General features: G+C 71.9%; 48 protein-coding genes and 2 tRNA genes (2 of these 50 running past the window's edge). 33 read left to right on the top strand and 17 right to left on the bottom strand.

What is annotated here, in order from left to right; genetic code table 11:
* Together ACIQFU_RS16665 and moeZ are read left to right on the top strand one after the other, a co-directional pair.
* A protein-coding gene (locus ACIQFU_RS16665; RefSeq protein WP_402552137.1) for a spherulation-specific family 4 protein crosses the window boundary here: on the top strand, window positions 1-309 show its 3' end. 441 nt of this gene lie to the left of the window's left edge; 309 of the gene's 750 nt are visible here — the last part of the coding sequence; the start codon falls outside the window, past its left edge; it ends in the stop codon at window positions 307-309.
* A 63-nt stretch (window positions 310-372) separates the two neighbouring features.
* Window positions 373-1,551, top strand: coding sequence for an adenylyltransferase/sulfurtransferase MoeZ (gene moeZ, locus ACIQFU_RS16660; RefSeq protein WP_402552135.1), 1,179 nt, complete (start codon window positions 373-375; stop codon window positions 1,549-1,551).
* 71 nt (window positions 1,552-1,622) lie between these two features.
* On the opposite strand, the gene ACIQFU_RS16655 is transcribed toward moeZ, so the two are convergent.
* The 3 genes from ACIQFU_RS16655 to ACIQFU_RS16645 form a co-directional block, all read right to left on the bottom strand.
* A complete protein-coding gene (locus tag ACIQFU_RS16655; protein WP_402552134.1) occupies window positions 1,623-3,164 on the bottom strand; it encodes an alpha/beta hydrolase in 1,542 nt (513 codons plus the stop codon).
* A gap of 142 nt (window positions 3,165-3,306) precedes the next feature.
* A complete protein-coding gene (locus tag ACIQFU_RS16650) occupies window positions 3,307-4,854 on the bottom strand; it encodes an alpha/beta hydrolase (protein ID WP_402552133.1) in 1,548 nt (515 codons plus the stop codon).
* A 79-nt stretch (window positions 4,855-4,933) separates the two neighbouring features.
* Window positions 4,934-7,711, bottom strand: coding sequence for a lysylphosphatidylglycerol synthase domain-containing protein (locus ACIQFU_RS16645; RefSeq protein WP_402552132.1), 2,778 nt, complete (start codon window positions 7,709-7,711; stop codon window positions 4,934-4,936).
* A gap of 185 nt (window positions 7,712-7,896) precedes the next feature.
* Between ACIQFU_RS16645 and ACIQFU_RS16640 the strand changes: the two genes are divergently transcribed.
* The 5 genes from ACIQFU_RS16640 to nudC all read left to right on the top strand — a co-directional run bounded on the left by ACIQFU_RS16640 (window position 7,897) and on the right by nudC (window position 18,344).
* Window positions 7,897-8,325 carry an MGMT family protein gene (locus tag ACIQFU_RS16640; protein ID WP_402552131.1) on the top strand — a complete coding sequence of 143 codons (429 nt, stop codon included), beginning with the start codon at window positions 7,897-7,899 and terminating at the stop codon, window positions 8,323-8,325.
* 266 nt (window positions 8,326-8,591) lie between these two features.
* A complete protein-coding gene (locus tag ACIQFU_RS16635) occupies window positions 8,592-12,125 on the top strand; it encodes a UvrD-helicase domain-containing protein (RefSeq protein ID WP_402552129.1) in 3,534 nt (1,177 codons plus the stop codon).
* A 167-nt stretch (window positions 12,126-12,292) separates the two neighbouring features.
* Complete coding sequence (locus tag ACIQFU_RS16630) at window positions 12,293-15,817, top strand: UvrD-helicase domain-containing protein (RefSeq protein ID WP_402552127.1); 3,525 nt, start codon at window positions 12,293-12,295, stop codon at window positions 15,815-15,817.
* Between the two features lie 10 nt (window positions 15,818-15,827).
* Complete coding sequence (locus ACIQFU_RS16625) at window positions 15,828-17,240, top strand: dipeptidase (RefSeq protein ID WP_402552126.1); 1,413 nt, start codon at window positions 15,828-15,830, stop codon at window positions 17,238-17,240.
* A 159-nt stretch (window positions 17,241-17,399) separates the two neighbouring features.
* On the top strand, window positions 17,400-18,344 hold the full coding sequence (gene nudC, locus ACIQFU_RS16620; RefSeq protein ID WP_402552124.1) for an NAD(+) diphosphatase: 945 nt from the start codon (window positions 17,400-17,402) through the stop codon (window positions 18,342-18,344).
* Window positions 18,345-18,433: 89 nt separating this feature from the next.
* Here the strand turns inward: nudC and ACIQFU_RS16615 are convergent, their stop codons facing one another.
* Window positions 18,434-18,676, bottom strand: coding sequence for a mycoredoxin (locus tag ACIQFU_RS16615; protein WP_104636442.1), 243 nt, complete (start codon window positions 18,674-18,676; stop codon window positions 18,434-18,436).
* Between the two features lie 125 nt (window positions 18,677-18,801).
* Here ACIQFU_RS16615 and ACIQFU_RS16610 point away from each other — a divergent pair, with 125 nt between their 5' ends.
* From ACIQFU_RS16610 to ACIQFU_RS16595, 4 genes are all read left to right on the top strand, one after another.
* Window positions 18,802-21,066, top strand: coding sequence for an ATP-dependent DNA helicase UvrD2 (locus ACIQFU_RS16610; RefSeq protein ID WP_402552122.1), 2,265 nt, complete (start codon window positions 18,802-18,804; stop codon window positions 21,064-21,066).
* Between the two features lie 165 nt (window positions 21,067-21,231).
* A complete protein-coding gene (locus tag ACIQFU_RS16605; RefSeq protein WP_402552120.1) occupies window positions 21,232-21,564 on the top strand; it encodes a hypothetical protein in 333 nt (110 codons plus the stop codon).
* A 175-nt stretch (window positions 21,565-21,739) separates the two neighbouring features.
* Window positions 21,740-22,108: a WhiB family transcriptional regulator gene (locus ACIQFU_RS16600; protein ID WP_003973786.1), complete on the top strand. Its 369-nt coding sequence runs from the start codon at window positions 21,740-21,742 to the stop codon at window positions 22,106-22,108.
* Window positions 22,105-22,428 (top strand): hypothetical protein, encoded by a 324-nt coding sequence (locus tag ACIQFU_RS16595; RefSeq protein ID WP_153178054.1) that lies wholly within the window; start codon window positions 22,105-22,107, stop codon window positions 22,426-22,428. Before ACIQFU_RS16600 ends, ACIQFU_RS16595 begins: the two co-directional genes overlap by 4 nt.
* Window positions 22,429-22,534: 106 nt before the next feature.
* Here the strand turns inward: ACIQFU_RS16595 and ACIQFU_RS16590 are convergent, their stop codons facing one another.
* Both ACIQFU_RS16590 and ACIQFU_RS16585 read right to left on the bottom strand, forming a co-directional pair.
* Window positions 22,535-23,947 (bottom strand): ABC1 kinase family protein, encoded by a 1,413-nt coding sequence (locus ACIQFU_RS16590; protein WP_402552118.1) that lies wholly within the window; start codon window positions 23,945-23,947, stop codon window positions 22,535-22,537.
* On the bottom strand, window positions 23,940-25,154 hold the full coding sequence (locus ACIQFU_RS16585; protein ID WP_402552117.1) for a TOMM precursor leader peptide-binding protein: 1,215 nt from the start codon (window positions 25,152-25,154) through the stop codon (window positions 23,940-23,942). The genes ACIQFU_RS16590 and ACIQFU_RS16585 overlap by 8 nt, the downstream gene beginning before the upstream one ends.
* 233 nt (window positions 25,155-25,387) lie before the next feature.
* On the opposite strand from ACIQFU_RS16585, the gene ACIQFU_RS16580 reads away from it, so the two are divergent.
* The 4 genes from ACIQFU_RS16580 (at window position 25,388) to ACIQFU_RS16565 (ending at window position 29,332) form a co-directional block, all read left to right on the top strand.
* Complete coding sequence (locus tag ACIQFU_RS16580) at window positions 25,388-25,984, top strand: M48 family metallopeptidase (protein ID WP_402552115.1); 597 nt, start codon at window positions 25,388-25,390, stop codon at window positions 25,982-25,984.
* A 138-nt stretch (window positions 25,985-26,122) separates the two neighbouring features.
* On the top strand, window positions 26,123-27,865 hold the full coding sequence (locus ACIQFU_RS16575) for a TerD family protein (protein WP_402552114.1): 1,743 nt from the start codon (window positions 26,123-26,125) through the stop codon (window positions 27,863-27,865).
* Between the two features lie 13 nt (window positions 27,866-27,878).
* A complete protein-coding gene (locus ACIQFU_RS16570; protein ID WP_030145911.1) occupies window positions 27,879-28,559 on the top strand; it encodes an AIM24 family protein in 681 nt (226 codons plus the stop codon).
* Window positions 28,560-28,576: 17 nt separating this feature from the next.
* Window positions 28,577-29,332, top strand: a complete 756-nt coding sequence (locus tag ACIQFU_RS16565) for an AIM24 family protein (protein WP_402552113.1) — start codon at window positions 28,577-28,579, stop codon at window positions 29,330-29,332.
* 60 nt (window positions 29,333-29,392) lie between these two features.
* Here the strand turns inward: ACIQFU_RS16565 and ACIQFU_RS16560 are convergent, their stop codons facing one another.
* On the bottom strand, window positions 29,393-29,908 hold the full coding sequence (locus ACIQFU_RS16560) for an NUDIX hydrolase (protein ID WP_402552111.1): 516 nt from the start codon (window positions 29,906-29,908) through the stop codon (window positions 29,393-29,395).
* The gene (locus ACIQFU_RS16555; protein ID WP_402552109.1) at window positions 29,905-31,356 is read right to left on the bottom strand and encodes a zinc-dependent metalloprotease; all 1,452 of its coding nucleotides are present in this window, start codon (window positions 31,354-31,356) and stop codon (window positions 29,905-29,907) included. Before ACIQFU_RS16555 ends, ACIQFU_RS16560 begins: the two co-directional genes overlap by 4 nt.
* Before the next feature lie 192 nt (window positions 31,357-31,548).
* Between ACIQFU_RS16555 and ACIQFU_RS16550 the strand changes: the two genes are divergently transcribed.
* The 4 genes from ACIQFU_RS16550 to ACIQFU_RS16535 all read left to right on the top strand — a co-directional run bounded on the left by ACIQFU_RS16550 (window position 31,549) and on the right by ACIQFU_RS16535 (window position 34,728).
* Window positions 31,549-32,670 (top strand): SDR family oxidoreductase, encoded by a 1,122-nt coding sequence (locus tag ACIQFU_RS16550; protein ID WP_402552107.1) that lies wholly within the window; start codon window positions 31,549-31,551, stop codon window positions 32,668-32,670.
* Window positions 32,671-32,810: 140 nt separating this feature from the next.
* Window positions 32,811-33,269, top strand: a complete 459-nt coding sequence (locus ACIQFU_RS16545) for a molybdenum cofactor biosynthesis protein MoaE (protein WP_007444544.1) — start codon at window positions 32,811-32,813, stop codon at window positions 33,267-33,269.
* 119 nt (window positions 33,270-33,388) lie between these two features.
* Window positions 33,389-33,553 (top strand): hypothetical protein, encoded by a 165-nt coding sequence (locus tag ACIQFU_RS16540; RefSeq protein ID WP_007444545.1) that lies wholly within the window; start codon window positions 33,389-33,391, stop codon window positions 33,551-33,553.
* An 86-nt stretch (window positions 33,554-33,639) separates the two neighbouring features.
* Window positions 33,640-34,728: a PDZ domain-containing protein gene (locus tag ACIQFU_RS16535; RefSeq protein ID WP_402552105.1), complete on the top strand. Its 1,089-nt coding sequence runs from the start codon at window positions 33,640-33,642 to the stop codon at window positions 34,726-34,728.
* Window positions 34,729-34,772: 44 nt separating this feature from the next.
* Here the strand turns inward: ACIQFU_RS16535 and ACIQFU_RS16530 are convergent, their stop codons facing one another.
* Window positions 34,773-35,315, bottom strand: a complete 543-nt coding sequence (locus ACIQFU_RS16530; protein ID WP_402552103.1) for a PPA1309 family protein — start codon at window positions 35,313-35,315, stop codon at window positions 34,773-34,775.
* Between the two features lie 164 nt (window positions 35,316-35,479).
* Here ACIQFU_RS16530 and ACIQFU_RS16525 point away from each other — a divergent pair, with 164 nt between their 5' ends.
* From ACIQFU_RS16525 to ACIQFU_RS16515, 3 genes are all read left to right on the top strand, one after another.
* Window positions 35,480-38,482, top strand: a complete 3,003-nt coding sequence (locus tag ACIQFU_RS16525) for a UPF0182 family protein (protein ID WP_402552340.1) — start codon at window positions 35,480-35,482, stop codon at window positions 38,480-38,482.
* A gap of 87 nt (window positions 38,483-38,569) precedes the next feature.
* Window positions 38,570-38,643: transfer RNA gene (locus ACIQFU_RS16520), tRNA-Met, on the top strand.
* 240 nt (window positions 38,644-38,883) lie between these two features.
* The gene (locus ACIQFU_RS16515; RefSeq protein ID WP_402552102.1) at window positions 38,884-40,710 is read left to right on the top strand and encodes a sel1 repeat family protein; all 1,827 of its coding nucleotides are present in this window, start codon (window positions 38,884-38,886) and stop codon (window positions 40,708-40,710) included.
* Between the two features lie 182 nt (window positions 40,711-40,892).
* Here ACIQFU_RS16515 and ACIQFU_RS16510 read toward each other — a convergent pair.
* Window positions 40,893-40,966, bottom strand: a tRNA-Met gene (locus ACIQFU_RS16510).
* A gap of 50 nt (window positions 40,967-41,016) precedes the next feature.
* Window positions 41,017-41,433: a Fur family transcriptional regulator gene (locus ACIQFU_RS16505; protein ID WP_402552100.1), complete on the bottom strand. Its 417-nt coding sequence runs from the start codon at window positions 41,431-41,433 to the stop codon at window positions 41,017-41,019.
* A gap of 154 nt (window positions 41,434-41,587) precedes the next feature.
* On the opposite strand from ACIQFU_RS16505, the gene ACIQFU_RS16500 reads away from it, so the two are divergent.
* Window positions 41,588-43,039 carry a catalase gene (locus tag ACIQFU_RS16500; RefSeq protein WP_402552338.1) on the top strand — a complete coding sequence of 484 codons (1,452 nt, stop codon included), beginning with the start codon at window positions 41,588-41,590 and terminating at the stop codon, window positions 43,037-43,039.
* An 81-nt stretch (window positions 43,040-43,120) separates the two neighbouring features.
* Here the strand turns inward: ACIQFU_RS16500 and ACIQFU_RS16495 are convergent, their stop codons facing one another.
* The gene (locus ACIQFU_RS16495) at window positions 43,121-43,528 is read right to left on the bottom strand and encodes a CBS domain-containing protein (protein WP_356856624.1); all 408 of its coding nucleotides are present in this window, start codon (window positions 43,526-43,528) and stop codon (window positions 43,121-43,123) included.
* A gap of 133 nt (window positions 43,529-43,661) precedes the next feature.
* Window positions 43,662-44,462, bottom strand: a complete 801-nt coding sequence (gene hisN, locus ACIQFU_RS16490; protein ID WP_402552098.1) for a histidinol-phosphatase — start codon at window positions 44,460-44,462, stop codon at window positions 43,662-43,664.
* A 193-nt stretch (window positions 44,463-44,655) separates the two neighbouring features.
* Between hisN and ACIQFU_RS16485 the strand changes: the two genes are divergently transcribed.
* Window positions 44,656-45,267, top strand: a complete 612-nt coding sequence (locus ACIQFU_RS16485; RefSeq protein ID WP_402552097.1) for a TetR/AcrR family transcriptional regulator — start codon at window positions 44,656-44,658, stop codon at window positions 45,265-45,267.
* Window positions 45,268-45,278: 11 nt separating this feature from the next.
* On the opposite strand, the gene ACIQFU_RS16480 is transcribed toward ACIQFU_RS16485, so the two are convergent.
* The 4 genes from ACIQFU_RS16480 to ACIQFU_RS16465 form a co-directional block, all read right to left on the bottom strand.
* Window positions 45,279-45,602, bottom strand: a complete 324-nt coding sequence (locus ACIQFU_RS16480) for a multidrug efflux SMR transporter (RefSeq protein ID WP_123626161.1) — start codon at window positions 45,600-45,602, stop codon at window positions 45,279-45,281.
* A gap of 176 nt (window positions 45,603-45,778) precedes the next feature.
* Window positions 45,779-46,792 (bottom strand): ribosome small subunit-dependent GTPase A, encoded by a 1,014-nt coding sequence (rsgA, locus tag ACIQFU_RS16475; RefSeq protein ID WP_402552095.1) that lies wholly within the window; start codon window positions 46,790-46,792, stop codon window positions 45,779-45,781.
* A 12-nt stretch (window positions 46,793-46,804) separates the two neighbouring features.
* Entirely contained in the window at window positions 46,805-48,121 is a 1,317-nt protein-coding gene (gene aroA / locus ACIQFU_RS16470) for a 3-phosphoshikimate 1-carboxyvinyltransferase (protein WP_402552093.1), read from the bottom strand.
* 131 nt (window positions 48,122-48,252) lie between these two features.
* Entirely contained in the window at window positions 48,253-48,975 is a 723-nt protein-coding gene (locus tag ACIQFU_RS16465; protein ID WP_402552091.1) for a M50 family metallopeptidase, read from the bottom strand.
* A gap of 104 nt (window positions 48,976-49,079) precedes the next feature.
* Between ACIQFU_RS16465 and ACIQFU_RS16460 the strand changes: the two genes are divergently transcribed.
* The 9 genes from ACIQFU_RS16460 to cyc1 form a co-directional block, all read left to right on the top strand.
* Window positions 49,080-49,895: an SOS response-associated peptidase gene (locus ACIQFU_RS16460; RefSeq protein ID WP_402552090.1), complete on the top strand. Its 816-nt coding sequence runs from the start codon at window positions 49,080-49,082 to the stop codon at window positions 49,893-49,895.
* Between the two features lie 22 nt (window positions 49,896-49,917).
* A complete protein-coding gene (locus ACIQFU_RS16455) occupies window positions 49,918-50,553 on the top strand; it encodes an alpha/beta family hydrolase (protein ID WP_402552336.1) in 636 nt (211 codons plus the stop codon).
* A 257-nt stretch (window positions 50,554-50,810) separates the two neighbouring features.
* Window positions 50,811-51,494: an RNA polymerase sigma factor SigR gene (gene sigR, locus ACIQFU_RS16450; RefSeq protein ID WP_003973756.1), complete on the top strand. Its 684-nt coding sequence runs from the start codon at window positions 50,811-50,813 to the stop codon at window positions 51,492-51,494.
* Complete coding sequence (gene rsrA / locus ACIQFU_RS16445) at window positions 51,491-51,802, top strand: mycothiol system anti-sigma-R factor (protein ID WP_061442628.1); 312 nt, start codon at window positions 51,491-51,493, stop codon at window positions 51,800-51,802. Before sigR ends, rsrA begins: the two co-directional genes overlap by 4 nt.
* Window positions 51,803-51,918: 116 nt before the next feature.
* Window positions 51,919-53,235 (top strand): HD-GYP domain-containing protein, encoded by a 1,317-nt coding sequence (locus ACIQFU_RS16440; protein WP_402552088.1) that lies wholly within the window; start codon window positions 51,919-51,921, stop codon window positions 53,233-53,235.
* A gap of 673 nt (window positions 53,236-53,908) precedes the next feature.
* Window positions 53,909-55,129, top strand: a complete 1,221-nt coding sequence (locus ACIQFU_RS16435; RefSeq protein WP_402552334.1) for an HD-GYP domain-containing protein — start codon at window positions 53,909-53,911, stop codon at window positions 55,127-55,129.
* A gap of 114 nt (window positions 55,130-55,243) precedes the next feature.
* A complete protein-coding gene (locus tag ACIQFU_RS16430; protein ID WP_402552087.1) occupies window positions 55,244-56,224 on the top strand; it encodes a tetratricopeptide repeat protein in 981 nt (326 codons plus the stop codon).
* Between the two features lie 101 nt (window positions 56,225-56,325).
* Window positions 56,326-56,976, top strand: a complete 651-nt coding sequence (gene def, locus ACIQFU_RS16425; RefSeq protein WP_402552086.1) for a peptide deformylase — start codon at window positions 56,326-56,328, stop codon at window positions 56,974-56,976.
* A gap of 259 nt (window positions 56,977-57,235) precedes the next feature.
* Window positions 57,236-57,671, top strand: partial view of an epi-isozizaene synthase gene (gene cyc1 / locus ACIQFU_RS16420; RefSeq protein WP_402552084.1) — the 5' portion only. The gene runs 650 nt beyond the window's last position; 436 of the gene's 1,086 nt are visible here — the first part of the coding sequence; it begins with the start codon at window positions 57,236-57,238; the stop codon falls past the right edge of the window.

Here is a 57,671-nt window from a genome sequence, read left to right as displayed (position 1 = left end):
CACCCCTACCCCGGCTACGCCGAGAACGGCGACCAACTCGTCACGTTCTCCGGCACCTGGGCCGACTACCGCTGGTCCCAGGCGGCCGAGTGGAGCGCGGACTATCCCCCCGACCGCTTCTGCCACTTCGTCCACGGCGTGCCGCGCGGGCACCTGGAGGAAGCGCTGCGCATCGCCCGCTGGCAGGGAGCCGCGACGATCTACTTCACCGACCGCACGGACTGCGGCGGCCGCGTCGACCCGTGGGAGACGATGCCCGGCTACTGGGACGAAATCGTCTCGCGGGTCGGGACGGGTGTCTCGGAATGAAAAAGGCCGTGGCAGTGTTACCGGGAGAACAACCGTAATTACTGACCGACCAACGGAGTCCCCGTGTCGCTGCCACCCCTGGTCGAGCCGGCTGCCGAGCTCACCGTAGACGAGGTCCGCAGGTACTCCCGCCACCTGATCATCCCCGATGTGGGGATGGACGGGCAGAAGCGGCTGAAGAACGCCAAGGTGCTCGCCGTCGGCGCGGGCGGCCTCGGCTCGCCGACCCTGATGTACCTGGCGGCAGCCGGTGTCGGCACGCTCGGCATCATCGAGTTCGACGAGGTCGACGAGTCGAACCTGCAGCGTCAGGTCATCCACAGCCAGGCCGACATCGGCCGGCCCAAGGCCGAGTCCGCCCGAGACACCATCAAGGGCATCAACCCGCTGGTGGACGTGGTCCTTCACCAGGAGCGGCTCGAGGCCGACAACGTGATGGACATCTTCAGCCAGTACGACCTGATCGTCGACGGTACGGACAACTTCGCGACCCGCTACCTGGTCAACGACGCCTGCGTGCTGCTGAACAAGCCCTACATCTGGGGCTCTATCTACCGCTTCGACGGCCAGGCCTCCGTCTTCTGGTCCGAGCACGGCCCCTGCTACCGCTGCCTCTACCCGGAGCCCCCGCCCCCCGGCATGGTCCCCTCCTGCGCCGAGGGCGGCGTGCTGGGCGTGCTGTGCGCGTCCATCGGCTCCATCCAGACCAACGAGGCCATCAAGCTTCTCGCGGGCATCGGCGAGCCGCTGGTCGGCCGCCTGATGATCTACGACGCCCTGGAGATGACCTACCGCCAGGTCAAGGTCCGCAAGGACCCCGACTGCGCGGTCTGCGGCGAGAACCCGACCGTCACCGAGCTCATCGACTACGAGGCCTTCTGTGGCGTCGTGTCCGAGGAGGCCCAGGCGGCGGCCGCCGACTCCACGATCACTCCGAAGCAGCTCAAGGAGTGGATCGACGACGGTGAGAACATCGAGCTCATCGACGTCCGTGAGCCGAACGAGTTCGAGATCGTCTCGATCCCCGGTGCCCGCCTGATCCCGAAGAACGAGTTCCTCATGGGCTCCGCCCTCGAGAGCCTTCCGCAGGACAAGAAGATCGTCTTGAACTGCAAGACGGGTGTCCGCAGTGCGGAAGTCCTCGCGGTCCTCAAGTCCGCCGGCTTCTCGGACGCCGTCCACGTCGGCGGCGGCGTGATCGGCTGGGTCAACCAGATCGAGCCGGACAAGCCCGTCTACTGACCGGCTGCCGGACCCGCTTCCCGGACGGCGGGGGTTTCGCGCACCGCAGGTGCCCGAAGCCCCCGCCGCCGTCATGAGCAGACCTTGCCGTCCTTCGGCACCGTCCCCTTCAACAGGTAGGCGTCCACCGTGGAGTCGACACAGTCGCTCCCACTCCCGTAGGCCCCGTGGCCCTCGCCCTTCCAGGTCAGCACCACGCCCACGCCCTTGCCCAGCTCGTCCGCCATCCTGCGGGCGCCCTCGTAGGGAGTGGCGGGGTCGCCCGTGTTGCCGACCACCAGAATCGGGGCCGCGCCGGGCGCGCTCACCTCCGGCGTCTCGTGCTGACCGGCCACCGGCCAGTCGTGGCACCATCCGGCCGTGTCCCAGCCGAGGAAGGCTCCGAAGACGGGCGAGATCTTCTCGAACCTCGGCAGCAGCTTCTTCGTCTCCTCCAGGGTCGGCCGCTGCTTGTCGTCCAGGCACGATATGACCCGCTGTGAGTGGGTGGTCGTGCCGTAACGGCCCGAGGGATCACGCTCGTTGTAGCCGTCGGCGAGCGCGAGCAGTTCCGAGCCGTCGCCCTTCTCGGCCGCCGTCAGCGCACTGGTCAGGGCCGGCCAGCCGCTCTCGCTGTACAGCGGCAGCACGATCCCGGTGAGCGCGAGTGTCTGCGTCAGCTCGCGACCCGGCGAGGACGTGGGCAGCGGGTTCGCATCCAGCCGCTTCAGCAGGTCGGCGATCTTCCGCGACCCCTGCCCGGGCTCCTGTCCGGTCGACTTCAGGTAGTCGTCCAGCGCGCGCTGGAAGCCCTTGGCCTGGTTCGCGGCGTGGCCCATCGTGTCGGCGCCGGGGTCCACCACGGCGTCGAGGATCACGCGTCCCACGTGCTTCGGGAACAGGTGGGCGTAGACGCCGCCGAGTTCGGTGCCGTACGAGATGCCGAAGTAGTGCGTCTTCTCGTCGCCCAGGACGTGTCGCATCAGGTCCATGTCGCGAGCCGTGTCCGTGGTCGAGACGTGCTCCATGAGCTTGCCGGCGGCTTTCTCGCAGCCCTTGCCGAAGTCGGCCGCGTCCTTCAGGTACGCCTGCTCCTCGGAGGGGGTGTCCGGCGTGGAGTCCACCGACTCGGCGGCCTCGATCGCCTTGTCCGAGCGGCAGCGGACGCCCTCACTGGCGGCCACCCCCCGCGGGTCCCAGCTCACCAGGTCGTACCGCTCGTGCAGGGAGGAGACGGTGTCGGCGTAGGACGGCATCATGGAGACGCCGGAACCGCCGGGGCCGCCGAAGTTGAACAGCAGGGAGCCGATGCGGTCGTCCCCGGTCGCCCTGGACCGGATCAGCGCGAGATCTATCGTCTCGCCGTCCGGATCGGACCAGTCCAGCGGTGCCTTGAGCGTGGCGCACCGCCAGTCGCCGTCCGGTGCCGGGGCGTCGTCGCTGCCCTTGCAGCGGGTCCAGTCGAGGGCCTGGGACGCCAGTGCCCTGGGCACTCCGGACGGTGCCGCCGCCGAAGGTCCCGCGCTGCTCCTGCCCCCGTCGTCCTTGTCCTCGTCGGACGAGCCGCCGCTGCAGCCCGCTGTCAGCAGTGCGGCGGCGGCCGTCAGAGCCGTCCACCTCACGAGACGAGCCATGTCCTCTCCCCCCTGGCAAGCCGTCCGCGCCGTGCGGCGGATGGCGTTCCTGCCATGGTAGGTGGAGCCGACAGCACCTGCGGAAGCCTGTGGATAACGCTCTGACCTGCCGGTTCGTCTCGCTCGCTGACCCCGTCCGCGATCAGGAGCACACGGTCCCGGCCGCCGGCACCTTGCCGTCGAGCAGGTAACCGTGCACCGCGTCCTGCACGCACCGGTTCTTGCTGTCGTAGGCGCCGTGTCCCTGCCCCTTGTAGGTCAGTTCCACACCGACGCCCTTGCCCAGCGCGTCCACCATCCTGCCGGCGCCCTCGTAAGGCGTGGCGGGGTCGCCGGTGTTGCCGATCACCAGGATCGGTGCCGCGCCGGGCGCGGCGACGTCGGGATGGTCGGCGGCTCCGGCCACCGCCCAGTCGGTGCAGCCGAGCATGGACCAGGCGAGGTAGTCGCCGAACAGCGGGGACGCGTCCCGGAACGCGGGCAGCTTGCGTTCCACGTACGCGGTGTCGTACCGCGGTTTGTCGTCGGCGCAGTTGATGGCGACGTTGGCGGCGGTGATGTTGCTGTACTGGCCGTCCTCGTTGCGCCCGTTCAACGCGTCCGACAGCACCATGAGGACCCGCCCGTCCCCGTCGTAGGCCTGGTCCAGGCCCTCGGTGAGGTACTCCCAGAAGTCCTTCGAGTACAGCGCCTGCGCGATGCCGCCGGTCGCGGCGGTCTCGGTGAGCTCACGCGGGAAGACACCCGGGATCGGTTTGCGGTCGAGGTCCTTCAGCAGCCGCGCGATGCGTGCCTTGACGTCGTCGGCCGTGTCCCCGATGGGGCAGTCCTCGGTCTTCGACACACAGTCCTCGGCGAAGTTGTCGAGCGCCAGCTGGAATCCCTTCGCCTGGCCCAGCGAGCTCTCTTCCGGGGTCTGCGTCGGGTCGACGACGGCGTCGAAGACCGCGCGACCGACGTGCTTCGGGAAGAGGTGGGCGTAGACGCCGCCGAGTTCGGTGCCGTAGGAAATGCCGAAGTAGTGCAGCTTCTCGTCGCCGAGTACCTGGCGCATCAGGTCCATGTCGCGGGCGGCGTCGGTCGTGCGGACGTGCGGGAGGATCTTCTTCGAGTTCTTCTCGCAGGCCGCGTTGAACTTCTCCGTGTTGTCCACCAGCTCGGTCTGCTCGGCCCGGTCGTCGGGGGTGGCGTCCTGCTGGAAATAGGTGTCGAGCTGTTTGTCGTCGAGGCACTCCACGGGGTCGCTGCGGCCGACGCCGCGCGGATCGAAGCTGACCAGGTCGTAGCGTGTGCGCAGTTTCGCGTAGTCCTGGCCGAAGGCGGGCAGGGTGGTCACGCCCGACCCGCCCGGCCCGCCGAAGTTGAAGACGAGCGAGCCGATCCGCCGGTCGGCCTCGCCGCCGGCCTTGGCCCGGATCAGCGCGAGGCCGATCGTGTCGCCCTTGGGATCGTCCCAGTCGAGCGGCGCCTTCATGGTGGCGCACTGCCACTTGTCGCCGTCCGGAAGCGGGGAGGGGGCGCCGCCGCCACCCTCCGCCTCCGACGGTGCGGGGCAGTCCTTCCAGCCGAGCTTCTGGTCCTTCAGGTCCTCGTCGTGCTCCTGGGACCCGCCGCCACAGCCGGCCAGCAGGACGGACAGCGTGACGACGGTGGCGGTCAGGGCGGCGCGCAGCCGGGAGGGATTCGGCATGCGTCCATCGTGCGGTCGCGCGGGAGCACCCGCTCGGGACCAGGGCCGTACGAGGTACGCGGGGAGCACCCGGGTTCCGTTACAGCGCCTCTTTGCGCGTGAGGTGGTTGAAGACCAGCCAGCCCGGCAGGACCGGCAGCCACAGGGTGAGCAGCCGGTAGAGCAGCACCGCGGGCGCGGCGACCTCCTTGGGGAGGCCGACGGCGATCAGACCGACCGTCAGCGTCGCCTCCACCGCGCCCACACCGCCGGGAGTCGGCGCGGCCGACCCCAGGGCGTTGCCCGCGAGGAAGACGACCGCGACGCTCGCGAGACTGATCGACGAGGAGTCGTCGCCGAAGGCACGGATCGAGGCGTCCAGGCACATCACGAAGCAGGCGGTGAGCAGCAGCATGCCGCCGATGCCGGTGATCAGCTTCTGCGGCCGCTGCAGCACGTCCAGCATGCGCGGCACGACCCCGGCGAAGAGCGACCGCACGCGCGTGACGACGAATTTGCGCAGGAACGGCACCGACGTCACCACGAGGACCAGCACCGCCACGGTCAGCAGGCCCGCGATGACCGTCCGGGACGGCGACAGCGACGGCGTCTTCTCGGTGCCGGTCAGATAACCGAAGGACAGCAGCATCAGGATGTGGCAGCCGAGCCCGAAAAGCTGGGACGCGCCGACACTCGCCACCGCGAGCCCGGGGCGTACGCCCGCACGTTGCAGGAAGCGGGTGTTCAGGGCGACGCCGCCGACCGCCGCGGGGGCGACGATCTTCACGAACGACCCGGCGACCTGCGCGGCCACGGTCCGCAGGAAGGGCACCCTCTCGGGTACGAAGCCCAGCAGGGACATCGCCGCCGCGACGTAACTCGCCGCCGAGAAGAGCACGGCCGCGGCCACCCAGCCCCACTGGGCGTTCGAGACCAGGGGGCCGAACTCGATGTGGGTGAGCTGCGTCAGCAGGAAGTAGGCGCCGATCGCACCGGCGATGAAGCTGATCAGCGTGCGCGGCCGTACCCGCTCCAGACGGGCCGGTTCGACTGGGGCCTGCGGCCTGATGCGCAGCACCGCGTGGCGGATCAGGGTGAGCAGGTCCTCCTCGCGCGCCTCCTCGATGGCCTCGTCCACGGCCCGCTTCTCGGCCCGCTGCTCGGCGCGTACGGCCTTCTTGTCCGGCTTGTCGGTGTGAGGGGACTTGCCGGTCTGCTCGGACGCGGGGCTCGTGGTGTCGCCGTCGGCCGCCTCCGCGCGGGCCAGCTTGGCCTGGCGGGACGACTCCAGGACCGCCTCGCGCTCGCGCTGGGCCCGTTCCCGCGCCAGCTTGCGCAGGGTCGCGCGCGTGGAGCGGCTGAGGGCGATGGGCTGGAGCATGGGCAGGCAGTCCGCCACCGTGTCGGGGCCGAGCACACCGACCGCCGAGGCGACCGCGCGTTCGGCACCGACGCGCAGGCCGAACGTCACCAGGAGCTGGGAGACGTCCATGCGCAGCAGCAGGTCGCCGGCGGCGATCTCGCCGATGCGCAGGTCGGTGAGGATCACCGTGCCGGAACGATCCACCAGGATCGCGTCGCCGACCAGCCGGCGGTGCGCGATGCGCCGGGACTGCAGGGCCCGTACCTGCTCCCAGGTGTCGCGCAACAGGTCGTCGGTGATCTCCTCGTCCGCCAGCGAGTCCAGTGAGCGTCCGCCGGTGTGCTCGTAGACGAGCATCACGGCGTCGGGCCCCAGCTCCGACGTGGCGATCAGCTTGGGTGCGTTGGCCCCGGCCGCGATGGCCGCGTAGGCGAGCAGTGCCTCCTGCTCCAGGGCCTGTCGCAGCGAGGGAAGGCTGCTGCGGGTGGCGAATCCGCGCAGCGTCAGGTTGCGCCACGCCCGGTAGAAGAAGCCCTGCGCCTGCTGTTCCCGGTCCACCACCGTCACGTCGAGCGGCCGGCCGTCCTCCAGGGTGACGAAGTAGCGGCGGCCGCGGTCACCGGTCTCGACGCTGTCCGACGGTGCCTCCTGCCGGGCGGCGGTCACCGGCCGGAAGCCGACGTGCCGCAGGCCCGCCATCAGCGTCCGGCCGGTGGGGCGGACGTTGGGGGAGCCGACTGCGTACAGGGTGCCGTAGGCGACGGTCCAGCCGATGAGGACGGTGAGGATGATCGAGAACGGCGTCGTGTAACCGGTGACGAGCATCGAGAAGGCGTCGAGGAGCAGCACGATCCACAGCACCGCGCGCCAGCGGGGTCTGCGGGACATGCCGACGGCCGTCATGTACGCGATGACCGGCGCGAGGTAGCCGTGCACGGGGTCGGTCAGTGCGTGGATGTCGCCCGGCGACGGCTGGGTGAGCGCCTCCTGGATCGAGCCGGGAGCCGCCTTGGCGACCCACAGGTCGGTGGCGAGGGTCACCCCGTGCGCGAGGACGGCCGCCAGGACGCCGTCGGCGATCCGCAGCCCGTCCCGTTTGATCAGCCGCTCGATCGCGAACGCGACCGGCACCAGGAGGATCGCGATGCTGGAGGCCAGTCCCGCGATCTTGATGAGCAGGTCGGGAGCCTGTCCGGTGCCCTTGTTGATGTCCTGCTCGAGGCCCGAGGTGGTGCCGTGCGCGAAGGCGGCGATGGCGAGGAGCACGGCGACGGCGAGCACGCCCACCAGGAGGCGCACCAGGTCGGAGGGCCGGTGCACGCGCGCGGGGAGCAGCGGTTCGTCGCCCTCGACCTCGTCGATGTGTGCCACGTCGTCGGGGTCGGCGGCCGTCGCCGACGGGCCTTCGGCCGCCCGCTCGCCGGCCTTCCCGCCGCCCGCGTCCGCGGTGTCCGGGCGCGACGAAGAGTCAGAGGTGCCCTCGGCGTCCTCGGGGTGCACACCCTGCTGTTTCATCGCCTCTTCTTGCTCTCGTATCACTGGTAACCGCCCGCACGATGGTGGCATGCCGCGTCGGCCTCGGCAGGCATCAGGGTGCCCGTGCGGGCCGCACAGTCTGCCCGAAGTGCCGCTTCCGGGTGAGGGACGCGGGCGCTCGGGAGTGCGTCGCGTTGCCGGTGGAGTGCGGCACCATGGGGCGGATGAGCGAGCAGAGCCTTCCGGACGGCGTCCGTCCGGAGAACGCGGACGCGCTGCCCGAGTACGCCGAGCGGGTCCTCGACGTGACCGAACTGATTCCGCCGGGCCGCGTCATGACGTACGGGGACGTGGCCGAGTACCTGGAGGAGGGCGGACCCCGCCAGGTCGGCCGGGTCATGTCCCTCTACGGGGGAGGTGTCCCCTGGTGGCGTGTCGTCCGCGCGGACGGGGTCCTGCTCGCGGGGCACGAGCTGGAGGCGATCGACCGCTACCGGGAAGAGGGCACCCCCCTGAAGGAGGCGAGCAGAGCCGCCGAGGGACATCTGCCGCGCCTCGACCTGAAGCGGGCGCGGTGGGACGGCGGCGCGAGCGCACCGGGGCACGGCGGACACGCGCAAGGAGGCCGCGGACGCGCACAGGGTCACAGCTGACAGCTTCCGCCATGCGGCCGGCAGATGTGGGGCCTGTGATCCGTACGAGGTAAACCGGATAGTTCGGACGTGTCCGTGGCATGACGTACGTTCGTGGGGCAGGGGGCGTTCGTGCCGTGAGTGACGCGAGGGAAGAAGGGGAAGCGCTGCTTCCGCCTCTTCCGTCGGCGTAGCGTCGGCCGCACGCGTCCCCCTCATCCCGTGGCCACCGCCCCACCCGCGGCGCGGACGGCCCACCAGTACACCCACCAGGACCGGCGAACCACGTGAGCTCCTCCTCCTCCAGCGGACACCCGCCGCACCCCCAGGCGCGGCGGGGGAGCCGTGGTGCTTACCGACTGGTGCGTACCCCGCCGGCACGCATGGACCCCCCTCGTCTGGACGCCGCACAGCGCGCCGTGGTTGACCACCGGTCCGGACCGCTGCTCGTCCTGGCGGGGCCGGGTACCGGCAAGACCACCACTCTCGTCGAGTCCGTCGCGGACCGGATCGCCGCGGGCGGCGACCCCGAACGCATCCTGGTGCTGACCTTCAGCCGCAAGGCCGCCGTCGAGCTGCGCGACCGGATGGCGCTGCGCATCGGCGCCGCGCGTGCCCCCCGGGCGACGACCTTTCACTCCTTCGGGTACGCCCTGGTCCGCGCCCACCAGGACAGCGACCTGTTCGTGGAGCCCCTGCGGCTGCTGTCGGGACCGGAGCAGGACGTGACGGTGCGCGAGCTGCTGGCCGGGCAGGTGGACCTGGAGCGGCTCGGGCTGGCCCATGTGCGCTGGCCCGACGAACTGCGCGCCTGCCTGACCACCCGCGGCTTCGCCGACGAGGTCCGCGCGGTGCTCGCCCGCAGCCGCGAACTCGGGCTCGGCCCGGACGCCCTCGGCGCCTTCGCCCGGCGCATCGGCCGTCCCGACTGGCGTGCCGCCGCCGTCTTCCTCGCCGAGTACCTCGACGTGCTCGACCTCCAGGGCGTACTCGACTACGCGGAACTCGTTCACCGCGCGGTGCTCCTCGCCCGCCGCCCCGAGGTCGGCGCGCACCTGACCGCCCAGTACGACGCGGTGTACGTCGACGAGTACCAGGACACCGACCCGGCCCAGGTACGGCTGCTGCACGCCCTGGCGGGCGGCGGACGCACCCTCGTCGCCTTCGGCGACCCCGACCAGTCGATCTACGCGTTCCGGGGCGCCGACGTGAACGGCATCCTGGACTTCCCGACCGCCTTCCCGCGCGCGGACGGCCGTCCGGCACCGGTCGCTGTGCTGCGGACCTCACGTCGGTCCGGGGCCGCCCTGCTGGCCGCCACCCGGCTGCTGACCCAGCGCATGCCGCTGACCCGCCTCCCCGCCGACAAGGTCCGCGCCCACCGCGAGCTGACCCCGGTCCGGGACGGCGGGCGGGTCGAGGCGTACACGTACCCGACCTCCGGCACCGAGCTGGACAACGTCGCCGACATCCTTCGCCGGGCGCACCTGGAGGACGGCCTCCCCTGGCGCGACATGGCCGTTCTGGTGCGCGCCGGGTCACGCACCATCCCCACGCTCCGCCGCGCCCTCACCGCGGCCGGCGTCCCCCTGGACATCGACGGCGACGACCTGCCGCTGCGCCACGAGCCCGCGGTGGCGCCCCTGCTGACGGCGCTGCGGGCCGTGGCGGAGGCGGAGACGGGCACGGGGGAGCAGCCCGGGGAGACCGCGGGAACGGCGGGGTATGCGCCGCCCGCCACGGCTGCCGGTACGGATGACGCCGGCGAGGCCGCGCCCGCGGAGCGTGCCGACGACGCGCCGGGCACGACCGACGCCGCCTCCGACACGGTCCCGGAGGCCGGATCCACCACTGACGCCGAATCCACCCCCGATGCCGGCGCCGACACGGGGGCGAAGCCCCCGCGCGGTGAACGCGCGGGACGCGCGGACGCTCCCTGCTGGCTCCCCACCGAGACCGCCCTCGCCCTGCTCACCTCGCCCCTCGCCGGTATGGACGCCGCGGACCTGCGACGCCTCGGCCGCGCCCTGCGAGAAGAGCAGCGCGCCGCCGGCATCCCGCTGCCGCCGCCGTCGGACGAACTGCTCGCCCGGGCGCTGGCCGAGCCGGAGCGGCTCGCCGTGCACGATCCCGCGTACGCGCGCGGCCCCCAGCGACTCGGCGCGCTGCTGCGCAGGGCACGTGAGCGCCTCGCGGGAGGGGGCAGCGCCGAGGAGGCGCTGTGGGACCTGTGGAACGGCACCCCGTGGCCCACCCGCCTGGAACGCTCCGCCCGGCGCGGCGGCGCGGCCGGACGCAACGCCGACCGGGACCTGGACGCCGTGTGCGCGCTGTTCGCGACGGCCGCCCGCGCGGAGGAGCGCACCGGCGGCCGGGGCGCCCTGAACTTCCTGGAGCAGATCGACGCCGAGGACATCGCGGCCGACACCCTCACGCGGCGCGCCGTACGCCCCGACGCCGTCCGTCTGATGACCGCGCACCGCGCCAAGGGGCTGGAGTGGCGGCTGGTCGTGGTCGCGGGCGTCCAGGAAGGGCTGTGGCCGGACCTGCGCCGCCGCGGCTCCCTGCTGGAGGCCGACCGGATCGGCCGCGACGGACTCGCCGAGCCCCTCACCCCCAAAGCCCTGCTCGCCGAGGAGCGCCGCCTGTTCTACGTGGCCGCCACGCGCGCGCGTGAACGGCTCGTCGTGACGGCGGTGAAGGCACCCGCCGACGACGGGGACCAGCCCTCCCGGTTCCTGACCGAACTCGGCGTCGAACCCGTCGACGTCACCGGCCGTCCGCGCCGCCCCCTCGCCGTCGCGGCGCTCGTCGCCGAGCTGCGCGCCACCACCGTCGACCCCCGGGTCTCCGCACCCCTGCGGGAGGCCGCCGCGCGCCGTCTGGCCCGCCTCGCCGCCCTCACCGACGAGGACGGCCGACCACTGGTGCCTGCCGCACACCCCTACCGCTGGTGGGGCATGTGGGACCCGACCGAGAGCAAGGTGCCGCTGCGCGACCGCGACCAGCCCGTCGCGCTCTCCGGCAGCGCCCTGGACCAGCTGGCCAACACCTGCGCCCTGCAGTGGTTCCTCGGCCGTGAGGTGAAGGCGGACGCCCCGGCGACCACCGCCCAGGGCTTCGGCAACGTGGTGCACGTGCTCGCCGACGAGGTGGCCTCCGGACACACCCCGGCCGACCTCGCCGTCCTCATGGAACGCCTGGACTCCGTGTGGAACGCGCTCGCCTTCGACGCGCCGTGGAAGTCGGCGCAGGAGAAGGCCAACGCGCGCGTGGCGCTCGAACGCTTCCTGAAGTGGCACGTCATGGACCGTGCCGGGCGCACCCCGGTGGCGAGCGAGCACGACTTCGACGTGACCCTGGAGGCAGGCGACTACGAGGTCCGCATCCGCGGCCAGATGGACCGCGTGGAGGCCGACGGCGACGGCCGGGCCTACGTCGTCGACTTCAAGACCGGCAAACAGGCACCCACGTCCGCGGAGGTGGCCCGCCACCCCCAGCTCGCCGTGTACCAGCTCGCCGTCCGCGAGGGCGCCGTCGACGAGGCCTTCGACGGCGTACGCCCCGAACCGGGCGGCGCGGAACTCGTCCACCTGCGCCAGGGCGCGCCCAAGCGGGACGGCGGGGAGGCCCTGCCCAAGGTCCAGGCGCAGGAGTCGCAGGAGGGCCCCGAGGGCGAGTGGGTCGGCGACCTGCTGGCCACGGCCGCCGGCAAGGTCCTCGACGAACGGTTCACCCCGACCACGGGCCAGCACTGCACCCACTGCGCCTTCCGCGCTTCGTGCAGCGCGCGGCCCGAGGGGCGGCACGTCGTGGAGTGAGCGACGGGAGCAGCCGGCGTACGGCGCCCGGGGTGGCGAGCGGGGCGGGACCACCGGGGCCGAGTGGCCGGTGTGACAAGTCGCACCACGTCGGCTGACCTGCGCTTCCCCCGGCCCCCGGGGGCATCGGGCACCCGCTGTCAGTGACCGCCGCTAGCCTCTCTGACGTGCCCGCCCACATCACCGATCCCGAGCAGCTCAAAGAGCTCCTCGGCATCCCCTTCACCCCGGAGCAGACGGCCTGCATCGTCGCGCCGCCCGCGCCGCAGGTGATCGTGGCCGGAGCCGGGTCCGGCAAGACGACGGTGATGGCGGCACGCGTGGTGTGGCTGGTCGGCACCGGCCAGGTCGCCCCGGAGCAGGTCCTCGGGCTCACCTTCACCAACAAGGCGGCCGGCGAACTCGCCGAACGCGTCCGCAAGGCCCTGATCGGGGCTGGCGTGACCGACCCGGACGCGATCGATCCGGACCACCCGCCGGGCGAGCCCGCGATCTCGACGTACCACGCCTTCGCGGGCCGTCTCCTGACCGACCACGGCCTGCGCCTCGGCCTCGAGCCCACCTCCCGTCTGCTCGCCGACGCCACCCGGTACCAGCTCGCCGCGCGGGTTCTGCGCGAGGCCCCAGGGCCCTATCCGGCGCTCACCCGGTCCTTCGCCGACCTGGTCGCAGACCTCCTCGCCCTCGACGCCGAACTCGCCGAGCACCTCGTACGCCCCGAGGACCTGCGCACCTGGGACGCCGGCCTCCTGGACACCCTGGAGGGCGTCCGGCTCAGCAACGCCGACCTGCGCAAGGTCCCCGAGGCCGCCGCCGCCCGCCGTGCACTGGCCGAGTTGGTGATCCGCTACCGGGCGGCCAAGCGCCGGCAGGACCTGCTCGACTTCGGCGACCAGATCGCCCTGTCCGCGCAGCTCGCCGGGCTCCCCGAGGTGGGCCGCCTGCTGCGCGACGAGTACCGGGTGGTGCTGCTCGACGAGTACCAGGACACCTCGGTGGCCCAGCGCATCCTCCTGGCGGGTCTGTTCGGCGGCGGCACCGGCCACCCAGTGACCGCCGTGGGCGACCCCTGCCAGGCCATCTACGGCTGGCGCGGCGCCTCCGTCGCCAACCTCGACGACTTCCCCGAACACTTCGCCCACGCGGACGGCCGCCCCGCCGTCCGTCAGGCACTGAGTGAGAACCGCCGCAGCGGCGGCCGCCTCCTCGACCTCGCCAACGGCCTCGCCGAGCCCCTGCGCGCCATGCACGCGGGCGTGGAGGCCCTGCGGCCCGCCCCGGGCGCCGAACGCGACGGCACGGTCCGCTGCGCCCTGCTGCGCACCCACGCCGAGGAGATCGACTGGATCGCCGACTCCGTCGCCCACCTCGTGCGCACCGGCAAGGCACCCGGTGAGATCGCCGTCCTGTGCCGCACCGCGACCGACTTCGCCGAGATCCAGGGCGCGCTGGTGGCCCGCGACGTCCCCGTGGAGGTCGTCGGCCTCTCCGGGCTGCTGCACCTGCCCGAGGTGGCCGACCTGGTCGCCGTCTGCGAGGTCCTCCAGGACCCGGGCGCCAACGCCTCCCTGGTCCGGCTGCTCTCCGGCCCGCGCTGGCGCATCGGGCCGCGCGATCTCGCCCTCCTGGGCCGCCGAGCCCGGCTGCTCGTGAGCCACGCGCGCGTGGAGGGCGACGACGACCCCGACCGGAGGCTCGCCGAGGCCGTCGAGGGGGTCGACCCCTCCGAGGTGATATCGCTCGCGGACGCCCTGGACACCTTCCTGGAGACGCCGCTGGACGGCACCGGGGACGACGACGGGCTGCCCTTCTCACCGGACGCGCGCGTGCGGTTCGCGCGGCTCGCCACCGAACTGCGCGAGCTGCGCCGGGCCCTGTCCGACCCGCTCATGGACGTCCTGCACCGTGTCCTCGCGGTCACCGGCCTGGAGGTCGAGCTGTCGGCGTCCCCGCACGCCCTTGCCGCCCGCCGCCGGGAGACCCTGTCCAACTTCCTCGACGTCGCCGCCTCCTTCGCGGCGAGCGACGGCGAGGCCACCCTCCTGGCCTTCCTCGGCTTCCTGCGCACCGCAGCCCAGTACGAGAAGGGCCTGGACAACGCGCTGCCCGGCGGGGAGAACACCGTCAAGGTGCTCACCGCGCACAAGTCCAAGGGCCTCGAGTGGGACGTCGTGGCCGTGCCCGGTCTCGTCACCGGCACCTTCCCCAGCGGCCAGGGCCGCGAGAAGTGGACCGCCCAGGGCAAGGTGCTGCCGCACGGCCTGCGCGGCGACGCCGACACCCTGCCCGACGTCGAGTCCTGGGACTCCAGGGGCCTGAAGGCCTTCCAGGAGGCCATGAAGGATCACCAGCACACCGAGGAGCTCCGCCTCGGCTACGTCGCCTTCACCCGGCCCCGCTCCCTGCTCCTCGGCTCCGGCCACTGGTGGGGGCCCAGCCAGAAGAAGCGCCGCGGACCGTCCGACTTCCTCACGGCCCTGTACGAGCACTGCGCGGCCGGACACGGCGAGATCGAGGCATGGGCGGACGAGCCGGCCGAGGACGAGGAGAACCCGGCGCTGCACCGGGCGACCGTCGACGAGGTCTGGCCCCTGCCCCTGGACGACGAGGCACTCGCCCGGCGCCGGGCCGCCGCGGAGACGGTCCTCGCCCACCTGGACGCCCTCGCCACTCACGAGGACGGCCTCCCCGCCGCTCCCGACGCCTACGACGACCCGGACTGGCCGCCACCCCCCGAGGACGACGAACCACTGCCGGACGAACCGGGTGAAGCAGGCGAACCGGGTGAAGTGGACGTCGACAGGGCCGCGGACCCCGCAGACTGGGACACCTGGCCCACGGACCGTCCCGACGCCGCACGGCGCGGCCCCGCCTCCCCGCGGCACAGCCCCACCGTCCCGCACCAGGCAGCGCCCCCCGAACAGCACCGAGGCACCGCACCCGCGCTCGCCCCCACTCCTCTCAGCCCGGAAGAGGCCCGTACCGTCGCCTCCTGGGACCGCGACCTCGACGCGCTCACCGGCGAGCTCCTGCGCGCGCGTGAGAGTGTCACCGAGGTGCCCCTTCCGGCGTCGCTGACCGCCTCCCAGCTGCTGAGTCTGGCCGCCGACCCGGACGGTTTCGCGCAGGAGCTGGCCCGCCCCATGCCCCGGCCGCCCCAGCCCGCCGCCCGCCGCGGCACCCGTTTCCACGCCTGGGTGGAGGCCCGGTTCGAACCGCTGACGCTGCCCCTGCTGGAGCCGGAGGAGCTGCCGGGCGGGGACGCCGAGATCGCCGACGAACAGGACTTGGAGTTCCTGAAGGACGCCTTCGAGCGCACCGAGTACGCCCGTCGCACACCGTTCCGTGTCGAGGCGCCCTTCCAGCTGTCGCTGGCCGGCCGGGTCGTACGCGGCCGCATCGACGCCGTCTACAAGGAAGGCGACGGGGACACCGCGACGTACGAGATCGTCGACTGGAAGACCAACCGCGCCGCCACCGCGGACCCGCTCCAGCTCGCGCTGTACCGCATCGCCTGGGCCGAGCAGCAGCGCGTACCGCCCGCCTCGGTGACGGCCGCCTTCCTCTACGTACGCACCGGTGAGGTGGTACGGCCCGAGGGGCTGCCGGACCGCGCGGCGCTCGAGAAACTGCTGCTGGCCGATCCGGTCGGTGACGAACCGCACGATCGGGGGGTGCGCGCGGGCCGATAGGCTCGTAAGTATGAGCCACCCCGTTGACAATGCTGTCAGCGCTGTCCGCACGTACATCGAACAGCACCGCGACGCCTTCCTCGACGACCTCGTCGACTGGCTGCGCATTCCGTCCGTGTCGGCCCAGCCCGACCACGCGACCGATGTCCGCCGCAGCGCCGACTGGCTCGCCGCCCAGCTGAAGGAGACCGGCTTCCCGACCGCCGAGGTGTGGCCCACTCCCGGCGCCCCCGCGGTCTTCGCCGAGTGGCCCTCCGGGGATCCGCGGGCGCCGACGGTGCTCGTCTACGGCCACCACGACGTACAGCCCGCCGCCCGCGAGGACGGCTGGAACAGCGAGCCCTTCGAGCCCGTCGTCCGCGGAAACCGTCTCTACGCGCGCGGGGCGGCCGACGACAAGGGCCAGGTGCTCTTCCACACACTCGGCGTCCGCGCCCATCTCGCCGCCACCGGCCGCACCGCCCCCGCGGTGAACCTGAAGCTGCTGATCGAGGGCGAGGAGGAATCCGGCTCCCCGCACTTCCGCGCCCTCGTCGAGGAGCGCGCCGAGCGGCTCACCGCCGACGCGGTGATCGTCTCCGACACCGGCATGTGGTCCGAGGACACCCCCACGGTCTGCACCGGCATGCGGGGCCTCGCCGAGTGCGAGATCCGGCTGCACGGCCCCGACCAGGACATCCACTCCGGATCCTTCGGCGGCGCGGTCCCCAACCCGGCCACCGCCGTCGCCCGCCTCGTCGCCGCCCTGCACGACGAGCACGCGCGCGTGGCGATCCCGGGCTTCTACGAGGGCGTGATCGAACTCACCGACCGCGAGCGCGAGCTCTTCGCCGAGCTGCCCTTCGACGAGGGGCAGTGGCTGCGCACGGCCAAGTCGTACGCAGCCCACGGCGAAGCCGGACACACCACCCTGGAGCGCATCTGGGCCCGCCCCACCGCCGAGGTCAACGGCATCGGCGGCGGCTACCAGGGCCCCGGCAGCAAGACGATCATTCCGACGTCCGCCATGGTGAAGCTCTCCTTCCGTCTCGTCGCGGGCCAGGACCCGGACCACGTGGAGAAGGCCGTCCGTGCCTGGGCCGCCGAGCAGGTGCCTGAGGGCATCCGCTGCGAGATCGCCTTCGGCTCCGCCACCCGCCCCTGCCTGACGCCGCTGGACCACCCGGCTCTGCAGTCCGTGGTCCGTGCGATGGGCCGGGCCTTCGGCGAACCGGTCCGCTTCACCCGGGAAGGCGGCTCGGGACCGGCCGCCGACCTCCAGGAGGTCCTCGACGCCCCGGTGCTGTTCCTCGGCATCTCCGTCCCGTCGGACGGCTGGCACGCCCCGGACGAGAAGGTGGAACTGGACCTGCTCCTCAAGGGCGTCGAGACCTCCGCCCACCTGTGGGGGGATCTGGCGGAGTACTGGCGTCACGCGCCCTGAACGCCGCGCACGGTCCGGGACCCGGCCGGCATCGCGCGCGGCACACTGGAAAGGCCGACCGCGCCGCCGAGCCCTCCCGGACCCGGTCACCACCCGCCGTACGAACCGCTGCACCCGCCTGCCGAACCAAACCGCTCACCGGGGGAGTTGGAAGCACTCGTGACCACCTGGACCGACCACACCGCCGACCGTCCCATCTCGCTCACCGCCCCGAGCGGCATCGACCGCGCCGCCCACCACCGTCTCGACGAGGCGTGGCTCGCGGCGGCGTGGAGCCACCCCTCGACGCGCTGCTTCGTGGTCTCCGGCGGCCAGGTCCTCATCGACGAGACGCCCGACGGGGCCACCGAACTCGTCATGACCCCCTCGTTCGAGGCCCCGCTCACCGAGGCACACCGGTACTTCCTGGGCACCGACGAGGAGGGGACCAGCTTCTTCGCCCTCCAGAAGGACTCCCTGCCCGGCCGCATGGACCAGTCCGCGCGCCCCGCGGGCCTGCGCGAGGCCGGCCTGCTCCTGTCGGACCGCGACGCCGGACTGATGGCCCACGCGGTCGCTCTGGAGAACTGGCAGCGACTGCACCGGTTCTGCTCCCGTTGTGGCGAGCGCACCGTCATCGCCGCGGCCGGTCACATCCGCCGCTGCCCCGCCTGCGGCGCCGAGCACTACCCGCGCACCGACCCCGCGGTGATCATGGCGGTCACGGACGGCGAGGACCGCATCCTGCTCGGCCGCCAGGTGCACTGGCCCGAGGGCCGCTTCTCGACCCTCGCCGGTTTCGTGGAGCCCGGGGAGTCCATTGAGCAGTCGGTGCGCCGCGAGGTCCAGGAGGAGGTCGGCGTCACCGTCGGCCCGGTCGAGTACGTCGCGAGCCAGCCGTGGCCCTTCCCGTCCAGCCTGATGCTGGGCTTCATGGCCCACGCCACCTCCACCGAGATCGACGTCGACGGCGACGAGATCCACGAGGCCCGCTGGTTCTCCCGCGACGAGCTGGGCGCCGCCTTCGAGTCCGGCGATGTGCTGCCGCCCTACGGCATCTCGATCGCGGCCCGCCTCATCGAGCTCTGGTACGGCAGGCCACTGCCGACACGCGGCGCCTTCTGAACCCGGCACCACAAGAGGGGCGGCCCCCCGTTGCGGGGAGGGCCGCCCCTCTGAGTCTCTTACGGGCCGACTGCGTCCCGGCCTGCCGGCTACGCGCCGACCTTCTGCTTCACCTGCGCCAGCGACGGGTTCGTCAGCGTCGAGCCGTCGGGGAAGAGCACGGTCGGCACCGTCTGGTTTCCGCCATTCGCCTTCTCCACGAACGCGGCGGACTCGGGGTCCTGCTCGATGTTGACTTCGGTGTACGCGATGCCTTCGCGGTCCATCTGGCTCTTCAGCCGACGGCAGTAGCCGCACCACGTGGTGCTGTACATCGTCACAGTGCCCGGCATGTCTCTCGTGCTCCTTCGGCGACTCGGGAAAGCGGCGGCCCGGGGATGAGGTCGCAGCAGGAGAACGTCCGCGGCGGCGCCACCATTCCCACCGGGTGACGCCAGTCGCATTGGTACGACTATCGGTGCGTGCCTGTGGACAACCGACCCACCCGTCTCGCGAGACCTGGCAGCATGGCGGTGTGACAGCAGCAACGCACTCCACCCTCTTCCCGCAGGTACCGGACTCGGCCGACGCGGTGCTCGAAGGGCTCGACCCCGAGCAGCGCGAGGTGGCGACCGCCCTGCGCGGCCCGGTGTGCGTGCTGGCGGGAGCCGGTACGGGCAAGACCCGGGCGATCACCCACCGCATCGCCTACGGGGTGCGCGCCGGGATCCTCCAGCCCTCCAGCGTGCTCGCCGTCACCTTCACCAACCGCGCGGCCGGGGAGATGCGCGGCCGGCTGCGCCAGCTCGGGGCCTCAGGCGTACAGGCCCGCACCTTCCACTCAGCGGCGCTGCGGCAGCTCCAGTACTTCTGGCCGAAAGCGATCGGTGGCTCCCTGCCCAGGCTCGTCGACCGCAAGATCCAGCTCGTCGCCGACGCGGCCGCCGCCTGCCGCATCCGCCTCGACCGGGGCGAGCTGCGCGACGCCACCGCGGAGATCGAGTGGTCCAAGGTGACCCAGACGGTCCCCGCCGACTACGCCGCGGCGGCGGCCAAGGCCGACCGTGAGACCCCCCGCGACCCGGCGGAGATCGCTCAGCTGTACGCCGCCTACGAGGACCTCAAGCGCGCCCGCTCCGTCATCGACTTCGAGGACGTGCTGCTGCTGACCGTGGCCGTCCTCCAGGACCGGCACGACGTCGCCGAGCAGGTCCGCGCCCAGTACCAGCACTTCGTCGTCGACGAGTACCAGGACGTCAGCCCCCTCCAGCAGCGACTGCTGGAGCTGTGGCTCGGGGACCGCGAAGACCTGTGCGTGGTCGGCGACGCCAGTCAGACGATCTATTCGTTCACGGGCGCAACCCCCGACCACCTGCTGGACTTCCGCGACCGCCACCCCGGTGCCACCGTCGTCAAGCTGGTCCGCGACTACCGTTCCACCCCCCAGGTCGTCCACCTCGCCAACGGCCTGCTCGCCCAGGCCCGCGGCCGGGCCGCCGACCACCGTCTGGAGCTGGTCTCCCAGCGCCCCGCGGGTCCAGAGCCCGTCTACACCGAGTACACCGACGAACCGGCCGAGGCCGAGGGCGCGGCCCGCCGAATCCGCGAGCTCGTCGACTCGGGCGTCCCGGCCGCCGAGATCGCGGTCCTGTTCCGTACCAATTCCCAGTCGGAGACCTATGAGCAGGCACTCGCCGACGCCGGGGTCCCGTACCAGCTGCGGGGCGCGGAGCGGTTCTTCGACCGGCCCGAGGTGCGCAAAGCCGGCAGTGCCCTGCGGGCCGCGGCGCGCTTCGGCGGCAACGACTCCCTCCTCGACGACGCCGTCGACCTGCCCTCGCAGGTGCGCGCGGTGCTGTCCGGGGAGGGCTGGACGACCGAGCCCCCGGCCGGGTCGGGTGCCGTCCGGGAGCGTTGGGAGTCGCTGGCCGCCCTGGTCGGCCTGGCCCAGGACTTCGCCGCCGCCAGAGCGGGAGCCACACTGAGCGACCTCGTCGTCGAACTCGACGAGCGAGCGGGGGCCCAGCACGCCCCGACGGTGCAGGGCGTCACCCTCGCCTCCCTGCACTCGGCCAAGGGCCTGGAGTGGGACGTCGTGTTCCTGGTCGGCGTCGCCGAGGGCATGATGCCGATCACCTACGCAAAGACCGACGAGCAGATCGAGGAGGAACGCCGTCTCCTCTACGTCGGTGTCACCCGCGCGCGTGAACATCTGCACCTTTCCTGGGCGCTGGCCCGATCGCCCGGCGGCAGGCCGAGCCGCAGAGCCAGCCGCTTCCTGAAGGGGTTGCGGCCCGGCTCCGGCACGGCGGGCGGGCGGGCGGCCGCCGGGGGTGCCGGCGGGGGCGTTGAGCGAGGGTTCCCGGGCGGCGGTGGCACCGCGGCCACCGTGCCGAGACGGACCCGGCGGACACCGGCCCGCTGCCGGGTCTGCGGGCGTACGCTCACCGACGCCGGTGAGATGAAGCTGATGCGCTGCGAGGGCTGCCCGTCCGACATGGACGAGGGCGTCTACGAGCGGTTGTGCGAGTGGCGGGCGGTGCAGGCGGAGCGCAGCGGACAGCCCGCGTTCTGCGTCTTCACCGACAAGACGCTGGTGGCGATCGCGGAGTCCGTCCCGGAGGACGAGAGGGAGCTCGCCCGGATCCCGGGGGTCGGCGCGCGCAAGCTCAACCGTTACGGGACCGAGGTGCTGGCCATCTGCGCAGGCCAGGAGGGAGTGGGGCTTGACGAGGACGACTGATACGAACTCGTCGAAAAAATAGTTTGCGCATGCCCCGGGAATCCCCATAGGTTCTTGGTCACGGGAACAGCGGCCTTCCCGGAGGCCCTGAATCCGTGTTGTACTTGCATATCCGCGGACTGGTTCGTCACCAGTCCCCCGAGACGCCGAGAGGAGGCGAGTCCAGTGATCAGCATCAACAGCAGCTTCGTCGCCAGCTCCACCGCCAAAATGACCGATCGCTCGGCCGTCTCCCTGTGCATCCTCGGCGCTTCCCACTCGGGCACCGGTCTGTCCGGCATTCGTGCCGTGCGTCCGGCTGCCGCCGCTGTGGTCCCCGCGGGCCTTCCCGTCCGCGAGCGCAATGAGCGACCGACCAAGGCACTGGAAGCAGCAGTAGCGGCACAGGCGCAGGCCTATGCCTTTACCGCGACCGGTGCCGGATTCCGGAAGCAGACGACGCAGCACCACCTGATGTGGGCCTTCCGTGGGCCAGAACCCTGGAGTGATCCAGCCTGATCGCCGATCAGGCCGGCGCCTTCAGGGCCGCGGAACCCCACCCGGGATCCGCGGCCCTTCTGTTTGTCCCCGAACGGGGGCGACAGCACGAAGGAGCCTCGGGACAAGAAAAGAACCCGGTACCAAGCCGCCACCCGGTCAACCGGCCGGAACGACCAGACGAGGAAGACCACCCGTGCAACTCGAAGCGCACGCCCCGTCCGTACCGCCTTCCGACACGATCCCCAAGCCCTGTTCCACGGAGGACTCCACCTTGACCCCGCTCACCGCGCTCACCGCGCTCGACGACGCCATCGAGAACCTCGGCGTGCCCGTCCCCTGCCGCTCCTACGACCCGGAGGTCTTCTTCGCCGAGTCGCCGGCGGACGTCGAGTACGCCAAGTCCCTCTGCCGCACCTGCCCGCTGATCGAGGCCTGCCTCGCCGGTGCCAAGGAGCGGCGTGAGCCCTGGGGCGTCTGGGGTGGCGAGCTGTTCGTCCAGGGTGTCGTCGTCGCCCGGAAGCGGCCCCGTGGCCGCCCGCGCAAGAACCCGGTTTCGGCATGAACACCGCTGGCACGATCGACCGCCCCCTGACGTACGACCCCCAGAAGCAGGCCCCGATGAAGCCGTCCACCCACGACATCGCAGGCACCGCGCCTGAAGACTTCACCACCAGCGGCGCGAAGGACTCGCGTCAGAACAGGACCCGTGAAATGCAACTCATCCCAGAAGCCCTGGCGCGTGCGCATATGCACGACCGCCTGCATGAGGCCGAGCGGGAACGCCGGGCGCTGCGCCTGGCGACCGCTCGCCGGATGCAGCGTCGGGCGGAGCGCGCGTCGATGCGTGCCCGGCGTGCGCTGGCCATGGCGGTCATGCAGTAACCGACACACCTGAAGCGGTGGTCTCCCAGCAGGAGACGAAGCTCCGCGCGTGGGGGCCGGCCCGGCCGAACGGGCCGGCCCCCACGGCGTGTTCGCCCTTGGGGGATCAGGCCTGTGCGGCCGTCTCCTCAACCTCGCAGGCGTCCTCGTCCTCTTCGGCGTCCTGGTCCACCGGCTCGGTCTCCTCCTCGGAGAGGAAGCCCACCAGCCACTCCTCCAGCTCGTCGCGCAGCCGGACCGTGGCCCCCAGCTGGCACAGCACACCGATGGTGCTCAGCGTGACACGGTGGATCAGCAGGTACGCCGGCGGCAGATTGAGCTGCTTGGCCAACTGGTACGCGGGGGAGCGGGGGTCGCCGATGCGGGCCGCCTGGCTCCGCATCCAGCCGCGGGTGAAGGTGAACGCGTCGACCCTGGCCGGCTCGATGATCGGCAGGAGGTAGTCGAGGACGGCGTCGGGGTCCAGCTCTATCGTCTCCTTGACGAAGCCCTCCGCGCAGAGCATCTCGTAGACGGCCTCCGCTTCGCCGTCCAGCGTCATGCGCAGGGCCTCGCCGATGGGCTCCGGCAGACCGCCCGGCAGACGGTCGACCGTGCCGAAGTCCAGGACGCCCAGCCGCCAGTCGTCCTCGCCCTCGGGCCCACCGGGCAGCAGACGGAAGTTGCCGGGGTGCGGATCGGCGTGCAGGAGCCCGGTGCGCGCCGGACCGGAGAAGAGGAAGTGGGCCAGCAACTGGCCCGCCCGGTCCCGCTGCTCCTGCGTACCGTTCGTGATGATCTCCGACATCGGGATGCCGTCGATCCACTCGGTGACCAGCACCTGCTCGCACTGGTGGACCACGTCCGGCACGACGATGTCCGGGTCGTCGGCGAACACCTCGGCGTGCGTCCGCTGGGCCTCGGCCTCCAGGTCGTAGTCCAGCTCCTCCGAAACCCGGTCCTTCAGCTCGGTGATCAGCGGCTTGATGTCCATGCCGGGGACCAGCGGACCGAGCAGGCGGGCGAAGCGGCTGAGCTGGTTCAGGTCGGACAGCAGTGCCTCGCCGGCGCCCGGGTACTGCACCTTGACCGCCACCTCGCGGCCGTCGTGCCACACCGCCCGGTGCACCTGGCCGATCGAGGCAGCCGCGGCGGGCTTGTCCTCGAACTCCAGGAACAGGTCCTGCCAGTCCGCTCCGAGCCGCTCCGTGAGCACGGCGTGCACCGTGCGCGTCGGCATCGGCGGCGCCGCCTCCTGCAGTTTGGTCAGCGCCGCCCGGTAGGGGCCGGCGACCTCCTCGGGCAGCGCCGACTCGAAGACGGACAGCGCCTGCCCGAACTTCATCGCCCCGCCCTTGAGCTCGCCCAGCACCTTGAACAACTGCTCGGCGGTGCGCTGCTGCAGTTGCTGGCCGACGATCTCCGCGGACTCGCCCACGATCCGCTTGCCCAGCCCCCAGGTGGCCCGCCCGGCGAAGCCGAGCGGGAGCGCGGCGAGCTTGGCGGTCCGGGTGACCGCCTTGCGCGGAAGATCAGACATGCGCCCTCCAAGTCCCAGCCGGCCGCGCCGGTTCCGCCTCGTGGCGTACCTCCGCTGACGGCCCTTGCCCAGCCATTGTCGCGCGCCGCCCCCCGTACTCGGGGATGTGTTCCCGCTTACCTTTCCCGGCCGCCCCGCAGGGGCACGCGGGATGCGCCCGGACCGGCCGTGCGTGCCAGCGCAGACCGGGCAGCGTGACCTCCCAGCGCGTGCCGGTGCTCGCGGGCGTCCGGCCGTCGAGGAAAGCGAGCGCGTGGGCCGCCGCGAACCCGGCGACGGTCGCCGCGAGGGTGAGGTCGCAGGGCGGCACCCGGCGCTGCCGGCCCGAGCGCCACTGCGCCACCAGCCGCGGCCAGGCCGGGTCCCGGTCGGTGCGGTCGGCGTGCAGGCAGCCGGCGCACCCCGTCTCGCCGGGCAGCACGAGAGGGCCGACGACACCCGTCCCCTCCACGACACCGGCATACAGGTGGGGCGTGCCGGAGGCCATGAGGGAATCCGCCGCGGCGGGATCGGGCGTGTGCACCGCGACGTCGTCACGGGGCGCGACGATCACCAGGGAGAAGCCCGGGGCGGCCTCCTCGTGGGGTGCCGTCGGGCTCCGGCGCGGCGGCCGGCCGGGGGCGGACCGGCGGACGGCACGGCGGGCCGCCTCGTCCCGGCGGTCGCCGATCGCCTCGGCGGGCAGACCACCCGGTGCGACGTCCCACGGCTCGACGCGTCCGCCGTCCCGCACGTCGATCTCACCGACGCCCGAGCCCGACAGCAGGCCCGCCAGCACCGCGCCCACCCGTCCGGCACCCCGCACGCGCACCCGCAGAACGCCTCGGGCGGCCAGGTGTCTCATCGCGTCCCCCGGTGCGGAGGTGGTCAGGGACAAGGAGGCCAGGTCGGGGCGGAGCCGGTCGAGGACGCCCTTCGTCTCCCGCAGGGCGTCGGCGGCCGGACCGCCGCCGCGGGAGTCGTCGAGGAGACCGGCCCGCGCCAGCCGCTCCACCACACGGTCCACATGCCCGTCCGGCAGGTCCATGCGGTGCCCCGCCTCGCGCAGGAGCGCCGGGCCACGGGTGCCGTTGAGCAGTTCGAGGAAGCTGCCCGTCGCCGTGTCCACCGGCGCCAGCGTCAGCGCGTGCGCCGGTGTCATCCCGAACTGCACGGTGTTCAGATCACGCCAGCCGCGCCTGAGCGCGGGCTTCACCATCGGATGCATGCCAGGTCCCCCGTATGCCTTCCAGTGCCCGTGTACGCGGCTCCCGCGGTCGGTCGCGGATCCGCCGACGAGTGCCAGCATGGCCGGATGCGCTCAGGGGCGTCGAAAGTTGTCCACAGGTGGGGGATGTTCGTCATATGAATCAGCCGCACATTTCCCAGGAGGAGTGGCGGATCGGCACCGAAGCGTCCCGGAGCCGGGACTTCCCCGTGTGCAGCGGGTAACGTCGTGGCGTGTCCGCCGACCCACTGCACCGCGCCGGGGCACCCCCGCGCACACCGACGAATCCGCCGCCGAGCGGCTCGGGTACGAGCGCGATCGAGGTGCGCAGGAGCACCCGCCGACGCCGGACCGTTTCCGCGTACCGAGAGGGCGACCGCACCGTCGTGCTGATCCCCGCCCGGATGTCCGAGGCCGAGGAACAACGCTGGGTGAGCGTCATGCTCGACAAGCTGGCCGCCCAGGAGAGCAAACGGGTTCTCGGCGACGCCGAGCTGGCCGAGCGCGCGGAGCGCCTGTCGGGGCAGTACTTCGACGGCCGGGCCCGGCCGGCCTCGGTCCGCTGGGTCACCAACCAGAACACCCGCTGGGGCTCGTGCACCCCGTCCGAGGGAAGCATCCGGCTGTCGCACCGCCTTCAGGGCATGCCCGAGTACGTCGTCGACTACGTCCTCCTGCACGAACTGGCACACCTGCTGGTCCCCGGGCACGGGCCCCGGTTCTGGCGGCTCCTGGAGGCCTATCCGCGGACCGAGCGCGCCAGGGGTTATCTGGAGGGCGTGGTCGCGGCGGACCGGCTGCCGCACGTGCCCGGCGCCCGCAGCGAGTAGCCCGAGCGGCCCGGGCGGGTGTCCGCCACGGCCCCGCACGGGTTTCGTACCGGGTCTGTACCGACTTCCTCCGGTGTCGGTGTTTGCCGTTAGCCTGTCGCGACGCACTCGCATTCGGATGGGGGACGGTCGTAACGCATGGCCAGGGAATTTCAACGCGGCCACAAGGCCAGGATCAGTGACCTCACCGCGGGCACGGATCTGTACGTAGGCGTGCAGATCTCCGGCCCCGGGCTGAGCTTCGACATCAGCTGCTTCGGTCTCGACGCCGACGAGCGGCTGTCGGACGACCGGTACTTCGTGTTCTTCAACCAGCCGAAGACCCCCGAGGAGTCCGTCCAGCTCCTGGGTGCGCAGGCGGGCGACACGGAGTCCTTCCGGGTCACCCTCGACAGGATCCCGCAGCAGATCCAGAAGCTCTCCTTCACCGCGACGATCGACGGTGCGGGACAGATGTCGCAGGTCGGCCCCGGGTACATCCGGATCGTCGCGGGTGGCGAGGAGGTGGCCCGGTACCCGTTCAGCGGTTCGGAGTTCTCCACCGAGCGCGCCGTGATGCTGGGCGACTTCTATCTGAAGGACGTGTGGCGGTTCGCCGCAGTCGGTCAGGGCTTCGACGGCGGTCTCGACGCACTGCTGAGGAACTTCGGCGGCGAGGTGGCCGAGGACGAGGCGCCCGAGCCGCAGCAGGCACAGCAGCCCCAGTCCGGCGCCGCCCCGGGCTTCGCCCCGCCCGCCCAGGCCTCGGCACCGCCGGCCTTCGGGGCGCCCGCCGCCTCCGCTCCGGCACCGGCCCCCGCGCCGCAGCCCGCCCAGCAGGGCTTCGCCCCGCCGCCCGTCGCCCCGCCGCCACCGCCGCCCGCGCCGGCTCCGACCCCGGCACCCCGCCCGGACGTGCACGCCGCGCAGACCATCGTCGCGCCCATGAACACGCCGCCCGGCGGCGCCCCCGTGCCGCCCCCCGCCCCGGCGCCCGCGCCGTACGGCCACCCGGGCCGGCCCGCTCAGCAGCCGCCGTACGGCCAGGTCCCCGGCCAGACCGCGCCGCCGCCCCCCGGCTACGGCCAGCCGCAGGCGCCCCAGGCCCCGCCGCCGCCCCCCGGCTACGGTCAGCCGCCCGCGCCTCCCGGCTACGGGCAGCACATCCCGCCCGTGGGCCACGGCCAGCCGGCGCCACCTCCCGGCTATGGCCAGCAGCCTCCCCAGGGCGCGCCGCAGGGCGCCGGTGTGACCGCGGCGCTCCAGCAGTTCCGGGAGACCGCGACCGGGCAGCGCTGGACGCAGCAGAACAAGAAGCTGGTCCGCGTCGACCTCGGCGCCGAGGGCCAGCCCGTACTCGCCCGGCAGGGCAGCATGGTGCTCTACCAGGGCAAGGTCGACTTCAGCTACAAGGGCGCCGGATTCGCCGGCCGGGTCGTGGGCAACGCCACCGGCCAGGAGATGCAGCTCATGCGCTGCACCGGCAAGGGACAGGTGTTCCTCGCGGAGAACTCCGCGATGCTGCACCCGATCGAGCTCCAGGGCGACGCCGTGTGCGTCTCCGCGGAGAACGTCCTGGCCTTCGACGAGAGCCTCCAGTACGAGGTCCGCCGCATCGAGGGGCACGGCATCCCGGGCGGCGCGCTGTTCACGATGCAGTTCCAGGGCACCGGCACGATCGTCGTGAAGACGCGCGGTGTGCCCGTGGTGCTGCCGGTGACGCCCACGACGTTCGCCGACTGCAACGCCGTGGTCGCCTGGTCCGCCGCCGCCCAGGTGGTCGTCTCCAGCCAGGTGCGGATGCGTCGCAACTCCTACGCGGGCGACACCGGCGAGAGCGTCAACCTGCAGTTCCGGGCCGCGCCCGGCAGCTTCGTCGTCGTCCAGCCGTACGAGATCTGAGGGAGAGCCCGACATGAACCAGCCGCTCGCGGGCTACGCTCCCGCACCCGTCGCCGCCCGCATGGAGAACCACGGCAACCACATGCTGAAGGTCGCCATGCAGACCGGAAACGACCTCCTCGCGCGCGTGGGCTCGATGGTCGCCTACGAGGGCTTCGTGCAGTACGAGCCCAACCCGCCGGCCGTCCGCCAGATCGCCAAGGACTGGATGACCGGCGAGGGCGCCCCCCTGATGAAGTGCTCCGGCGACGGACTGCTCTACCTCGCCGACTACGGCGCCAACGTCGTCGTCATCAACCTCAACGGCGACGGGATCTCCGTCAACGCCACCAACCTGCTCGCCTTCGACGCCCACCTGACGTGGGGTGTGGAGCGGGTCAAGGGCCTGGCGAAGTTCGCCGGGCAGGGCCTGTGGAACACCAAGATCTCCGGACAGGGCTGGGTCGCGCTCACCTCCCGGGGCAAGCCGATCGTGGTCGACTGCGGCGGCGGCGAGGACGAGACCTACGTCGACCCGGACGCGCTCGTCGCCTGGTCCCCGAACCTCAAGGTGAAGGGCAAGCGCAGCTTCAAGGCGCAGTCGCTGATCGGCCGCGGCAGCGGCGAGGCCTTCCAGATGGCCTTCTCCGGTCAGGGCATCGTCGTCGTCCAGCCCAGCGAGGACAGCACCGACCGCCTCCGGGTGCGGGGCTGAGGGGGAGCCAGAACATCATGCAGAGCCCGATTTTCGCCTACAACGACCAGCAGACCCAGGAAGCCTGGAGCCTGCAGAACAAGCACATGCTCCGTGTCGCCCTCACGGGCCACGACGACGTGCTCGCCCGCAAGGGCACCATGGTCGCCTACCAGGGGCTCGTCGAGTTCGACGCCGAGTACCAGAGCAACAACCAGTCGCGCGCGCGTGCGCACACCGGTGAGGGCCTGGACCTGATGCGCTGCCACGGGCAGGGCACGGTCTACTTCGCCAACCTCGCCCAGTGCGTCCACGTGGTGGACGTCGACCAGGACGGCCTCACCGTCGACAGCAGCTACGTGCTCGCCATGGACTCGTCCCTGCACCACGAGGTCATCGCGGTGGACAGCCTCTACGGCATCTCCGGCTCGGGGAAGTACCAGCTCAACATCACCGGCCGGGGCAAGGTCGCCCTGATGACCTCGGGCTCGCCCCTGTTCATGCAGGTGACGCCCGACAAGTACGTCAACTGCGACGCCGACGCGATCGTCGCCTGGTCCACCGGCCTGCGCGTGCAGATGCAGGCCCAGACGCACTCCTCCGGGGTGTGGCGGCGCCGCGGCAACACCGGTGAGGGCTGGGAGCTGAGCTTCATGGGCAGCGGCTTCGCGCTCGTGCAGCCCAGTGAGCTGCTGCCGCCGCAGAACGCGCAGGTCGGGCAGGGCCTCGCCGCGCAGTACGGCATGGGGCAGCACGGAGCCCGCGGTCAGAATCAGGGCAACGTCTGGAGTTGAGCGCAGCCGTCCGCCACGGTCCGGTAAGGGGCGAACGCCAGGGCGGTCACCCCTTACCGGTCACAGGCGGGCGCGGGTCGCCTCCAGCAGGCGGACGACCGACTCGTCGGCCACGGCAGCGACCTCGGCGTACGGGAACCAGCGCAGGTCCAGGGACTCGTCGCTGATCGCCTCCACGGCCCCCTCGGGAGCGAGGGCGGCGTACTGGACGTCCAGGTGCCAGGCGCACGGCGTGCTGTGTCGGTCCAGCCGCACGGGACCGCCGGGCAGCAGCGTGAGCCCGGCGATGCCCGACTCCTCCGTGCCCTCGCGCAGCGCCGCCCGGGCCAGCGTCTCGTCGGCCGGCTCGCAGTGACCGCCCATCTGCAGCCACATGCGCATCTTCTTGTGCAGGGTGAGCAGGACCCGCTCGCGCGACGGGTCGATCACCATGGCGCTCGCCGTGATGTGCCCGTCGGCGCAGGCCTTCCACATCCCGTCGGAATGCGTCGCGAGATGGCCCAGGTAGACCTGGCGCAGCTCGTCCTGGCCCTCGTACGCCTTCAGGACCAGGACCGCGTCGTCGTGAAGGCTCACTCGCCCTCGTCGCCCTCGGCCTCGTCCCCGTTCCCGCCCTCGTCCTTCTGGTCCTTCTTCTTCAGGTCGGGCTTGCCCGCCGCCTCGCCGAGCATCTTGTCCAGCTCGGAGAAGTCGAGCTGCTCACGGTGCACGAAGCCGTCCGGGTCGTCCAGGTCGGTCGCGGTCGGCAGCATGTCCGGGTGGGCCCACAGACCGTCCCGGCCGTCGACACCGTGCGCGTCCGTCAGGGACGCCCACAGGCGGGAGGCGTCGCGCAGCCGGCGCGGGCGCAGCTCCAGACCGATCAGCGTCGCGAACGTCTGCTCCGCGGGCCCGCCCGAGGCGCGACGGCGGCGCAGCGTCTCGCGCAGCGCGTCGGCGGAGGACAGGCGCGGCTTGGCGGCGGTGTGCACCACCGCGTCCACCCAGCCCTCGACCAGCGCCAGAGCCGTCTCCAGACGGGCCAGGGCCGCCTTCTGCTCCGGCGTGTCCTCCGGCTGGAACATGCCCTGCTGGAGAGCCTCCTGCAGCTGCTCGGGGTTCTGCGGGTCGAACTGGCCGACCACGTCCTCCAGCTTGGCCGTGTCCACCTTGATGCCACGGGCGTAGCCGTCGACGGCACCGAACAGATGCGAGCGCAGCCACGGCACGTGCGCGAAGAGGCGCTGGTGGGCGGCCTCGCGCAGGGCGAGGTACAGCCGCACCTCCTCCTGGGACACGCCGAGGTCCTTGCCGAACGACTCGATGTTCGCCGGCAGCAGCGCGGCCTTGCCGGCCGGGCCGAGCGGCAGGCCCACGTCGGTCGAGCCGACGACCTCGCCGGCGAGCACGCCGACGGCCTGCCCGATCTGCGTGCCGAACATGGCGCCGCCCATGGACCGCATCATGCCGATCAGCGGGCCCGCCATGGCCTGCATCTCCTCCGGCAGCACGTCACCCATGGCGTTGCCGACGCGCTCGGCGACCGGGTCGACCAGCTCGCGCCAGGCGGGCAGGGTCGCCTCGACCCACTCCGCCCGGCTCCAGGCCACGGCGGTGCCCGCGCCCGAGGGCAGGGCCGTCGCGTCGTCCAGCCAGAGATCGGCCAGGCGCACGGCCTCCTGGACGGCGGTGCGCTCGGCGGGACCGACGCTGGCGTCCTTGCGGCCGTCCGGGGTCCCCTGGGAGACCGTCTGGCGGGCGATCTGCTTGGCCATGTCCCAGTTCACCGGGCCGCCCTCGTAGGAGAGCATCTGGCCCAGCTGCTGGAACGCGGCGCCCAGGTCGTTGGGGTTCATGGAACCGAACATGGCAGCGAACGGGTTGTCCGCGCCGGGGCCGCCCTGGCCTCCGGCTCCGGGCATCCCGTAACCGAACGGGTTGGCCGGTCCCTGACCACCGCCGCTCTGCTGGTCCTTCTTTTTGCCCTCGTCGCCGTCGTCCGGCTCCTCCGGCGGAAGGCCGAATCCGAATGGGGTGTCACTCACGGGGTTCCTCGGCTGGTAGGGCCGCCGGTTCTTTCCGGCGGCACGGCTGCCCGACTTCACCACCCAGCGTAGACACCCGGGGCCGATCGGGCCTCGGTGCTTCGCCGACTGACGGCCTGCGGCAGGATGGATGCCACCTGGTACGCACGCGTCGCTCGCGCTCGTACTGAAGACAACCTCTGGAGACGCCCGGTGAGTTCCCCAGATCCGCAGGTTCGCGCAGCGCGAAACCAGTCAACCAGCTCCGCCCGCCCCGGCGCGCGCGGACCCGTCGTCGCGGTCACCGGTGCCGCGACCGGGGTCGGGGCACTGCTCACCGCGCGGCTCGCCGCGTCCGACGAGGTCAGACAGGTCGTGGCCATCGACGAACGGCGCGGCGGGTGCGAGGCGGCCGCATGGCACGTCCTGGACGTACGGGACCCGGCCATCGCCGAGAAACTGCGTGGTGCGGACGTTGTGGTGCACCTGGCGCTCGACCTCGACCTGGAGACCGACGCGGCCGCCCGTACGGCTTACAACGTCCGGGGGACCCAGACCGTCCTGACCGCCGCCGCGGCGGCCGGCGTGCACCGGGTCGTGCTGTGTACCTCCGCGATGGTCTACGGCGCGCTCCCGGACAACGAGCTGCCGCTGTCCGAGGACGCCGAGCTGCGCGCCACGGCCGAGGCCACGGGCGTGGGCGACCTGCTGGAGATCGAGCGGCTCGCGCGGCGCGCACCGCGGGCGCATCCCGGCCTCAACGTGACGGTCGTCCGGCCCGCCGTCCTGGTCGGCGGCATGGACACCGCGCTGACCAGGTACTTCGAGTCGCCCAGGCTGCTGGTCGTGGCCGGGTCGCGGCCGGCCTGGCAGTTCTGCCACGTCGACGACCTGTGCAGCGCCCTGGAGTACGCCGTCCTGGAGAAGGCCGAGGGCGAACTGGCCGTCGGGTGCGACGGCTGGCTGGAGCAGGAGGAGGTCGAGGAGCTCAGCGGCATCCGGCGCATGGAGCTGCCTTCCGCCGTCGCGCTCGGCGCGGCGGCCCGCCTGCACCGGATCGGGCTGACGCCCTCCCCGGCCGGGGACCTGGCGTACACGATGTACCCCTGGGTCGTGAGCGGCAGTCGCCTGCACGATGCCGGGTGGCGTCCGGAGCACACCAACGAGGAGGTCCTGGCCGAGCTGCTCGAGGAGGTCTCGGGGCGGCACACGGTGGCTGGCCGGCGCCTCGGACGCAAGGACGCGACAGCGGCGGGTGCCGCGGGCGCGACCGTGGCGCTGCTGGGCGCGGCAGCGGTGGTGCGCCGCGCGCGGAAGGCCCGGCGCCGCATCTGAGGCACCTCCCGCCCAGCCGGGTTCCGGCAGGAGCGGGCCCCCGCCGGAGCGGCCCCTGTAGGAGACTCCAACGCCGTACGCGCGCGTGCCGGGCGATCACGCTATTCCGCGCCGTCCGCGGCGTGGGGCACGATGGACGCATGGCAACCACGAACGATCACCCGGGTGAGCGGGCCGCGGCGGACCCCGTCAAGCTGATCGGCATCCGCGAGACGCCCCTGTCCGTGGACGAGGTCTTCCGCGCGGTCGGGGACGACGCGTCGGGCGGCACCGCGCTGTTCGTGGGGACCGTGCGCAACCACGACGGAGGCACCGACGTCGACCGGCTCGGGTACTCGTGCCACCCGAGCGCCGAGGCCGAGATGCGCCGGATCGCCGAGAAGGTCGTCGCGGAGTACCCCGTACGGGCGCTCGCCGCGCTGCACCGTGTGGGGGACCTGGAGGTCGGGGACCTCGCGGTGGTCGTCGCGGTGTCCTGCCCGCACCGGGGCGAGGCCTTCGAGGCCTGCCGGAAGCTGATCGACGACCTGAAGCACGAGGTGCCCATCTGGAAGCACCAGACCTTCTCCGACGGCACCGAGGAATGGGTGGGCGCGTAGGGCCGTCGGCCTTCGTGTCTCCGGTTGCGTAACCCGCCCCCCGGCGTGAGCGTTGTCACTGCGAATGGTTAATCTGCTGATCAGTCAGTCGCGGACGCTCATGGGGTTGGGAGGTCGGCATGGCAGCGCTTGCCTGGTTGCTGATTCCGCTGGTGGCCGCTGTCGGTGCGGGCCTGTGGGGCAGTTGGGCCAACCGGACCCGCAAGGCACGGAGCGACGGCCCCGAGCTGGACGGGTACGCCCGGTTCCGCGAGGCCATGGAGAAGCCCCGCACGGGTGCCTGACGCATGCCCTGACGGCCGGCTGTACGGCCGCCCGGCAGTCGCCGCCCTGACGGTGTTCCGACAGCCGCGTCCCGTACTGTCGTGCCATGCCACGCCGCACCGCGACGATGCTCGCCTCCACCCTGATGCTGATCGCGCTCCTGTGCGCGGGTGTTTTCATCCCCGTGCCCTACTCGGAGATGTCTCCCGGGCCGACGGTGAACACCCTCGGGGACCACGACGGCGAGCCGGTCCTGCAGATCTCGGGCCGCAAGACCTATGAGGCCAGCGGGCACCTGAACATGACGACCGTCCGGGTGACCAGCGCCGAGTACAAGATGAACCTCGTGGAGGCCGTCTACGGCTGGCTGGCGCACGACAACAGCGTGGTGCCGCACGAGACCCTCTACCCGGACGGCAAGACCGAGGAAGAGGCGACCCAGGAGAACGCGGAGGAGTTCAGCCACTCCCAGGAGACCGCCAAGGTCGCCGCTCTGAAGGCGCTCGACATTCCGGTGAAGTCCTGGGTGGTCGTCTCCGCCGTGGTCAAGGACTCCCCGGCGCAGGGCAGGCTGCACGCCGGCGACGTGATCAAGGCCGTGGACGGCACGACCGTCAAGAAGCCGGCGGACGTCGCCGAACTGGTGACCGAGCACGAGCCCGGACAGGACACGGTCTTCACGATCGTGCCCGCCAAGGAGCAGGCCGCCGCCGAGAAGGAGGGCCGGACGGCGACGAAGACGCAGAAGGTCACGATCACCACCGAGACCTCCGACGACGCCGGCGAGAAGCGCGCCGTCGTCGGGATCTCCGCCGGGACCGATCACACGTTCCCGTTCGAGATCGACATCAAGCTGGCCGACGTCGGCGGTCCGAGCGCCGGTCTCATGTTCGCCCTCGGCATCTACGACAAGCTCACCCCGGGCGACCTCACCGGCGGCAAGTTCGTCGCCGGCACCGGGACGATCGACGACAGCGGCAAGGTCGGTCCGATCGGTGGCATCGGCATGAAGACCATCGGCGCGCACGACAAGGGTGCCCAGTACTTCCTGACGCCCGCGGACAACTGCGCGGCAGCGGCCGAGGACACCCCCGACGGGCTCACCCTCGTGAAGGTCGACACCATCGACGACGCCCTCGGCGCGCTGAAGGACATCCGCTCCGGGAAGACCGCCGAACTGCCGAAGTGCACGTAGACACAGCCCCGCACCGGCGTCCGGCAGTCCGGAGTCCCGAGGGCCTACTCCGCGAAGGTCGCCGTCAGCGCCTCGGCCAGACCCGGCACCAGGTCGGAGCCCGTGAGGACCTCCGTGGCCGTGTCCTTCTCGCGCAGCCGCAGGGCCGAGTCGCGGGTGCCGTCGCGCAGGACCGCGACCGTCATGCGGACCTCCTGACGGTCCGGGTGCTCCGCCACCCACTGGGCGAGCTTCTTGTCGTTCAGGCCCTGGGGCACCTGTGCCTCGGCGGAGGGCGGCAGCATCAGACGCTCCACGGCGAGCGCGCAGCCGACCACGGCGTCGGGCCAGGCGATGGTGCCCAGGAACTCGTCGAGCGCCTGGTCCGTTGGAACTTCGTCCTGTTCGATCGGGGTGAGGCCGGAGGTCTCGGCCTCGTCCCGCAGACCGAGGCGGTCCGCGAGGGAGGGCTGGTCGGCCCGCAGCCGTGCGGTGTCGACGAGTGCGAAGAGGCGTGCGGGCTGGTCCCAGCCGAGTCCGGAGACGTACTCGTCGATCTCGAGTACGGCCCGGGTGAGGGGGCTCGCCGCCATGGGGGTGTTGGACATGGTCACAATCCTGCCTCGTTCATGGCCCGAATCGGGAACCGAGTAAACGATGAGTAAGTTGCATAAGTGTGGGCCCACGATCACGGGGGCGCACGGGGGGCCCGCGAACCCGAGGGCCTGACGGATCAACAGCGAACTTCGAGGTGCGCACCTTGGCTTTCCAGATGCCGGACCGCGGCGGAGGCCCCCCGACGGGGCCGCGGATCAGAGTGGGCCGCCCGTCCCGGCGTGTCCGAACCCTGCTGCTGACACTTGGTGTCCTCGCCGTGCTTCTCATGGCGTTCACCATGTTCGCGGGATTCTGGACGGACTGGCTCTGGTACCGGTCGGTCCACTACTCGTCGGTGTTCACGACGACCCTGTGGACGAAGATCGGTCTCTTCTTCGTCTTCGGCCTGCTGATGGCGCTCGCCGTCGGGTTCAACATCTGGTTGGCCCACCGCCTGCGCCCGCCGCTGAGCGCCATGTCGATGGAGCAGCAGAACCTCGACCGGTACCGGATGGGCATCGCCCCGTACAAGAAGTGGCTGCTGCTCGGCATCACCGCCCTGGTCGGCCTGATCGCCGGCGCCTCGGCGTCCGGCCAGTGGCGGACCTGGCTGATGTGGGTCAACGGCGTGCCCTTCGGGCAGAAGGACCCCCAGTTCAAGCTGGACGTCTCCTTCTACGCCTTCGACCTGCCCTGGTACCGGTTCCTGCTCGGCTTCGGCTTCGCAGCCGTGATCATCTCGGTGATCGCCGCCGCGCTCACCCACTACCTGTACGGCGGGCTCCGCGTCACCAGTCCGGGCGCGCGCGCCACGGCCGCCGCCACCGGGCACCTGTCCGTGCTCATCGGCGTTTTCGTCGCCCTGAAGGCGATCGCCTACTGGCTCGACCGGTACGGCCTCGCGGTGAAGTCCAGCGACTTCAAGGCGACCGACAACTGGACGGGCCTCAGGTACGTCGACGCCAACGCCTACCTGCCGGCCAAGACGATCCTGTTCTGCATCGCGGTCATCTGCGCCCTGCTGTTCTTCGCCACCCTGTGGCGGCGCACCTGGCAGCTGCCCGTGATCGGCTTCGGCCTGATGGTGCTCTCGGCCATCCTCATCGGCGGCCTGTACCCGGCGCTGGTCCAGAAGTTCCAGGTCCAGCCGAACGAGCAGGCGAAGGAGGCGCCGTACGTCGAGAAGAACCTCTCGGCCACGCGCGACGCCTACGGCATCGCGGGCACCCAGGTCACCGAGTACCCGGGCAAGAGCGAGACCAAGGACAAGACCAAGCTCCGTGACGACGTGGACGCCGCGGCGTCCATCCGCATCATGGACCCGAACGTCATCTCGCCGACGTTCCAGCAGCTCCAGCAGATGCGTAACTACTACGCGTTCCCGACCAACCTGGACGTGGACCGCTACTCGAAGGACGGCAAGGACCAGGACACGGTCATCGGTCTGCGCGAGCTGAACCTCGCCGGCATTCCGAAGAAGAACTGGATCAACAACCACTTCCGGTACACCCACGGTTACGGCGTGGTCGCCGCCAAGGGCACGGCGGTCGACGACGAGGGCCGCCCGGTCTTCACCGAGTCCAACCTGCCCTCCGAGGGTGACCTCGGAAAGTACGAGCAGCGGGTCTACTACGGCGAGAAGACCACCACCTACTCGATCGTCGGCGGCCCTCAGAAGGAGATCGACTACTCGGACGACTCCGGGGAGAAGACCTTCAGCTACAAGGGCGACAGCGGGGTCGACCTGTCCAGCCCTATCAACCGCGCGGCGTACGCCGCGGCGTTCAGCGAGCCGCAGATCCTCTATTCCGGGGCGATCGGCGACGGTTCGCGGATCCTGTACAACCGCACGCCCAAGGAGCGCGTCGAGGCGGTCGCCCCGTGGCTGACCATCGACGGCGACGCCTACCCGGCGGTCGTGGACGGCCGTATCCAGTGGATCGTCGACGCCTACACCACGACGAACGGCTATCCGTACGCCTCCCGTACGACGCTCGGTGACACCACGGCCGACTCGCTGACCGCCAACAACAACTCGCGCGCGGTGGTGGCCCAGCAGAACCAGGTCAACTACATCCGCAACTCCGTGAAGGCGACCGTCGACGCGTACAGCGGCGACGTGAAGCTCTACCAGTGGGACACCCAGGATCCGATCCTGAAGACCTGGATGAAGGCGTTCCCGGACACGGTGCAGGACAAGAGCGAGATCTCCAAGGATCTGATGGCGCATCTGCGCTATCCGCAGGACCTGTTCAAGGTCCAGCGCGAGCTGCTCACGCGCTACCACGTGAAGGACGCCAACACGTTCCTCAGCGGCAGCGAGGTGTGGCAGGTTCCGGACGACCCGACCAACAAGTCGAGCGACTCGGTGCCGCCGTACTACCTGAGCATGAAGATGCCCGACCAGGACCAGCAGGCGTTCTCCCTGACGACGACGTTCACACCCAACGGGCGTGACAACCTCAGCGCGTTCATGGCGGTCGACGCGGAGGCGGGCACCAGCGACTACGGCAAGATCAGAATCCTGAAACTGCCGACGAGTACGACCGTCAACGGACCGAAACAGGTCCAGAGCCAGTTGAACTCCGAACAGGACATCGCCGAGACCATCAGGCTGCTCAGAGGCGGCGACTCGGAGGTCGAGTACGGAAACCTGCTGACCGTGCCGGTCGACGGCGGACTGTTGTACGTCGAACCGGTCTATGTCCGCGGTGGCGATCTCAAGTACCCCCTGTTGCGCAAGGTGCTGGTGAGCTACGGAGGCAACACGGCCTTCGAGAACACGCTCGACCAGGCACTCAGCAAGGTCTTCGGAGCCCAGGCCGCCGAGAACGAGCAGCCGCCGGACGAGGGCGACGACACGACCGAGCCGCCGCCGACGTCCACCAACCCCACGGTCCGGGAAGCGCTGAGCGACGCGCAGAAGGCCTTCGACGCCGGGCAGAAGGCCCTGGAACAGAAGGACCTGGCCGCGTACGCCAAGGCGCAGAAGGACCTTGAGGACGCGCTCCAGCGGGCCGAGGACGCACAGGCCAAGGCCGACCAGAGCGCCGGCGGCAAGAACGGCGACGACAAGAACACCGGTGACAAGAACAGCGGGGACAAGGCCGGGGACGACAAGGCCAGTCCGGACCCGACCCCGACCGGTGATGCCGGTGGAGGGTCGGACAGCGGCTGACCCCCCGCCGCGCGCCGGGCGTTCGCGTCAGGCGTTCGAGCTGGTCAAAGCCCATTCCGCGCCGTGCTAGGGTTGTGCACACAACGGCGCGGGGTGGAGCAGCTCGGTAGCTCGCTGGGCTCATAACCCAGAGGTCGCAGGTTCAAATCCTGTCCCCGCTACTGACGTCGTGAGCTGGTTGCGAACGACCACGAAGGCCCGGATTCCCACAAGGAATCCGGGCCTTCGTGATGTGCGAACGCATGTACCGGCGGACGCGACGGCCGCGCCGCCAAGGGGAGTTGGGCAGTTCTGTGTTTGACTTGTCTCCCTGTGGGCATGTCGACAAAACGCTGAAGTGACCTCACTGACTGCGGTATACCGGATGTACCGAGGTTGCGGGTGGTGCGACGATGAACGTTATGGGGGACATGGCAAATCTGTTCGGGACAGGGCGTTTTGCGCAGCCGTCCGGTCAGCCGTCCGGTCAGGAGGAGGCCACGGACGAGGCTCAGGAAGCCGCCGACGAGGCCGCCGAGGAAGTGCGTCTGCGGCTCGCCGTCGACGGCGGTGACGTCGAGGCGATGAGCGTGCTCGGCGCGATGCTGCTGCGCCGCGGCGACTTCGACGCGGCCGAGTGCCACCTGCGCGCCGCCACCGCGGCCGGTGACCGGGCCGCCGCCAACAACCTGGGCGTCCTGCTGCACCAGCGGGGATACGCCGACGAGGCCGCCGGATGGTGGCGCATCGCCGCCGTCGCCGGATCCGCCGCCGCCGCGCACGCGCTGGGCCGGCACTTCCGGGAACGGGGGGACGAGCCCGCCGCCGAGTACTGGCTGTGCCAGTCCGCCGAGCAGGACCACGTGCTGGGCGCCTACGCACTCGCCGACCTGCTGGAGCACCGGGGAGACGACACCGGGTCCGAGCGGTGGATGCGGGCCGCCGCCGAGCGCGGGCACCGGGAGGCGGCGTACCGGCTGGCGCGGACGCTGGACCGGCGTGCCGGGGGGCGCGACGGCGGCGACAAGGCGGCGGCGCTCGCGGCCGACGAGGCCGAGCAGTGGTACCGACAGGCCGCCGCACGCGGTCACCGGCGGGGCGCGCTGCACCTCGGCACGATCCTGGAGAAGCGCGGCGAGCTCAAGGAGGCCGGTCGCTGGTACCTCACGTCCGCCAAGGACGGCGAGGCCCGCGCCGCCTGTGCGCTCGGCTTCCTGCTGAGGGACGCCGGGGACACCGAGAGCGCCGCCGTGTGGTGGCTGCGCGCCGCCCAGGACGGCGACGGCAACGCCGCCAACGCCCTCGGCGCGCTGCACGCCGAGCGCGGTGAGACCCAGACCGCGGAGCGCTGGTACCGGGCCGCGATGGACGCCGGTGACGACAACGGGGCGTACAACCTCGGCCTGCTCTGCGCCGAGCAGGGGCGCACCACGCAGGCCGAGCAGTGGTACCGGCGGGCCGCGTACGCCGGTCACCGGGAGGCCTCCAACGCCCTGGCCATCCTGCTGCTGCGGGCCGGGGACGAGACCGGCGCCGAGCCGTGGTTCTCCAAGGCCGCCGAGGCGGGCAGCGTCGACGCCGCCTTCAACCTCGGGATCCTGCACGCCGGGCGGAGCGAGGAGCGGGTGGCGCTGCGCTGGTACGAGCGGGCCGCCGCGGCCGGGCACACCGAGGCGGCACTGCAGGTCGGCATGGCGCGGCTGCGTGACGGGGACGAGCGCGAGGCGGAACGGTTCCTGCGCTGTGCGGCGGGGGGCGGCAGCGCGGAGGCCGCGTACCGGCTGGCGTCGCTGCTGGACGCGCGCCGGCCGCCCGCGCCCGCGCACGAACTGGGCGAGCCGACGCAGGACAAGTCCGAGTGCGAGGAGTGGTACGAGCGCGCGGCCTCCCAGGGGCACCGGCGGGCCCAGGTGCGGGTCGGGATGCTCGCCGCGGCGCGGGGAGACGTGGTGGAGGCGGCGCGGTGGTACCGCGAGGCGGCCGAGGCGGGGTCCCGCAACGGTGCGTTCAACCTGGGGCTGTTGCTGGCCCGTGAGGGGAGCGAGCCGGAGGCCGTGGTGTGGTGGCGCCGGGCCGCCGACGCGGGCCACGGGCGGGCCGCGCTGCGGCTGGCGCTGGTGTGTGCGCGGCGGGGGGAGCTGGCGGAGGGGCAGCGGTGGGCGGACCTGGCGGTGTCGCTGGGGTCGGCGGAGGTGGGGGAGCGGGCGGCGCGGTTGCGGGACGCGTTGCGGCAGGAGCTGTCGGCGTGACGGTGCGGTGAGCCTCGGTGCGGCGTGAAGGCGCCCGGGGTCGCAGCCGGGCGGGGGTGGGGCGCGCGGACCGGCGCCGGCCGGGTGCCGCCGCGCCCACCCGTGCCGCCCCAGCGGCACGGGTGAGCGCAGTTACGCACTGAGGGCCGGGATCCGAAAGGATCCCGGCCCTCAGACTTCAGTAGCGGGGACAGGATTTGAACCTGCGACCTCTGGGTTATGAGCCCAGCGAGCTACCGAGCTGCTCCACCCCGCGTCGGTGAATGGAACACTACGTCAAGCCGAAGACGAGAAGCAAATCCGTGCTCACGCCGACGCGCAGTTGGGGCAGGTGCCGCGGTACGTCACCTCGACCTCCGACACCGCGAAGCCGAAGCGCTCCGAGTCGGGGAGGTCGGCCAGCGGGTCGCCGGTCGGGTGGACGTCGCGGATCGCACCGCACTGGGCGCAGACCAGGTGGTGGTGCGGCCGGTGCGCGTTCGGGTCGTAGCGCTTGGCGCGCTTGTCGGTCGCGACCTCCAGCACCTCGCCGAGCGAGACCAGCTCGCCCAGGGTGTTGTAGACCGTCGCCCGGGAGATCTCGGGGAGCTTGTCCACGGCCCGGGTGTGCACCTCGTCGGCCGTCAGATGGACGTGTTCGCCGTCGAGGACCTCGGCCACCACGCGACGCTGCGCGGTCATGCGCCAGCCGCGACCGCGCAGCCGTTCCAGAAGGTCACTCATGTCGACCAGCCTAACAGCAAGGGGGACCAGGTCCCGAACGGGTGTGACTTTGGAGTCCTGCTTGACTTAGACATTGTCTATTGTAGGATCAGGAACGGCATTAGCCAAGGAACAGAACGTGCGGGATCGCCAGGACTGGCAGCAGGAGGAGTTTGTGACCCAGGGACCGCTCACCACGGAGACAGGTGCTCCCGTGGCCGACAACCAGAACAGTGAGACGGCGGGCGTCGGCGGCCCCGTGCTCGTCCAGGACCAGCTCCTTCTGGAGAAGCTGGCCCACTTCAACCGTGAGCGCATCCCGGAGCGCGTCGTGCACGCCCGCGGCGCCGGCGCCTACGGCACCTTCACGGTCACCGCCGATGTCACCCGGTACACGCGCGCGGCCTTCCTCTCCGAGGTCGGCAAGGAGACGGAGACCTTCCTCCGCTTCTCCACCGTGGCCGGCAACCTGGGTGCGGCGGACGCGGTCCGGGACCCCCGCGGCTTCTCGCTGAAGTTCTACACCGAGGAGGGCAACTACGACCTCGTCGGCAACAACACCCCGGTGTTCTTCATCAAGGACGCCATCAAGTTCCCCGACTTCATCCACACCCAGAAGCGCGACCCCTACACGGGTTCGACCGAGATGGACAACGTCTGGGACTTCTGGAGCCTGTCGCCGGAGTCGACGCACCAGGTGACCTGGCTGTTCGGCGACCGCGGCATCCCGGCGTCGTACCGTCACATGGACGGCTTCGGCTCGCACACCTACCAGTGGAACAACGAGGCGGGCGAAGCCTTCTGGGTCAAGTACCACTTCAAGACCGACCAGGGCATCAAGAACCTCACGCAGGCCGAGGCCGACCGGCTCGCCGGTGAGGACCCCGACTCCCACCAGCGCGACCTGCGCGAGGCCGTCGAACGCGGCGACTTCCCGTCCTGGACCGTCGGCGTGCAGATCATGCCCGTGGCCGAGGCGGCGACGTACCGCTTCAACCCCTTCGACCTGACCAAGGTGTGGCCGCACGCGGACCACCCGATCGTGTGGTTCGGCAAGCTGGAGCTCAACCGCAACCCCGAGAACATCTTCGCCGAGGTCGAGCAGTCGATCTTCTCCCCGGCGCACTTCGTGCCCGGTATCGGCCCGTCCCCGGACAAGATGCTGCAGGGGCGCCTCTTCGCCTACGGCGACGCCCACCGCTACCGCGTCGGCATCAACGCCGACCAGCTCCCGGTGAACCGTCCGCACGCCACCGCGGCGCGCACCAACTCCCGTGACGGCCACCTGTACGACGGCCGCCACAAGGGCGCGAAGAACTACGAGCCGAACAGCTTCGGCGGCCCCTTCCAGACGGACCGGGCCCTGTGGCAGCCGATCCCGGTCTCCGGCGTCACCGGCGAGACCGAGGCCCCCTCGCACGCCGAGGACAACGACTTCGTCCAGGCGGGCAACCTCTACCGGCTGATGACGGACGCGGAGAAGGAGCGGCTGATCGGCAACCTGGCCGGCGCCCTCGCCGGCGTCTCGCGCGACGACATCGTCGAGCGTGCCGTCGACAACTTCCGTCAGGCCGACGGTGACTTCGGCAAGCGGCTGGAGGCCGCGCTCCAGGCCCTGCGCGGCTGACTTCCAGCACTGGACCGCTTGCCGTAGCGGCGGGCCGGATCCCCGGGGACGGGGGTCCGGCCCGTTTGTCGTACCGGCCCGTCAGGCGGTCACCACCGGCGCGTTGTGCGGGGCGCGCGCCGGCGCCCAGCGGCGGATGATGTCGCGCACCGAGACGATGCCGACGGGCTCGCCGCCGTCCAGGACGATGAGGTGACGGAAGCCGCCGTGCGCCATCGCGCCGGCCGCCTCCTCCACGGTCCAGGTGGGGGCGGCGAAGACGACGTCGGTGGTGGTGTGGCCGTGGGCGCGCTCGGTGTCCGGGTCCTGGCCCCGGCCCACGGAGACCAGGACGTCGCGTTCGGTGAGGATGCCGATGCCGCCGGCGTCGGGGTCGTACACGACGGCCGCGCCGACGCGGCGGGCGGACATCAGGGCGGCGGCCTGGCGGAGTGTGTGGGCGGGGCCGATGGTGAGGACGACCGTGCTCATGACTTCTCGGACGAGCATGGGTGGAGCCACCTCCTGCCGGTGATCCATGAGTTAGTTCATGGATTCACAAGTTCACAAGTGAGGGAACTCTCAGGGTGGCAGGCAAAGCACCGGTCAACAAGGGGGCGCGGAGGGCGGAGTCGGCGGGTGTTCAGTAGCGCTCGTTGAGGTACCCGAGCAGTTCGTCGTGGAGCCGGCCGTTCGACGCCGCCGCGTTGCCGCTGTGCGGGCCGGGGCGGCCGTCGAGGCCGGTGAAGGTGCCGCCGGCCTCGGTGACGATGATCGCGTTCGCCGCCATGTCCCAGAGGGAGAGCTCGGGTTCGGCGCAGATGTCCACCGAGCCCTCGGCGACCATCATGTACGGCCAGAAGTCGCCGTACGCGCGCGTGCGCCACACCTCGCGGGTCAGGTCGAGGAAGCCGTCGAGGCGGCCCTGCTCCTCCCAGCCGCTCAGCGAGGAGTACGCGAAGGAGGCGTCGGAGAGCGTGGAGACCTGGGAAACGTGGAGCCGATGGGCGGAGGTCAGGCTGCGGCCGGTGAACGCGCCGTGGTCCTGCACCGCCCACCAGCGGCGGCCGAGTGCCGGCGCCGAGACGAGGCCGACGACCGGCTGGTAGCCGCCCTCCTTGGCCTCCATGAGGGAGATGAGGGTGGCCCACACGGGGACGCCGCGCACGTAGTTCTTGGTGCCGTCGATCGGGTCGACGACCCAGCGGCGTGGCCCCGTGCCCTGCACGCCGAACTCCTCGCCGTGCACGGAGTCGCGGGGGCGGGCGCGGGCGAGGTGGCCGCGGACGAGTTCCTCGGCGGCCTTGTCCGCCTCGCTCACCGGGGTCATGTCCGGCTTCGTCTCGACCTTCAGGTCGAGGGCCTTGAAGCGGTCCATCGTCGCGGCGTCGGCGGCGTCGGCGAGCACGTGGGCGAGGCGGAGGTCGTCGAGGTAATCGGGCATGCGGTCACGCTATCTGTCGCGGGCGGGCCGGGGCCACCAGGGGTTTGGCGGGCGTGGCGGAGCGCCGGAAGGCTGCGCGGGGCCCCGCCCCGTGGGTGCGAGGACCCTTGACAGTGCCCCCATACCCGTCAAATCTGGCAGCGAGTCGCTCGGTACATCTGGCAGCAAGCCGCTGGGCCCGAGGGAGGCGAGGGTGCCTGCAGCCCGGGAGTCCCTGCTCGACGCCGCGTACACGGCGTTGACGCGCCGGCCGTGGTCCGCCGTGCGGATGGTGGACGTGGCGGCCTCCGCCGGAGTGTCCCGGCAGACGCTCTACAACGAGTTCGGCAGCAAGGAAGGGCTCGCCCGGGCGCTCGTGAGGCGCGCGGCCGACGGCTGTCTCGCCGGCGTCGAGCGCGCGCTGTCCGGGCCCGGTGACCCGTGCGAGCGCCTTGGCGCGACCGCCGAGTGGATGATGTCGGCGGCTCGTGAGAACGCGCTGGTCCGGGCCATGCTCACCGGCTGCTGGAGCGAGCGGCTGCCCTCACCGGTCCTGACGGCGGTGCCCTCCTCCACCGCCGGGCCGGCCCAGCGGCGGGCCGACGGTCCGCTGCCCTCGCCCGGCGAGTTCGTGAGCCTCGTCCGCGATCGTGCGGTGGCCGTCCTCCACGGCTCCGGACCGCTTCCGCCGGCGGACACCGCCGAGCTGGCCCGCTTCTGCGAACTGGCCGTGCGGCTCGCCCTGTCCTGTGTCTCGGCGCCGCCGGCCGAGGGCAGGGTGGCCGACCTCCTGCGCACCGCCCTGCCGCGCCGGTCGACCGCGTAGCGGCGCGCGGCTCAGTGCGCCGAGCCCGACAGCTGCAGCCCGATCACGCCGATGATGACGAGGCTGATCGAGACGATCTTGAGGGTCGAGACCAGGTCGCCGAGGAAGATCATGCCGTAGATCGCGGTGCCCGCCGCGCCGATGCCGGTCCACACCGCGTACGCGGGACCGACGTCGAGCTTCTTCAGGGACATGGTCAGCAGGCCGAAACTGCCCAGCGCGAAGGCGCAGAAGGCGATGGTGGGCCAGAGCCGGGTGAAGCCGTGCGACAGCTTCAGACAGACGGCGAAGCCGGTTTCGAGCACTCCGGCCACTATGACCAGCAGCCACGCCATGTCTCGTCCTCCCGTAGTCCCGTACCGTGACCGCTGCGTCGATCGGTGTCGATCGGTGGCTTCGTCGGGCAGTGACCTCGTCCGGCGACAACCTCTCCGGGCTTTGCCCGGCCTTGGTTCCGGCTTGGTGCGATTATGCACTTACCGGCTGCACGGCACGGCAAACAACGCGGTGGTCAGTCGCCTTCCTTGCGTTCCCGTGTCGACAGCAGCCGGCGCAGCGAGTACAGCCGCGCCGGGTCGGCGTGCCCCTCGGCGACCCAGGCGTCCAGCGCGCAGTCGGGCTCGTCGTGACTGCACGCGCGCGGGCAGCCCTCCGTGCCGGGCACCAGGTCGGGGAAGGCGTTGATCACCCGCGACGGGTCGATGTGCGCCAGCCCGAACGACCGTACGCCCGGGGTGTCGACGACCCAGCCGCCCTCCGCCGAGGACAGCGGCAGGGCGAGCGCCGAGGTCGTGGTGTGCCGGCCGCGGCCGGTCACCGCGTTGACATGGCCCGTGACCCGGCGGCGGTCTTCGGGCACCAGCGTGTTGACCAGGGTTGTCTTGCCGACGCCGGAGTGACCCACGAACGCCGTGATCTTCCCGTCCAGATGCTCGCGCACGAGGTCCGCGGCGGCGCCGTTCTCCAGCTCCTCGCGACTGGTGACGACGTACGGGATGTCCAACGCGCCGTACAGCTCGAGCAGTTCGTCCGGCGGTGCCAGGTCCGACTTGGTCATCACGAGGAGCGGGGTGAGGCCGCCGTCGAACGCCGCGACCAGGCAGCGGTCGATGAGGCGGGGGCGCGGTTCGGGGTCGGCGAGGGCGGTGACGACGGCGAGCTGGTCGGCGTTGGCGACGACCACCCGCTCGTAGGGGTCGTCGTCGTCGGCCGTGCGGCGCAGTACGGAGGTGCGCTCCTGGATGCGGACGATCCGCGCGAGCGTGTCCTTCTTGCCGGACAGATCGCCGACCAGGGCCACCCGGTCGCCGACCACCGCGGCCTTGCGGCCCAGTTCGCGGGCCTTCATCGCCATGACGATCCGGTCCTCGACCAGACAGGTCAGCCGGCCGCGGTCCACGGTGAGGACCAGCCCCTCGGCGGCGTCCTCGTGCTTGGGCCGGATGTGGGTGCGCGGCCGGTTGCCCTTGCGGTTCGGGCGGGTGCGGATGTCGTCCTCGTCGGTGTGCTTGCCGTAGCGGCGCATGGCGAACCGTCCCTACGCCCCGAGCATCCCGGCCCACAGGTCGGGGAAGACGGGCAGGGTCTTGGCTGTGGTCGCCACGTTCTCGATCTCCACGCCCTCGACCGCGAGGCCGACGACGGCGCCGGCGGTGGCCATGCGGTGGTCCTCGTAGGTGTGGAAGACGCCGCCGTGCAGCCGGCGCGGGCGGATGTGCAGGCCGTCGGCGGTCTCGGTGACGTCACCGCCGAGTTCGTTGATCTCCTTGGTGAGCGCGGCCAGCCGGTCCGTCTCGTGCAGCCGCAGGTGGGCCACGCCCCGCAGGGTCGAGGGGGAGTCCGCGAGAGCGGCGACGGCCGCGATGCCCGGGGTCAGCTCGCCGACCTCGCCGAGGTCGACGTCGATGCCGTGGATCGCACCCGATCCGGTGAACACGAGCCCGTAGTCGGTCAGTTCGCAGGAACCGCCCATTTCGGTGAAGATCTCGCGCAGCCGGTCACCGGGCTGGGTGGTGTGGGACGGCCAGTCGGGGACCACGACCTTGCCGCCGGTCACCAGTGCCGCCGCCAGGAACGGCTGCGCGTTGGACAGGTCCGGCTCGATCGTCAGGTCCCGGCCGAGCAGCGCGCCCGGCGTCACTCGCCACACGTTCGGCTCGCCGCCGGACTCGGGGGTGTCGACCTGGGCGCCGACCGCGCGCAGCATGTCGACGGTCATGCGGATGTGCGGCATGGACGGCAGCGCGGAACCGGTGTGGCGCACCTCGACGCCCTGGTTGAAGCGCGGGCCGGACAGCAGCAGGGCGCTGACGAACTGCGAGGAGGACGACGCGTCGATCTCCACCGGCCCGCCCTCCAGCGCGCCGCCGCCCTGCACGGTCAGCGGCAGGGAGCCGCGCCCGTCGTCGTCGATACGGGCACCCAGCACACGCAGCGCGTCGATCACGCCGTGCAGCGGACGCTCGTAGGACCGGGGGTCGCCGTCGAAGCGGATGGCGCCGTCGGCGAGCGTGGCGACCGGGGGCAGGAAGCGCATCACCGTGCCGGCGTTGCCGACGTCGACCGTCGCCGGGCCGCGCAGGCCCGCCGGGATGACCCGCCAGAACTCGCCGGTGCCGTCGGGCCCGACGCCCTCCTCGATCTCGACGCCCATCGCGCGCAGCGCCTCGGCCATCAGCACGGTGTCGCGGGAGCGCAGCGGGCGGCGCAGCCAGCCGGGCTCGGAGGCGAGGGCGGCCAGCACCAGGGCGCGGTTGGTGACCGACTTGGATCCGGGCACGTGGACGGTCGCGTCGACGGCTTCGCTCGCGTGCGGGGCGGGCCAGAGGGCGGTGTGCGCCGGGTTCACGGTCATGGGCCCCACTTTAATGGCTGAGGACGACCGGAGATCTTGATCAAAAGCGGCGAAACCTGACCGAAGGCGCGACGGCGCACTTGCCGCGCATATATGCGGTGCCACGTGGAGCGAGGTGCGCCGCCCGGGCCTCACAGCTCCAGCAGCCAGCGCCCTCCACCGATCAGCGAGCACAGCGACACCGCGTGGAAGAGGAAGAACCACACCCCCGCCGGCGCGTGGGTCAGCCGCGCCAGCTGGTCCGCGTCCGAGTCCCCGGCGCCGCCCCGCGACCGCTTGGCCTGCAGCTCGAACGCCGGGCGCACCCCGCCCAGGAGGAGGAACCAGACCACCGCGTATGCGAAGGCCGCCTGCACCTGCGGCCCGGCCAGCCAGGACACCAGGACGAACGTGCCGCCGGTGACCACCACCGTCAGCACCCCGTACGCGTTGCGGACCATCACCAGCAGGGCCACGAGCAGCGCCGTCGCCAGCCACAGCAGCAGCGTGATGCGTCCCGCGGCCAGCAGCGCGGCACCGCCGAGTCCGAGCAGCGGGGGAGCGGTGTAGCCGGCGACGGCGGTGAGGATCATCCCGACGCCGTGCGGCTTGCCCCGGCTCACCGTCAGGCCGCTGGTGTCCGAGTGCAGGGTGATCCCGGTCAGCGTGCGCCCGGTCAGCAGGGCCACCAGGCCGTGGCCGCCCTCGTGGGCGATGGTGATCGCGTTGCGCGCTATCCGCCACGACCCGCGCGTCGCGACGACGGCGAGCGCTGCCACCAGGGTCGCGATCACCACCCACAGGTCGGGATCGGGCTGGGTGCCGGAGACCTCGTCCCACAGGGAGGTGAGGGAGGCCGTTGCGAGGTGGTGCATGTTCGGTGAGGGCTCCTCGTAGTGACGGTTGAGCGGGTGCGGCGCGAAGCGCCTCGTTGAGGGGTGGTGGCCGGGAGACGGGCGGGCCTGGCAGTGTGGCACGTATGTGCGGACGGTATGCGGCGAGTCGTCGACCCGAGGATCTCGCGGGAATCTTCGAGATCGAGAAGTGGGAGCCCGAGGAGAGCTTGGAGGCCGACTACAACGTGGCACCCACCAAGGAGGTCTACGCCGTCCTGGACCGTCCCCTGAAAGACGCCGAGGACCCGAAGCCGGTTCGCCAGCTGCGGTCACTGAAGTGGGGACTGGTCCCGTCCTGGTCCAAGACGCCCGAGGGCGGCGCCCGGATGATCAACGCCCGCGCGGAGACCGTCCACGAGAAGCCCTCCTACCGCCGCGCCTTCGCCGCCCGGCGCTGCATCCTGCCCGCCGACGGCTACTACGAGTGGGTCACCGGCAAGCAGGAGCGCGACCTGGAGGTCGAGGGACGCAGGAAGCGGCCCCGCAAGCAGCCCTACTTCGTGACCCCCGCCGACGGTTCCGTCTTCGCCATGGCCGGGCTCTACGAGTTCTGGCGGGACCGGACGCTGCCGGACGACCACCCGCGGGCCTGGTGGGTGACGTGCTCGGTGATCACCACCGAGGCCGAGACCACGCCGCTCGCCGTCGCCCCGGCCGACGGCCCGCACGCCCTGGCCGACATCCACCCCCGGATGCCGCTGATGCTCACGCCGGACCGCTGGGACGACTGGCTCGACCCGGCGCGCACCGACCCCGACGAGCTGACCTCCCTGCTGGCGCCCCCGCCCGCCGGGCTGATGCGGGCCTTCCCCGTCTCGACGGCCGTGAGCAACGTCCGCAACAACGGGCCCGAGCTGCTCAAGGAGCTGGAAGCCCCGGAAGAGGGCACACTCTTCTGACGTGACGGATGCGACAACGGATGTGACAGAGGTCGTCGAGACGGAGGCGGGCCCCGCCCGCCTCACCTGGCACCGGGCGAAGACGCCCCGGCTCGTCCTGGCCGTGAGCCACGGCGCGGGCGGCGGCATCGAGGCCCGCGACCTGCGGGCCCTGGCGGCCGCACTGCCGGACCACGGGGTGAGCGTCGCCCTCGTGGAGCAGCCGTGGCGGGTGGCGGGCAGGAAGCTGGCGCCCGCGCCGAAGACCCTGGACACCGGCTGGCGGGGCGTCTGGCCCGCGCTCGCCGCGCCCGGCCTGCCGGTGGTCTCCGGCGGCCGCAGCGCCGGCGCCCGCGTCGCCTGCCGCACCGCCGGGGAACTGGGCGCCCACGCCGTGCTCGCCCTCGGCTTCCCGCTGCACCCGCCGGGCAAGCCGGAGAAGTCCCGCGCCGACGAGCTGCTCGGCGCAGGCGTCCCCACCCTCGTCGTCCAGGGCGGCAACGACCCCTTCGGCAGGCCGGCGGAGTTCCCGCGGGCGCCCGAGGGGACCTACGACCTGATCGAGGTGCCGTACGGCGACCACGGCTTCGCGGTGCCCAAGCGGGCGGAGATCACCCAGGAGAGGGCACTGGAACTGATCACCGACGGCGTCCTGGGGTGGGTCGGCTCACTCGGCTGAACGCCCGGGAATGACCGGCGGGCGGCCACTGTTGTGCGGTGCATACGTTGCTGAGAATCAGCACCGACGCCGTAGGAGAGGAAGTCCGCCGCATGGGTTCAGCCTTCTGCCCACGTCGCAGCAGCCGCGCCGACCTGGACTGGACGGTGCTGCACGCGGCGAAGACCGCCCCTATTCGGGCGGCGGGCGGACCGGATCGTCGTCTATCCTCCGATTCGAGTGGGGCCGGTTTCGGCCTCGCGACATCTTTGGAGGAGGTGGGTCCGGTCACTGGGACCGACGCAGGGACGGAACACGGCCAGGCGGAGCAGCCCGAGGGCCGGGGTACGGGCGCGGAGTCGACCGCGGAGCGCAGCGCGCGCTTCGAGCGGGACGCGCTGGAGTTCCTCGACCAGATGTACTCGGCCGCGCTGCGCATGACACGTAATCCGGCCGACGCCGAGGACCTGGTGCAGGAGACCTACGCCAAGGCGTACGCGTCCTTCCACCAGTTCCGCGAGGGCACCAACCTCAAGGCGTGGCTGTACCGCATCCTCACCAACACCTTCATCAACTCGTACCGCAAGAAGCAGCGCGAACCCCAGCGCAGCGCGGCCGAGGAGATCGAGGACTGGCAGCTCGCGCGTGCCGAGTCGCACATGTCGACGGGTCTGCGCTCCGCCGAGTCGCAGGCGCTCGACCACCTGCCCGACTCGGACGTGAAGCAGGCGCTCCAGGCGATCCCCGAGGAATTCCGTATCGCCGTGTATCTGGCGGACGTCGAGGGCTTTGCCTACAAGGAGATCGCGGACATCATGGGGACACCCATCGGTACGGTGATGTCCAGGCTGCACCGTGGACGCCGTCAGCTGCGCGGCATGCTGGAGGACTACGCCCGCGACCGCGGTCTGGTCCCCGCCGGCGCCGGAGAGTCGAACGAAGCGAAAGGCTCGGGGTCATGAGCTGCGGAGAGCCGCACGAGACGGATTGCAGCGAAATCCTCGATCATCTCTACGAGTTCCTCGACAAAGAGATGCCGGACTCGGACTGCGTGAAGTTCGAGCACCACTTCGAGGAGTGCTCGCCCTGCCTGGAGAAGTACGGGCTGGAGCAGGCCGTGAAGAAGCTGGTCAAGCGCTGCTGCGGGCAGGACGACGTGCCGGGTGACCTGCGCGCCAAGGTCATGGGACGGCTGGACCTGATCCGGTCCGGGCAGTCCGTGCCCGAGCACGACGTGACGGCCACGCCGTCGGCTCCGCAGGAGTCCTGAACCGCCCACAGCCGTTTCGAGTCACTCGTACGTGCTAATCCGCGGGTTATCTGCCCGCGGTCTCCCCGCCGCCGTCCTAGGCTCCGAGCCTTACAGGCGTGGCCGGGGAGGGGCTCATGGACGCGGTACCCGCACGCGCGCGTGCGTACGTCGTTTGCGTCGCCCTCGTCGCCCTGCTCTGCCTGCGGCCGCTGCCGTCGGTGCACGCGCCCTGGTGGGCGGTGCTGCTGCTGGCGGGGCTGTACGCGGGCTCCGAGCTGGTCGCGCGGTCCCGCTTCGTCGGGACCTGCTACCCCGTCCTGCTCGCCGGCGCCTTCCTGCTGCCGCCGCCCGCCGCAGCGCTCGTGGCACTGCCCGGCGCGCTGCTGTCCAGCGTGCCCCGTCGGCCGTTCGGCCTGCGGCGCGTCTGGCGGGCCGCGCAGCTGACCCTCGCCGTGTGGGCCGCCGCCTGCGTCCACTGGCGGCTCGGCGGCCGGGACGCGGTGGTCGAGCCCGCCTTCCCGTACGCCCTCGTGCCGGCCGGGGCCGCCGTGCTCGCGTTCTGCCTGGTGCTCACGGTCCTGGACGGCGGGATCCTCACCCTTGCCGACCGGGTGCCCCCGAGTCGGGCGTGGCGGGGGCTGTTCTCCCGGTCCCTCGCGCCGATCGCCGTGCACGGGCTCGCCGGACTGATGATGGCGGTCCTGTGGCGCAGCCCGTACGGTCCGGTGGCCGCGCTGCTCGTGCTGCTGCCGATGTGCGTGGCGTGGTGGGCCTTCGCCCAGTACCACCGTGAGCGGGCCGCGCACCAGGCGACCATCCGGGCGCTGGTGCAGGCCGTCGACATCAAGGACGGCTACACACGCGGCCACAGCGAACGCGTCGGCCAGGCCTCCATGATGATCGCCCGCGAGCTGGGCATGGACGACGAACGCGTCGAGACCCTCCGCTTCGCCGGGATCCTGCACGACGTGGGCAAGCTCGGTGTGCCCACCCGGCTGCTGCGCAAGGACGGGCCGCTGACGCCCGAGGAGCGACGGGTGATCGAACTGCACCCCGAGTACGGGCACGAGATGGTGCGCGGCATCCGTTTCCTCGGAGAGGCCCGCGCCGCCGTCCTCCACCACCACGAACGGCTGGACGGCAGCGGCTACCCCTACGGACTGGTCGGCGACGGGATCCCCGAGTCGGCCCGGGTGGTGGCGGTGGCCGACGCCTTCGACGCGATGACCTCCACGCGCTCCTACAGCAGGGCCCGTCCCGTCGCGACGGCGCTGAAGGAGCTCCAGCGGTGTGCCGGGGCGCAGTTCGACCCTCGGATGGTGCGGGCGCTGGTGCACGCCCTCGGCCGCCACGGCTGGCGCCCGTCGGTGACGGCGGACGGCACGCCGGCCCGCGCCGACCCGGTACCGGGCGGGGGGGCGCGGGACCGCGTCGGCAAGGGGGCGTCATGACGAAGCCCGAGTCCCCGGCACGTCTCCGCCGGACCTGCTGCGCCCGCCGCGTCTGCCGCGTCTGCCGCGTCTGCCGCCCGGGTCCTGCCGGGTGTCTTCGCCGGGTCGGCGGCGCAGGGGCCGGCCGAACCGATCGCGTCGGCAGGGGCTGCCGTGCGGGTGGTGTCGGTGGTGTCGGTGGTTCGGGCTGTGGCTGCTGCCGGGGTCGGTGCCGGGGCCGGGGACGGGTCTGTGGCCCTGGTCCCGGCTGCCGTGTCCGCCCGGTCCTTCGGCCGTGCTCCGCCGGTCGCCTCCGGGCGGCCTGCCGCTCCGGGAGCCGCCGTCTTCGCCGGGCCTGTCGCCCGGTCCGCGCCCCTCGCCCGAGTGCCGTCGGCCGCCTGCGGTGTGCCTGGCGTCCGAGGTGCGGCCGGGGGCCGGGGTCTGTCACCGCACGCGGCCGGGGGCCGTGCGCGGTGGACGCGGGGGCGCGGGGCTTCCGTGCGGGTACGGGGCAAGTGGAGTGGTGGCTGCGGCCGGTGGAGCGCGGTGGCCGTGCGGGTGGGGGCAGAGTGTGAGGCGCTTCCCTTCGCGAGTTCCGTCCCCCTCCTCCCCGCCCCCGCAAGGGAAGGGGCGTCCGGTGCCGTCCCCGGGGACCGGAGGGACGGGGCGGTCTCCGTCACCCGCTCCGGCGGCCCTGCTTCTCGTCCCCGGCTGTGCCGGGCTCCTCGCGCTCGGGTGTCTCGCCTCCGTACTGGCCTCGGGGCCCGAGCAGCGGCCCGTGGCGCTCGCCTTCGGGGGCCTGGTCGCCCTCGGAGAGCTGACCCGGCGGGCCGGTGCCGAGGCCCGGGAGGCCGCTCCGCTCGCGGCGGCGGGCGCGCTGGCGTACGCCCTGCTCGGAGACGTGGCCGGGCAGCCCGTGCACCACGGCGTCGCGCAGACCGTCACCGTCGTGCTCGCCGCCTCACTGCTCGGCAGCGTGCCCTGTGTCGCCCGCGGCAGCGGGCCCGTTCTCGATCCCCTGGCCCGGCGGGTGCTCACCGTGGGCTTCGCCGCCGTCTGCTTCCGGCCGCTGTCCAACCAGGGCGTCCTCGACGACTGGAGCGGCCCCGCCTACGCACTGCTGCTGCTCGGGCTGCTCGCCCTGACCACGCTGTGCGACGCCGTGCTCGCCGCGGCACCCGCGCACGCGCGCACCGGCTGGCCCTTCGGACCACTGCTGCGCGAAGAACTGCGCGGCATGGTCGGGATCACGTCGGCGGTGTGCGCGACCGGCGCGGTGATGGCGCTGGCGGTGAGCGTCGCGGGACTGTGGGCACTGCCCGTCTTCTCCGTGCCCCTGCTGCTCGCCCAGCTCTCCTACCGCCGGTACGCGGCCGTCCGGGCCACCTACCGGCAGACCATCGCCTCCCTGGCCCGCGCCACCGAGATCGCCGGGTACACCCCGGCCGGGCACGCCCGCCGCGTCGCCCGGCTCGGCGTGGCCGTCGGGCGGGACCTGGGGCTGTCGGGGCAGGAGCTGACCGTGCTGGAGTACGCCGCCCTGATGCACGACATCGGCCAGCTGAGCCTCGTCGACCCGGTCCCGGCGGGCGCCACCGCCGACCTGCCCCTCGTCGAACAGCGGCGGATCGCGCTGCTCGGCGGGGCCGTCGTCCGCCAGACCGGCGTCGACGCGGCGGTCGCCGTGGTGGTGGAACGGCAGGCCGACCCCTGCCGGGAGCAGCCGGTCGCCGCGCGGATCGTACGCGTCGTGAACGCCTACGAGGAGAAGGCGCGGGACGCCGGCCCCGGCGGCGTCCTGACGGCACTGGAGGAGCTGCGCCTGACCGCCGCCGGCGACTACGCTCCCGAGGTGGTGGAGGCACTGGCCCGGGTCCTTTCCCGGGGCAGCCTTACCGGGCCCGCGGCTGGGTAACCCATGGGTAATGAGCGCCTCCGCAGCCGTACGTGGTTTGATGCCCGGGAGAGGGTGTCCGGGGGCGCGAAAAGGTACAGCCAGCCCACAGAACGGAACTGGCAGGCGGGAATCGTGAGGATCTTCGGCAAGGCACGGCACCGGCCCTCCGCCTCCTGGCGGCAGGCCACCGACCGCGCGTTCACGCTGATCGGCGACGGTCGCTACGACGACGCGGGCGCGCTGCTCACGCGGGCGGCGGACCTGGAGCCCTGGCTGTCGGAGTCCTGGTTCAACCTGGCGCTGCTGCACAAGTTCCGGCACGACTGGGAGCAGGCCAGGGCGGCCGGCCTCAGGGCCGTCGCGCTGCTCGACCGCGACACCGGAGCCCCCGACTGGTGGAACGTCGGCATCGCCGCGACCGCCCTGCAGGACTGGCCGCTGGCCCGCCGGGCCTGGCAGGCCTACGGGCTGCGCACCCCCGGGGACGCCACGGACGCGGGTGAGCCGCTCGGCATGGACCTCGGCAGCGCGGCCGTACGGCTGTCCCCGGAGGGCGAGGCCGAAGTGGTGTGGGGGCGGCGGCTCGACCCCGCCCGCGTCGAGGTGCTGTCCATCCCGCTGCCGTCCTCGGGGCGGCGCTGGGGCGAGGTCGTCCTGCACGACGGCGTGCCGCACGGGGAGCGGACGACCAGCGCCGGGCACTCCTACCCCGTCTTCGACGAGATCGAGCTGTGGGCGCCCTCGCCGGTGCCCACCTGGGTGGTCCTCCTGGAGGCCGCCACCGAGGCCGACCGGGACGCCCTGGAGCAGCTCGCCGCGGACGCCGGGTTCGCCGCCGAGGACTGGTCGTCCTCCGTCCGGCTGCTGTGCCGGACGTGCTCGGAGTCCCGGATGCCGTCCGACGAGGGCGAGGGCGAGCACCTCGACCCGCACGACCACAGCGAGCCCGGACACCCCGGGCCGCTCGGGCACCGCACCGACGGGCAGCTGTGGGTACCGGAGCGGGAGTGCGGGGTGGCCGCGCCGGCGGGGCTGGTGAAGGGGCTGCTGGACGGGTGGGTCGCCGACAGTCCGGACTCCCGGGACTGGCGGGACCTGGAAGAGGTCTGCTGACCGGCCCCGTAGTCTTTGCCAGGACAGTCTTTGTCAGGACGCTCCAGCAGCAGTCACCATCAGCATCACCCTTGGTTGTACGAGGAAGGCATACGTCGGTCATGGCCCAGCAGGACACCGATCAGCAGCACCCGGGCGTGCTCCCCGTGGACGACGAGGGGTTCGTCGTCGACACCCAGGACTGCGAGGAGCGTGAGGCCGACTGGCGCGGGCGCGGCACCTCGCGTCCGATCACGGTGGTCGGCAACCCGGTGCTGCACAAGGAGTGCGAGGACGTCACCGACTTCGGCGACGAGTTCCAGCAGCTGGTGGCCGACATGTTCGCCAGCCAGCGCACCGCCGAGGGCGTGGGCCTGGCCGCCAACCAGATCGGCGTCTCCCGGAAGGTCTTCGTCTACGACTGCCCCGACGACGAGGGAGTCCGCCACGTCGGCGTGGTCTGCAACCCCGAGCTCGTCGAACTGCCCGCCGACCGGCGCCGCCTGGACGACAGCAACGAGGGCTGCCTGTCCGTGCCGACCGCCTACGCGCCGCTCGCCCGCCCCGACTACGCCGAGGTGACCGGGCAGGACGAGAGGGGCAACCCGGTCAAGGTGCGCGGCACCGGGTACTTCGCACGGTGTTTGCAGCACGAGACGGACCACCTGTACGGGTACCTGTACATCGACCGGCTCTCCAAGCGCGAACGCAAGGACGCCCTGCGGCAGATGGCCGAGAACGAGCCGCGCTACCCCGTGGTCGCGAACGACTGACACCGCCTCACCCGCCACACATCTCCCTTGCGCACGGCGCCTGTTCGGGGCTTACCCGAGCGGGCGCCGTGCGTCTGTGTGCGTCAGCGGAAAGCCGTCACACAACAGGAGAATTCCGGCACCGGGGGGTAGTGAATGAAGCAAATCCATTCCCAGAGCGGTCAGTTGTGGTGCTGAATGGGAAGTGCGGGGATACGCAACGGCGCACGCCCCGCTCAGCGAGAGGGGTGCGCCACCGGCGGCTGAGAGGGGTTTGTTCGTGCATGCTTTCCCACACGGCACCACAGCGACACCGACCGCGATCGCAGTACCACCGTCGCTCCGTCTTCCGGTGATCGAGGCGGAAATTCCCCGGCAACTGCACCCGTATTGGCCGAAGCTCCAGGAGGCCACCCGCACCTGGCTGCTCGAAAAGCGGCTCATGCCGGCGGACAAGGTCGAGGAATATGCCGATGGCCTGTGCTACACGGACCTCATGGCGGGGTACTACCTGGGCGCCCCCGACGAGGTCATGCAGGCGATAGCGGACTACAGCGCCTGGTTCTTCGTCTGGGACGACCGGCACGACCGTGACATCGTCCACGGCCGTCCCGGCGCCTGGCGGCGGCTGCGCGGCCGACTGCACACGGCCCTCGACGCACCCGGGGAACACCTGCACCACGAGGACATGCTGGTGGCCGGGTTCGCCGACAGCG

Source organism: Streptomyces sp. NPDC093065 (assembly GCF_044754585.1).
Classification (GTDB): domain Bacteria; phylum Actinomycetota; class Actinomycetes; order Streptomycetales; family Streptomycetaceae; genus Streptomyces.
Note: the sequence above shows the minus strand (reverse complement) of the source record. Positions and strands in the feature narration are given on the sequence as shown.

Excerpts from the sequence above, each read along its gene's own strand:
- ACIQFU_RS16655 (WP_402552134.1), bottom strand. The coding sequence starts at position 3,164 with ATGGCTCGTCTCGTGAGGTGGACGGCTCTGACGGCCGCCGCCGCACTG.
- ACIQFU_RS16650 (WP_402552133.1), bottom strand. The coding sequence starts at position 4,854 with ATGCCGAATCCCTCCCGGCTGCGCGCCGCCCTGACCGCCACCGTCGTC.
- ACIQFU_RS16645 (WP_402552132.1), bottom strand. The coding sequence starts at position 7,711 with ATGAAACAGCAGGGTGTGCACCCCGAGGACGCCGAGGGCACCTCTGAC.
- ACIQFU_RS16640 (WP_402552131.1), top strand. The coding sequence starts at position 7,897 with ATGAGCGAGCAGAGCCTTCCGGACGGCGTCCGTCCGGAGAACGCGGAC.
- ACIQFU_RS16625 (WP_402552126.1), top strand. The coding sequence starts at position 15,828 with ATGAGCCACCCCGTTGACAATGCTGTCAGCGCTGTCCGCACGTACATC.
- ACIQFU_RS16615 (WP_104636442.1), bottom strand. The coding sequence starts at position 18,676 with ATGCCGGGCACTGTGACGATGTACAGCACCACGTGGTGCGGCTACTGC.
- ACIQFU_RS16595 (WP_153178054.1), top strand. The coding sequence starts at position 22,105 with ATGAACACCGCTGGCACGATCGACCGCCCCCTGACGTACGACCCCCAG.
- ACIQFU_RS16590 (WP_402552118.1), bottom strand. The coding sequence starts at position 23,947 with ATGTCTGATCTTCCGCGCAAGGCGGTCACCCGGACCGCCAAGCTCGCC.
- ACIQFU_RS16585 (WP_402552117.1), bottom strand. The coding sequence starts at position 25,154 with ATGCATCCGATGGTGAAGCCCGCGCTCAGGCGCGGCTGGCGTGATCTG.
- ACIQFU_RS16575 (WP_402552114.1), top strand. The coding sequence starts at position 26,123 with ATGGCCAGGGAATTTCAACGCGGCCACAAGGCCAGGATCAGTGACCTC.
- ACIQFU_RS16570 (WP_030145911.1), top strand. The coding sequence starts at position 27,879 with ATGAACCAGCCGCTCGCGGGCTACGCTCCCGCACCCGTCGCCGCCCGC.
- ACIQFU_RS16565 (WP_402552113.1), top strand. The coding sequence starts at position 28,577 with ATGCAGAGCCCGATTTTCGCCTACAACGACCAGCAGACCCAGGAAGCC.
- ACIQFU_RS16545 (WP_007444544.1), top strand. The coding sequence starts at position 32,811 with ATGGCAACCACGAACGATCACCCGGGTGAGCGGGCCGCGGCGGACCCC.
- ACIQFU_RS16540 (WP_007444545.1), top strand. The coding sequence starts at position 33,389 with ATGGCAGCGCTTGCCTGGTTGCTGATTCCGCTGGTGGCCGCTGTCGGT.
- ACIQFU_RS16535 (WP_402552105.1), top strand. The coding sequence starts at position 33,640 with ATGCCACGCCGCACCGCGACGATGCTCGCCTCCACCCTGATGCTGATC.
- ACIQFU_RS16530 (WP_402552103.1), bottom strand. The coding sequence starts at position 35,315 with ATGTCCAACACCCCCATGGCGGCGAGCCCCCTCACCCGGGCCGTACTC.
- ACIQFU_RS16525 (WP_402552340.1), top strand. The coding sequence starts at position 35,480 with ATGCCGGACCGCGGCGGAGGCCCCCCGACGGGGCCGCGGATCAGAGTG.
- ACIQFU_RS16515 (WP_402552102.1), top strand. The coding sequence starts at position 38,884 with ATGGGGGACATGGCAAATCTGTTCGGGACAGGGCGTTTTGCGCAGCCG.
- ACIQFU_RS16505 (WP_402552100.1), bottom strand. The coding sequence starts at position 41,433 with ATGAGTGACCTTCTGGAACGGCTGCGCGGTCGCGGCTGGCGCATGACC.
- ACIQFU_RS16495 (WP_356856624.1), bottom strand. The coding sequence starts at position 43,528 with ATGCTCGTCCGAGAAGTCATGAGCACGGTCGTCCTCACCATCGGCCCC.
- hisN (WP_402552098.1), bottom strand. The coding sequence starts at position 44,462 with ATGCCCGATTACCTCGACGACCTCCGCCTCGCCCACGTGCTCGCCGAC.
- ACIQFU_RS16480 (WP_123626161.1), bottom strand. The coding sequence starts at position 45,602 with ATGGCGTGGCTGCTGGTCATAGTGGCCGGAGTGCTCGAAACCGGCTTC.
- rsgA (WP_402552095.1), bottom strand. The coding sequence starts at position 46,792 with ATGCGCCGCTACGGCAAGCACACCGACGAGGACGACATCCGCACCCGC.
- aroA (WP_402552093.1), bottom strand. The coding sequence starts at position 48,121 with ATGACCGTGAACCCGGCGCACACCGCCCTCTGGCCCGCCCCGCACGCG.
- ACIQFU_RS16465 (WP_402552091.1), bottom strand. The coding sequence starts at position 48,975 with ATGCACCACCTCGCAACGGCCTCCCTCACCTCCCTGTGGGACGAGGTC.
- ACIQFU_RS16460 (WP_402552090.1), top strand. The coding sequence starts at position 49,080 with ATGTGCGGACGGTATGCGGCGAGTCGTCGACCCGAGGATCTCGCGGGA.
- rsrA (WP_061442628.1), top strand. The coding sequence starts at position 51,491 with ATGAGCTGCGGAGAGCCGCACGAGACGGATTGCAGCGAAATCCTCGAT.
- ACIQFU_RS16440 (WP_402552088.1), top strand. The coding sequence starts at position 51,919 with ATGGACGCGGTACCCGCACGCGCGCGTGCGTACGTCGTTTGCGTCGCC.
- def (WP_402552086.1), top strand. The coding sequence starts at position 56,326 with ATGGCCCAGCAGGACACCGATCAGCAGCACCCGGGCGTGCTCCCCGTG.